Genomic DNA, 55775 nt, shown 5'->3' on the forward strand with positions numbered 1-55775 from the left:
CCGCGGCCGGAGATCGAGAACACGTCTTCCACCGGCATCAGGAACGGGCGGTCAATCACGCGCACCGGCTCCGGAATGTAGCTGTCCAGCGCGTCAACCAGCTTGATGATCGCCGGCACGCCGATGTCGCTCTGGTCGCCTTCCAGCGCCAGCTTGGCCGAACCCTGGATGATCGGGGTGTCGTCGCCCGGGAAGTCGTACTTGCTCAGCAGCTCGCGCACTTCCATCTCGACCAGCTCGAGCAGCTCAGCGTCGTCCACCATGTCGGCCTTGTTCAGGAACACGACGATGTACGGCACGCCCACCTGACGCGACAGCAGGATGTGCTCACGCGTCTGCGGCATCGGGCCGTCCGCGGCCGAGCACACCAGGATCGCGCCGTCCATCTGCGCCGCACCGGTGATCATGTTCTTCACATAGTCAGCATGGCCGGGGCAGTCGACGTGCGCGTAGTGGCGCTTGGGCGACTCGTATTCCACGTGGGCGGTCGAGATCGTGATGCCACGCGCCTTCTCTTCCGGCGCGGCGTCGATCGCCTCGTATGCCTTGAACTCGCCACCAAAGCGTTCCGCACCGACCTTGGTCAGCGCTGCCGTCAGCGTCGTCTTGCCGTGATCCACGTGACCAATCGTGCCGACGTTGACGTGCGGCTTGGTGCGTTCGAATTTACCCTTTGCCATGCGCGCTAAACCCCGATGGAGTCAATGATTTGAAGGAAACGCCCTTGCGGGGCGGTAACCGTAACGGTCGTAAAAGATGGTGCTCATAACAGGAATCGAACCTGTGACCTCTTCCTTACCAAGGAAGTGCTCTACCGACTGAGCTACATGAGCACTGAACACATTGCGAGAGCCAATGGAGCGGAAGGCGGGAATCGAACCCGCGTAATCAGTTTGGAAAACTGATGTTCTACCATTGAACTACTCCCGCCCTGCGCGGAACCCGTCTGGTGGAGGGAGGTGGATTCGAACCACCGAAGGCGTAAGCCAGCAGATTTACAGTCTGCCCCCGTTGGCCGCTTGGGTATCCCTCCAACAAAGAACGCGTATTGTGTGGATCGGGCGCTGAGCTGTCAACACCTAATGGCGTCAAATCAGCACGCCAAGGCGTTTTTTTTGAAAAAAGTTTCTGCGGGGGATCAGTCCAGTTGCGCGCCGCGCAGGTCCACCAATTTTGCCATGCCCTTGGACAGTTCCAGTAATTTTTCTGCCTCCGCCTGCAACCGGCGCTCATTGTCATCGCGCGGCTCCCAGCGCGGCACCGGCGTCGGCTTGCCATCCGGGCTGTCCAGCGCCACAAAGACCATCACGCAACTGGTGGCCAGCCGCTGCTCGCCCTTGCGCAGATCGCGTGCCAGTACGTCCACGGCGAGATGCATGCTCGAGGTACCGGTGTGGATCAGGTGCGCCCGCACGCTGACCAGATCGCTGATCAGGATCGGCGCGACAAACTGGATACCGCTGACTGATGCCGTGACGCAATACGCCCCGCTCCAGCCTACGGCGCAGGCATAGCCGGCCTGGTCGATCCACTTCATCACCATGCCTCCATGCACCTTGCCGCCGAAATTGACGTCGGTGGGTTGTGCAAGAAAACGGAAAGTGACTTCGCTTTGCTGGCCTGGCATGCGGACTCCAATGAAGAGGCGGATGAATTGACCGCGCATTATGCGCGTATGCAGTGATCTGTCGCCCCCCCGAACCCGACGATCAGCGCAGATCCAGCCGCATGGGCATTGTGACGAGCCCCTCGGCGGTCTTACTCATCGGCCCGTTCAGCACAAAACCCAGGCGCAGATAAACCGGCACGGCTACCAGGGACGAATTCAGCGTGAAGCGACGGGTGCCGGCACGACGCACGGCATCGCGCACGACGCGTTGCCACAGCCGTCCTGCAATGCCGCGACCTTGATGGCGCGTGCTCACGAAGAATTGAAACAGATGGCTGTCATCGCGCATCGCCGCCACGCCCACCAATCGATCGCCGATCAGCGCGAGATGAAAACGCCGGCCCTCCGCAATCATTGTCCGGATCGCCTTCGCGCTCATGCTCGCCAGTATCTTCACGGCCGCAGCTGCCGGCTGCCCGGGCAAGATCCAGCGGCGCGTCACGCGTCGCGCGAGTTCGCCAACGGCGCGCGCATCTTCAAGTCGAGCAAGGCGGTAATGGACGTCGGCAGGCATAAATTCATTTCAGCAGCCGCATGACGGCGTGGCAAGCCGGCGCAAAAAAAAAGCCCCGGCAAGGGCCAGGGCATTCGATCGGTTCGCTTAGGTTGGGGTGCAAACCCCAACATTCCCCAGCAATGCGTTGGGATTCGCCAATGCTCATCCCAACCTACAGCGTTGCTCTCGTCCCCATCACTACAGGGAAATCTCGAGCAGGCTCAGACGTTGAAACGGAAGTGCAGGATATCGGCTTCCCTGACCAGGTAGTCCTTGCCCTCGAGCCGCAACCGACCGGCTTCCTTCGCGCCAGCTTCGCCCTTGTACTTGATGAAATCGTCGAACGCGACGGTCTCGGCGCGAATGAAGCCCCGCTCGAAGTCGGTGTGGATCACCCCGGCAGCCTGCGGCGCGGTAGAGCCAGCCTTCAGCTGCCACGCACGCACTTCCTTTTCGCCGGCAGTGAAGTAAGTCTGCAGGCCGAGCAGCTTGTAGCCGGCGCGAATCACCCGATTCAAGCCCGGCTCGTCCAGACCCATATCCTTCAGGAACTCATCGCGGTCGGCATCTTCAAGCTGTGCCATTTCCTCTTCGATGGACGCACACACCGGCACGACTTCGGCGCCTTCGGTGGCGGCGCGGGCGCGCACGGCATCCTGCAGCGGGTTGTTCTCGAAACCGTCGTCGGCCACGTTGGCGATGTACATCAGAGGCTTCAGCGTGAGCAGGAACATGTCACGCACCAGCGCCTTTTCCTCGGCATCCAGCCCGATCGATCGAGCGGAACGACCCTCGTTCAATGCGGTGGCCAGCTTTTGCAGCACTGGCTTCTTCGCCAGCGCCTCCTTGTCATTAGCCTTGGCCGCACGCTCGGCCTTGTTCAGCGCCTTTTCCACCGACTCCAGGTCGGCCAGCGCCAACTCGGTGTCGATGGTTTCGATGTCGGAGATCGGGTCGACCTTGCCGGCGACGTGGATCACGTCACCCTCGAAGCAGCGCACCACGTGGGCGATCGCATCGACTTCGCGGATGTGCGCGAGGAACTTGTTGCCCAGGCCCTCGCCCTTCGATGCGCCAGCCACCAGGCCGGCAATATCGACGAACTCCATCGTGGTCGGAATCACCCGCTGCGGCTTGACGATTTCGGCGAGCTGGGCCAGACGCGTATCGGGCACCGGCACGATGCCGACGTTCGGCTCGATCGTGCAAAACGGAAAGTTGGCCGCGGCGATACCCGCCTTGGTCAGCGCGTTGAACAGAGTGGACTTGCCGACGTTAGGCAGGCCGACGATGCCGCATTTGATGCCCATGACTTGGAATCCGGGTGTTGAATATCGTGAATGGAGAATGTCGAAAAAAAATGGGAGGCACTGGAGCGGGCTTCAACTATTCCCGGCGATGCCTGGCGTGTGCAGCTGGTGCATGGCCTTTTCGAACTGGCCATCCACCGCCAGCGGCAGCACGTTCAGCGCGCGGGCGATGCCATCGAGGATCGCGTCCTGATCCTGCGCGGAAGGCCGGCCCAACACCCAAGGCGTGACCTGATCACGATGGCCAGGATGGCCAATGCCTACGCGCAGACGATGAAACTTGCCGTGATCCAGATGCGCCATGATGTCGCGCAAGCCGTTCTGGCCGCCGTGGCCGCCATCGAACTTCATGCGTACGGTGCCGGCGGGCAGATCCAGATCATCGTGCGCGATCAGGCACTGCTCTGGCTCGATCTTGTAGTAGCGCAGCGCCGAAACCACGGCGATGCCACTTTTATTCATGAAGGTGGCCGGCTTGAGCAACCACACCTGCTCACTGCCGATCCGCACCCTGCAGGTTTCGCCGTGCAGCTTGCCGTCGAAACCAAAGCGTTCACCTTGCCCGCTGGCAAGGGCGTCCACAAACCAGAACCCGGCGTTGTGCCGGGTTCGGAGGTATTCGGTACCGGGATTGCCCAGCCCGACAATGAGTCGCAAACCAGCCATGCGCTCGAGCAGCAGTAACGCCCCGCGTCCCGATGGAACGCGGGGCGTCGCAGCTTACTTCTTGTCGTCTTTCTTGGCTGGCGCGGCAGCAGCGGCCGGAGCGGCAGCAGCTGCTGCATCGCCTTCGGCCGGAGCGGCGTCGACTTCTTCCTGCACGGTATTGGCCGTGACCACGGCGGTATCGTGGCTCTCGCCCAGATGCAGCGCCACGATCTCGACGTTTGCCGGCAGCTTCAGCTCGGACAGATGAACGATGTCGCCGGGGTTCAGCTCGCCCAGATCCAGTTCAATGAACTCGGGCAGATGCTTCGGCAGGCAGGAGATTTCCACTTCGGTCAGGTTGTGCGAGATCACCACGCCGGAGGTCTTGCCGGCCGGCGACTTTTCCTGATTCAGGAAGTGCAGCGGAACGCTGACGCGGATCGCCTCATTCTCGTTCACGCGCAGGAAATCCATGTGCATCATCAACTGCTTGTACGGATGCTTCTGCCAGTCGCGCACCAGCACCTTCTGCACGTTGCCGTCGACGTTCAGGTCGAGCACCGAGGAGAAGAACCACTCGTGCTTGGCGGCGAGCAGGATGGTGTTGTGCTCGATCTGGATGCTCTGCGGAACCTGGCCGGCGCCGCCGTATACAACGGCCGGCACGAAGCTCGCATGACGCAGGCGGCGGCTCGCACCTTTCCCCTCGTCCTTGCGGCTCTGTGCCTTGATTTCATGAGTCTTGGTCATTTCAGTATTGCCTTAGGTTGTGTTGTGCCGTCTCACGACGGCTTGCATGGTTCCCCCGCGACCAGAGGAACCGGTTTTTAGAGACGAGGGACGAGTAGCGAGGGCGCAACAACCGACTACTCCAGATGGCGCCCTCGCTACTCGTCTCTCGTCCCTTAAAGAATCAATCCACGTACAACGAACTCACCGACTCGCCAAAGGCGATACGGCGAATCGTTTCTGCCAGCAGCTCGGCGACCGAGAGCTGGCGGATCTTCGCGCAGGCCTGTACTTGCGGGCTCAGCGGCAAGGTGTTGGTGACTACCAGCTGGTCAAGCTGGGAGCCTTCGATATTGCTGACCGCCGCGCCCGAAAGCACCGGATGCACGCAGTAGGCGACGACTTTGCGGGCGCCGCGCTCCTTCAGTGCCGCCGCTGCCGCGCACAACGTGCCGGCGGTGTCGACGATGTCGTCGACCAGCACGCACGATTTGCCGTTCACGTCGCCGATGATGTTCATCACCGTGGCCACATTCGCTTTCGGCCGGCGCTTGTCGATGATCGCCAGATCCGCGTCGTCCAGTCGCTTGGCCAGCGCGCGAGCGCGCACCACACCACCGACGTCCGGACTGACCACGATCAGGTCGTCCATGCTGTGATTGCGCCAGATATCGGCCAGCAGCACCGGTGAGGCGTACACGTTGTCGACCGGAATATCGAAGAAGCCCTGGATCTGGTCGGCGTGCAAGTCCACCGTCAGCACCCGGTCGACACCCGCGGCGCCAATCATCCGGGCAGCCAGCTTGGCGGTGATCGGCACCCGCGCCGAACGCGGACGACGATCCTGTCGGGCATAGCCAAAATACGGAATAACGGCGGTGACGCTGGCCGCCGAGGCCCGCTTCAGTGCATCGGTCAATGCCAGCAACTCGAACAGGTTGACTGCGCTCGGTGCACCGGTCGGCTGCAACACGAACACTTCCTGTCGGCGGACATTTTCCTCGATCTCGATCTGTACTTCGCCGTCGCTGAACGTACCGACCTGCGCCTTGCCCAGCGGCACACCCAGGCGATGGGCGACATCCTCGGACAGCGTGCGGTGCGCGTTACCGGTAAACAGCATCATCGGGGTGGACGTGTCCACAGTATTCACCTCGGAACCGATAGCCATCTTGGACCATCATGAATGGCTGGGGCGGCAGGATTCGAACCTGCGTATGCGGGAATCAAAATCCCGTGCCTTAACCAGCTTGGCGACGCCCCAGTAGTATTTTTATGCGCTAGTGCTTTTGAACGTACTCGCCGACCGTCGCCATGCTGCCAGCGACGGCCTGTTGTCTGTGTCGCTCAGACCACGCCGCGATGGCGCGCCAGAGCATGTTGCAAGGGTGAAACATCAACACCCGCAGCCACCTGTGCCGTGAATGCCGTTGGACACTGTCCGGCAATCAGCATTGCCCGATCGAATGACCTTGCTTCCAGAAACACGCAGCCACCGCTGCCGGAAAGCCGTGCCTGACCGAAGCTGCCTAGCCAGTCCAGCGCAGCGGCCACCCGCGGGTGTCGCGCGCGCACCACCGGCGCAAAGGCATTTTCCGTCGTTTCGCCAGAAGCAAAGGATGAAATTGTCGCCCGCGGTGCATTTCGTGTCAATTCAGGCGCTTGAAAAAGCTCGGCCGTCGGCACCGAATCGTGCGGATCGAGCACCACATAATGGCGCGACGGCAGGTCCAGCGGGGTGAGTTGCTCACCGACACCCTCGGCCCAGGCCGAGCGGCCTCGCACGAACACCGGCACGTCGGCGCCGAGCTGGCGACCCAGTTCGGCCAGCGCATTGTCGTCCAGATCCAGCTTCCACAGCAGATTCAGCGCCACCAGCACGGTTGCCGCATCGGAACTGCCGCCACCCAGGCCGCCGCCCATCGGGATGCGCTTTATCACGTCGATATCGACGCCGGCCGCCACCGCCGCATGGCGCTGCAGCAGCTGCGCCGCACGCACCACCAGGTCCGTATGGGCGGGCACGCCGGGCACGTCGCTCAGCCGCTGGATTTCGCCGTCATCGCGCAGCCGCAGCCGAATCTCGTCGCCCCAGTCGAGCAGTCGGAACACCGTCTGCAGCTCGTGGTAACCATCCTGACGACGATCGGTGATGCGCAAGAACAGATTCAACTTGGCCGGCGCCGGCCAGATCGTCCATTTGTCCCGAGCGGGAGCTGCCAGTGGTCGGCTCATGAATACCCGCAGGCGGTCGGGAAAGCCGTTTTCCTCGTCTCGCTGGCGGGCATAGGCGAATGCCGGGTCCTGCTTGTCGACCAACGCAAAGCCATGCTTGGCATAGAACGGCGCGTTCCAGCGCACGTCGGCCAGTGTGCCCAGATCGATCCGCCGAAAACCGGCGGCACGCGCCCACTCGCAGGCGTGCTCAAGCAGGTCAGCACCAATCCCGCGCTGCCCATACTCCGGCAGCACGTCGATTTCGGCCACAGCGATGGCGTCATCGCCGCCCTCAGTGTCCAGCCAGACAAAGCCGACCGGCACGCTTGCCTCGTTCAGCGCCACCCAGACCAGGCCGCGGCTGATGGCCTGCTGCAACAGTTCCGGCGGGATCGACATGGCGGCATAACTCGACCACGCCGCATGGCCGCGAAACAGCTGCACGGCCTTGCGCTCGATCGCGCACAACGTGGCGATCTGATCGGGGTGCGCGGGTTCGATGGAAAAAGGCATCGTGGTTGCCAAACTCGTCATGACGACCTTGCACCGTGTCCATGACCGGCGCCAACGGGCACCAAGCCTGAGTCTGACCGGGATTGCGCCGGCTTTACCAAAACGGGCCCTACTGAAGCGGAGTTCACTGCTGCGGCATTTTGGAACAGCGTCACTGAAAGCTCCACGAGTCTATCGACAGCCGCACCTTATACGGCGGATTCGCGGCGAACACCTTCTTCGGTAGCGGTGGCTGGCGCCCCTCGTCCCATTCGGGATAGTCGACTGTCCAGCCATCCTGCTGCAGCTGCGCCGGCAACCGATCCGTACCAAAACTGAGTTCGGCCGGGCCGCTGTCGGCACGCAGGCCCAGCACCCAGGCGCGGAGATCGCGCAGCGGCACATCCCAGCCCAGCGCCTTGTGCATCAGTGCCTCGGCATCCGGTCCCTGCAGCGAGCCGCCCTTCAATCCTTCGAGCACCGCACCATCCGGACCACCGCTGAGACGGAAATTCGCACCCGAGAGCGTCGGTCCGCGCATCACGAATACGTAGTGCTCGCCGTCCTGGGTCCAGCTGAAACTGCCCGTGCCGCTTTGCTTGCCGTCGGAGACACCCAGCCGCCCCTCCAGCACCCAGTGATCGGTGTGGGCCAGCGCCTGCTCACGCCCCTGTTGCGCATTCAGCAAACCAGTGTCGCCCTTCATGCGCACCGCGGGCACGCAGGCGGCCAGCAGCAGCGGCAGCGCAGCTGCGATAAGTCGGAAACTTCGCTTCATGGATGCAGGCGCCTCAGGGTGTCTTGCAGGCTGTTGCTGTGTGGGTCGATCTTGCGCACCTCTTCAAAGATCCGCTGCGCATCCTGGCGATGCCCCTGCTTCCACAGTACTTCGCCCAGATGCACGCCGACATCGGCATCCTTGTTCGCCAGCCACGCACCACGCAGGACTTCCGCGGCCTGGTCCAGGTGACCCAGGCGGTATTGCAGCCAACCCCAGGAATCGGCGATCGACGGATCATTGGGTTTGGCGGTACGGGCGACCTGTATCAGTCGCTCAGCCTCGGGCAGGTCACGGTTCGCATCGGCGAGGGTGAAACCGAGTGCATTGCTGGCGTCGACGTCACCCGGTTTGATTTTCAGCAGGCGTTGAAAATCCTGCACCGCCAGATCGACCTGACCCGCCTCGGCATAGGCCAGGCCACGGTCGTACAACAGCCCCGGATCGTCCGGCGCGACCAGCAAAGCGCGACCGAACGCCGCCTCCGCCTGCGGATACTGCTGTTCACGCAAGTACAGCTCGGCATCGACCTGATAGGCCTGGCGCAATTGCTCGGGCTGATCGAGATAATCCAGCTGCAGCTGCCCTAACAATTGATGCGCCTCGGTCCCCTTACCCTGCGCCTGCATGAGCACCGCGCTGCGCAGATCCGCGTCGAACGCGTGCGGATCGTCATCATCAACCTGCCCGTACCAACCCAGCGCTTCGGCGTCGAGATGCTGCATTTCGGCCAATTGTCCGAGTAGATAAGCACTGTGCTGACGCACGTCCGGTGGCGCCTGCTGCAGCTGCTGATAAAGCGCCGCCAAGGCCTTGGTGTCCTTGCTTTGAGCGGCCAGGGCCGCGCGCAATGCGTAGGTATCGGCATTCTGCGGACCATGCTCGAGCAGTCGGGATGCCGCCGCGTAGTCGCCGGACTGACTGAGCATGCCGGCGTAGGCCAGCCGCAGCTGGATGTTCTGTGGTGCCTTGGCGATCGCCTTCTGCAGCAGCGCACGGGCACCTTGCTGATCACCGTCCTTGGCCTTCATCTGCGCCAGCCAGGCGTACGTTTCGGCACTCCCGAAACGCTGCGCGGCCGCCTCGGCAAGCCCCATGGCGTAGGCATGCAGGCCGAATTTGTCGCCCATTTCGCTCATCGCCAGCCAGGCCTGCGCGTCCGCCGGCAATCGTTGCGGGGTGGCCAGCGATTCCAGCAGACGGGCTGCCTGTGCCTGGTCACGCGCGCCCAGCAAGACACGACCGAATTGCCTCCAGGCATCCTTGTCGCCGCTGCCGATCAACAGTTCCAGCTGGCGATGAGCCTCATCGGTGTCGCCACGGTCAAGCGCCAGTTCGGCCCGAGCCTCGGCCAAACCGGCGACCGAGGCACCGAGCGCCTGCCAACGGTCGATCGCGCGCTGCGCGGCGGCATCGTCATGTACGGCGATCGCCAGTTTGGCGGCGCGTTCGGCCACCCGCGGATCGTTGCTCAGCGCCATCGCACTGCTGTAATACGCCGCTGCCGACGGCAGATCGGTGCTGCCCAGCGCCATCTCGCCGGCCATCAACTGGGCCAACAGGTCATGTGCGGCATCCGGGGTCGCCACGGTCACCCGCGCCAGCGGTTGCGCGGAGGCCGACTTCTGGGCCGATCGGGCCGACATCTCGGCACATCCACACAAAACCAGCGCCAGTGCCGTTGCTGCCGTAAAATGCCGCAGTTGCTTGAACTTGGCCGCCCTGCTCCGCACACTACTCTCCATTCGCCTACCTATCATTCGCACGTTTCGGCCGTTTCTGACATCGCACGGCGTGCTCCGCCAAGCTTAGCCTACGCCGCCGACTACATCTCGCCGAGTTGCTTCTCAAACCATGCCGCTGATCGCCCTCGGACTCAACCACCTCACCGCGCCGGTCAGCCTGCGCGAACAGGTGGCGTTCGATCTGGACGCCGCAGGTGCAGCCCTGCTCGAGCTGACCCGCGAGCCCGGTGTGGAAGAGGCACTGATCCTGTCCACCTGCAACCGCACTGAACTGTACGTCGGCGTGACGCCCGGTGCCGAGAACATTCCGCAGGCGTGGTTGAGTCGTCATCATCATCTGACTCCCGGCAAGCTGGACGAGTTCCTGTATCGGCACGATGAACGCGATGCCGTGCGTCATATGTTCCGGGTTGCCACTGGGCTGGACTCGCTGGTGTTGGGCGAACCACAGATTCTCGGCCAGGTGAAGGACGCCTACCAACAGGCGCGCGACGCGCAGGTACTGCGCGCACCGCTGGATCGCCTACTGCAGCACACGTTTGCGGTTGCCAAGAGAGTCCGCACGGATACCCGCATCGGCGCGCACACGGTATCGGTCGCCTTTACCGCGGTGCGGCTGGCGGAGCAGGTGTTCACCGATCTCAAGCAGGCCTGCGTGCTGCTGATTGGCGCTGGCGATACCATCGAACTGGCTGCGCGGCATCTGTCCGACAAACAGGCGCGGCGGCTTATCGTCGCGAACCGCACGCTGGAAACCGCACAGGAACTCGCCGGTCGCTACGGCGGTTACGCGATTGCGTTGGCCGACCTGCCACAGCACCTGGCTGAGGTCGATATCGTGATCTCCTCCACCGCCGCACGGCAGCCGGTGCTGACCCGCGACATGGTCGAGAAGGCAATGGCGACGCGCCGACGCAAGCCGATGTTCATGGTCGACATCGCGGTACCGCGCGATATCGAAGCAAGCGTGGGCGAGCTGCCGGACGTTTACCTGTACGGCATCGATGACTTGCGCCAGGTGATCGATGACAACCGCCGCTCGCGCGAAGCCGCCGCGCGCGAAGCCGGGGCTATCATCGATCTGCAAGTCGATCGCTACATGGCTTGGCGCCGCGCACTCACCCTGAAGAATCCCGCGCTGGACATGCGCCAGCATGCGGAGGTCTACCGCGACGAAGTGCTGGACAAGGCCCGAGCCATGCTCGCCCGTGGCAAGCCGGCGGACGAAGCGCTCGCGTTTTTGGCCAACACACTGACCAACAAACTGCTGCACCATCCCAGCGCGCGCTTGCGCGAAGCCGCGCTGAGCGGCGACCTGGAGCTGCTGCACGCGGCAGGCAGGCTCTACGGGCTGGATGACGAGCAAGTCGTTCGAGACGAGTCGCGAGAAGGGGACAGATAGCGAAAGCGGCTGGCTGCCGCTGTTCGCATGCAATCTGTGGATTGCGATCTGTAACGGTAAGGGCCTCACTGCCCTGCCCCTCGTCCCTCGCCAATCGTCCCTATCCCATGACCCCATCGATACGTCGCAAGCTCGAAGCACTGGCCGAACGCCATGAAGAGATCGGCCTGCTGTTGAGCCAGCCCGAAGTGCTCACCGACAACGCGCGTTTTCGCGCACTCTCGCAGGAATACGCGCAGCTTGAGCCGGTCGCGAACTCCCTGCATGAGCACGATCACGCCGAGCGCGAACTGGTTCAGACGCGTGTCATGCTCGATGATCCCGAACTGCGCGAGATGGCCGCCGACGATGTGCGCCGACTGGAGCAGCGGCTGCTCGATCTGGACAGCGAACTGCAGCTCCTGTTGTTGCCGAAAGATCCGCGCGACGAAGCGAATCTCTACCTCGAAGTACGCGCCGGCACCGGTGGCGACGAGGCGGCGATTTTTGCCGGCGACCTGTTCCGCATGTATGTGCGCTATGCCGAAAGCAGGCGCTGGCACGTCGAAATTCTCAGCGAGCATGCCGGCGAACATGGCGGCTACAAGGAAGTGGTCGCCCGCGTCGAAGGCAACGGTGCGTATTCGCAGCTGAAGTTCGAATCCGGCACCCACCGCGTGCAGCGCGTGCCGGAAACCGAGTCGCAGGGGCGTATCCACACTTCAGCCGCGACTGTCGCAATCCTGCCCGAGCTCGACGAGATCGACGAGATCGAGATCAACCCGGCCGACCTGAAAACCGACACCTTCCGCGCGTCCGGTGCGGGCGGCCAGCACGTCAACAAGACCGACTCGGCCATCCGGATTACCCATCTGCCGACCGGCACCGTGGTGGAGTGTCAGGAAGAACGCAGCCAGCACAAGAATCGCGCCCGTGCGATGAGCCTGCTCAAGGCGCGCCTGCTCGATGCGGAACGCGGCAAGCAGAATGCCGCGCAAGCCGAAGCGCGACGCCTGCAGGTCGGCTCCGGCGACCGCAGCCAGCGTATCCGTACGTACAACTATCCGCAGGGTCGCATCACCGATCACCGCATCAACCTCACCCTGTATCGCCTGCCCGAAATCATGCAGGGCGATCTGCGCGAACTGGTCGACACACTGACCCGCGAACACCAGGCCGACGAGCTGAAGTCGCTCGCGGACGTCTGAGTCACTGCTTTGCACCTCCCCCTGCTTGCAGGGGGAGGCTGGGAGGGGGTGCTTTTGATTCTCGGGCGAAGAGCGACCCCACCCCAACCCTCCCCTGCAAGCAGGGGAGGGAGCCGGTCCTTCGGGCTCATGGAAAACTTGTGATTTCGCGCCGCTCGAGCTTGGCGGTTTGATCTGCGTGGGTTAGCTTGACGCCGATGAACACCACCACCCACTCCGATCCCGAAGCAGCCATCGGCCGGCTCGTCCCGCTGCTTCAACAAGGTGACTTCACTGCAGCGGAAGCGTTCGCGGCGCAGGCGCGAAAAGAGTTCCCGTTCGAGGGCGAACTGGCCCGCCTGCATGGTGTCGCATTGTTGCAATTGCAGCGGCGGCCCGAAGCGCAGATCGCGCTTGAGCGGGCGGCCGAACTGGCGCCCGCCAGCGTAGAGGTGCAATGCAATCTGGCCAGCCTGGCCATGCAGAACAAAAATCCCGACGCAGCCATCGAACGCTTGCGCGCAACCTTGCGCCGCGCGCCTGGCCACCCTGCCGTGCTGCAAGGGCTCGGCAACGCATTGATGGCTGCTGCCCGCTATTCGCAAGCGCGGGAATCTTTTGCGATGGCCACCCATGGCGCGCCGCAAAATCCGGGATTGCGGCTGAATCTGGCCGCGGCCGAACTGCAGCTTGGCCATGCAGAACAGGCGGAAATCTATGCGCGCGAGGTGCTGCAGATGGCGCCATCGTTCGATGCCGCGCATGCCTTGCTAGGTCACATCCTGCGCGCGCAAGGGCGCGCGCAGGATGCCGCCGACGCCTACCAACGCGCCGAACGACTTGCGCCCGCGAATCCGCAGCATCCCTTCCATATGGGCCTGATGCTGGACGAAGGCGGTCGGCTTGACGCCGCCGTGCATGCCTACGCGCGCGCGCTGCAGCCCGGCAGCAGTTATGGCGCGGCGCTGAGCCAGCTGGTGTTCGCCAAGCGTCGGCTGTACGACTGGCAGGGACTGGATGAACTGAGCAAGCAACTGCATCAGGCGGTTGCCGATAGCCGCGAGGGCGTTACGCCATTCGCGTTTCTAGCCGAGACAGCGAGTGCCGCCGAACAGCGCCGATGCGCGACGACGTTCGCCCGTGGCATCGAACAAAGTACGGCGCCACAGCGACAGCAGCTCGGCCTGAGCCCTGCCATCGCCAGGCCCGATGCGCCGATCCGTGTCGGCTTCGCCGCTGATGGTTTTGGCGAACATGCCACTGGGCTGTTGGTGGTTGCCATGTTTGAAGCACTGGCCACGCACGCCGAGCTGGAAATTCACCTGTTCGCGACGGCGCCAAGCGATCATGGGCCGATCCGTCAACGGCTGGAAACGGCTGCACAAATGCACGACGTGGCCAAGCTTACGCATCCTCAAACGGCATACGAGATTCGTGCCGCCGGGATCGAAGTGCTGTTCGACCTCACCGGATATTGCGGCAAAGGCAGTGCCGAGCTTTTCGCCCTGCGTGCGGCGCCAGTGCAGGTCAACTGGCTGGCGTATCCGGGCACTTCCGGCGCTCCCTGGATGGATTACGTGCTGGCAGACGCTGTAGTGGTGCCAGCGTCGCAGCGCACCGACTACAGCGAACAGGTGTTGCGTCTGCCACGCTGCTTCCAGCCCAACGACACGACGCGAGTACTTGCCGCGCCGCCCTCGCGAGCAGAATGCGGGCTGCCCATGGACGGTACCGTCTTCGCCTGCTTCAACAACGCCTACAAGATCAATCCCGCAGGATTCGCGCGCTTCATGCGGATCCTGCAACAGGTGCCCGATAGCGTGCTGTGGCTGCTGTCCGGACCTGCCGGCGCGGACGATCGCCTGCGCGCGCAAGCTGCCGTGCAGGGCGTTTCAGCGGAGCGACTCGTGTTCATGCCGCGCCTGCCGCACGCCGACTATCTGGCGCGTTTTGCGCATGTCGACCTGTTCCTGGACACCCTGCCCTACAATGCACACACCACCGCATCCGACGCGCTCTGGGCCGGCTGCCCGCTACTCACCTGCATCGGCGACACGTTTGCGGGCCGCGTCGCTGCCAGCCTGCTCCATCACGCAGGTTTGACTGAACTCATCACCGATACTGAAGAAGCTTTCGTCGCGATGGCTTGCAAGCTTGGCAATGACCGCGCGATGCTCGCCACTCTGCGCGAACATCTCCTGCAGCAACGTGAGCAAAGTCCTTTGTTCGACATGCGCGGTTTTGCCGCCGACTTCAGTCGCGCCGTACAAGCGATCGGCGCACGTCATCGCGCGGGTCAACCACCGATCGATCTGGACTGCTGAGAGCCAGTTCTTAACTAGGGAGCCATCATGAGCAAGCGGGAAAAACGCGCGCTGGAAGAACTGCAACTGGATCTGGTGCGGCTGCAGTACTGGCTGAAAGATAGTGGCAAGCGACTGCTGGTGATCTTCGAAGGACGCGATGCCGCCGGCAAAGGGGGCACCATCAAGCACATCACCGAAGTGCTGGATACCCGCAGCTACCGCATCGTCGCACTCGGCAAACCGAATGAGGTCGAAACCAAACAGTGGTATTTCCAGCGCTACGTACCGCATCTGCCAGCGGCCGGCGAGTTCGTGCTGTTCGATCGCAGCTGGTACAACCGCGCCGTGGTGGAGCCCGCCATGGGCTTCTGTACCGACGCCGAATACATGGCCTTTCTGGATGCGGTCCCCGCGTTCGAGAAGCTGCTTACCGATGACGGCATCATCGTGATCAAGTACTGGTTGGCCGTGGATCAGGCCGAGCAGGAGGAGCGCTTCGACCAGCGTGCCGAGAACCCGCTCAAGCGCTGGAAACTGTCGCCGGTAGACCTGGCCGTACGACAGAAATACGTTGAGATCGGCAGGCTGCGCGACACCATGATCAAGCGTACGCACAGCAAGAAGGCGCCATGGTTCGTGGTCGATTTCAACGACCAGAAGCGTGGCCGGATCAACCTGATACGACATCTGCTGCAGCAACTTCCGCTGAAGGACGAACCGATCGCCAAGGTGAAGCTGCCCAAGCTCAAGGGCCCACCAAAACTGGAACACGTCACCGACAAGGCATTGTGGGTGCCCGACACACTTTGACGATCAGACGGTGTGAAACCCGTGCAAGTCCTGGTCGGGCCCACCCTCATCAGGCAAGTCCTCGCGACTGACGCTTTCCACCTGCGCCGCCGGCGGCCCCCGGCGCAGCCAGCGCTCCAATCCATCCAGCGCATCCGCGGATCCAGTCGCCAGCACTTCAACGCAACCGTCCGGCTGGTTCTTCGCATAACCGCTAACGCCCAGCGCCAACGCCTGGGCGCGGGCACTGCCGCGATAGAACACACCTTGCACCCGGCCACTGACGATGAACCTGGCCGTCGGCATTACTGGCCTCCAATCACCGCGCTCAGCAAGGCGGGAGTAACCGGGCCGATAAAGCGCTTGGCCACCTTGCCGGTCGGATCGATCACCCAGGTCGTGGGCAAACCGCGTGGCTCGTCAAAGTCCTTGGCCGGCTTGTCCAGCGTGACCTGGGCGATGGGATACGACACCGGATGCTTGGCGACGAACGCCTTGATGTCGGCCGGGTCGCTGTCGTCATACGCCAGCCCGATCGCCGTGACATTCTTGTGCGTGCTGACGAAGTTCGAGATGTCCGGCATCTCCTTGATGCACGGCACGCACCAGGTCGCCCAATAGTTCACGATCACCCATTTGCCGCGCTGCGCGGACAGATCGTATGGCTTGCCATCGAGTGTGGTGACCTGCAGCGTCGGCTGGGTGGGCATGGCGGCGTGGGTCGGCAACGCGAGAGCCAACGCCAAGGCCAGCACGGCGGATTTGAACACATTGAAGCGCGGCAGGATGGAATACAACGGGGTCATGCAGGGGTTTCCTTGCTATCGGACGCGGCGTCAGCGTCCCGGGGGATAAATCTGGTCGAGCCGGACGCCCAGCTTCGTCTCCAGTGATGTGGCCAGTGAGTTCAGCAGCCCCAGTAACGTGGGCGACAATTCAACACCCAACGCCGCGGCTTCCTCCGCTGGCTCCAGCGGTAAACGATAGCGGGTATGGCCGTAAATCTGTAGCAGATCGGTGCTGGCCGGATCGCGTGTGAGCAGCCAGCCATCCGAAGCATCGCGCTTGATCAGTTCGGCATGCTCGAGCTCACCGAGGTACTCACTGATCGACGTGCCATGCAGGTACGGCTCGCTCGACTGCAAATCGGTCTGTTTCACACTGCGCCCCGCACGCTGGGCCTCGACGAAGTGCCGAAGTACCAGCAGCAAGCCGAGGAATTCAGCACCCTCCGGCAAGCCCTTTTTCGGTACCTGATATTCGAACGAAGGGATCGAGGCGGTGATCGAAGCGCCAAAGATCACGATGACCCACGACAGGTAGATCCACAGCAGGAAAATCGGAATCGCTGCCAGCGCACCGTAGATCTGCTGGTAAGTGTGCGCGCTATGCACGAATAGCCTGAAACCCCAGCGAACGATCTCGAACAGCACGGCACCGAGCAGCGCGCCAATCGTGGCATCGCGACGCGACACATGCTGGTTGGGCACCAGCGTGTACAACAGCCACAGCGTGACGAAGGTCACCACGAACGGCAGAACGCGCAGCAGGCGGCCGCTCAGCCCGAGCTGTCCCGCCGTATCCTGCAATAGTGGAAGTGCGGTGATGTAGGAAGTCAGAGCAACGCCGCCCACGACCAGGATCGGCCCCAGAGTCAGCGCAATCAGATACAGCGACAGGCGCGAAACCCAGTCGCGCGACTTGCTCACGCGCCAGATGCGATTCAACTGATCTTCGATGCTGACCATCATCGATATAGCGCTGAACAGCATGACCAGCAGGCTGATCCAGGTCAGCTTGCTGGCATTGCTGGCGAATTCGTGCAGCGCCTGTTGCACGCGCTCGCCTGCCGCCGGCACGAAATGGTGAAACACGTAGTGGGCCAGCGTTTCCCGTGCGGTTTCAAATAACGGAAGCACCGGGAACACTGAAATCGCCGCCAGCACCGCCACCATCAGTGGTACCAGCGACACCAGCGTGATGTAGGACAGGGCACCAGCGGTCTCGAAACAATTGTCATCGAGAAAACGCTGCCAGAGGAAGCGGCTGAAGCTCGATGTGCGGTCGCGGTCGTAACGCAAAGCCATGGACATCCCTTCGTGAATTGCCACCCCGCGATCGGCGTGACGGCAACATCGGCGGTATCGCTCGTTACACTAGCGTACCGCCACTGAATGTTTTCAACGCATGAACGAGATTCTCGTCCTCTATTACAGCCGCGGCGGGCATACCGCCCAACTGGCACGACTGATTGCCCGCGGCATCGAGGAAGTGCCCGGCATGCGCGCTCGCCTGCGTCAGGTGCCTCCAGTGGCGCCAGTGACCGAAACCGCCCAGCCGCCGGAACCTGAAGACGGCGCGCCGTATGTGCAGAAGCAGGATCTGCTCGAGTGCGTAGGACTGGCCATGGGCAGCCCTACGCGCTTCGGCAACATGGCCGCACCGCTGAAGTATTTCCTGGACTGCACCGGCGCCGAATGGGCCAGCGGCACACTCGTCGGCAAACCGGCGGCACTCTTTACGTCCACCAGCACCATGCATGGCGGCCAGGAATCCACCCTGCTGTCGATGGCACTGCCACTGCTGCATCACGGCATGCTGCTGCTCGGCGTGCCATATACCGAGCCGGCGCTGACCACCACGCAAAGCGGCGGCACACCCTACGGTGCCAGCCATGTTTCCGGCGCCAAGGGTGAAAATTCGATCAGCGAACACGAACGCGAACTGGCCCGCGCACTGGGCCGCCGACTTGCCGAAACAGCACGCAAACTGGCGACAGCCGGATGAGTGCAAGCATTCCGTTGCCGAAAGAACAGCGGCTGGGACTGCTCGCCTGGGCCGCCCTGGTCGCGCTGCAGTTGATCTGGCATGCGTGGCTGTTCCCACCACAGCACACGCCGACGTGGCTGGTGCTGGCGATCAGCGTGATACCCCTGCTGCTGCCCCTGCTGACGATCCGCGATGCGCGCCGCGCGCTGCTGTGGGTCGGCATCCTCAGCCTGTTTTATTTCTGCCACGGCATTGCCGAAGGTTGGAGCTCGTCCAGCGAACGCTGGCTGGCCCTGGTCGAAATCATCCTCACCCTGCTACTGATCGGTACGCTGGGCGCCGGAGTCAAACGCAAACAACGCAGCTAGCGGCGCCTGACGGATCAGTTCTGCGCGAGCTCAACCAAACACCACCATGCTCTGTCGGCTCAGCGCCACCGGCTCGCCATGCGGCCCCCACAGCATCACGCTCTGCTGGGTGTAACCGTCGCGGGCGGCGATGAGTTCGGCGTCGACGCGCCAGTCATCCATGCCCAGATCGTCGTAACGGTGGCGCAACAGTTCGATCATCCAGGTGAGCGAGCTACCAGGGGTCGGCGTGGCGAACATCGACAGCGCAATCGGAGGGATGAAATCGGCGAACGCGAGCACGTGAGTTTCGTCTGGCTGGCCTTCATCGCGCAATGAAAGTCGCAGCACGGCCTCACGTTGATGGCCACCGCTGAACGGCAGGTCCCCGCGTAGCCAGCTGGCACGGAAGTGCTGGGTGAAGGCAGGCATCCGGCCTTCGACATAGCGCAGTTCACGCGGTGTCGGACTCGCCACCGGCGGTTGTTGAGGCTGGAAGTTCAGCACCGATGGCCGCGCGCTTCCGAACACGGCGACCAACCGGCACAGTGTCTGCTCGCCGTCGTACAGGCTGGCCTCGACCTGGGTGGCGCTGCGACCTTCGCGCAGGCGTTGCGCGCGAATGCTCACCGTACCAGCGGGCACCGGCGCCACGAACGTCGTCTGCAGGCTGCGCAGCGGCATGTCCGCATGCACCAGTTCGCGCATCGCGCGCAAGGCCAGTGCCGCCTGCAGGCCACCGAACGCGCTACGCCCCTGCAGCCAGTCTTCGCTGACCGTGGCCTGCCAGCCGTCACCATCGCGTATCACTGTCTGCATGGCTTCTGAAAATCGCATGTTGCCCGACCTGCACTGATGAAATGACTTTCGATGATGCCAGTACTGCGCCGGCTATGCGCATGTCTATACTCAACATCTGGAATCTGGACGGAGCGCGCCATGGCCTTCCTGCAGGACCCGCCACAACTGCCGCACCCGTATCGCGGGCCATATCGCAGCGACCTTGCGCTGTCTGCCCTGCTTGACCGCGCCTTGCCGGCCGAGCGCCGTGCCGCGCTAAACGTAGATCTCGAGGCACTCGGCAACTACTCGCAATTGGCATGGCAGCGCGCCACGCATACCAGCCGCCGCAAACCAGTACTTACGCAATGGGATGCCTGGGGCCGCCGGGTGGATCGCATCGAACTCACCACGGCCTGGCTGGAAGGCCCGCAACTCACCACGCGCCACGCCGTACTCGCTGCCGGGCACGAAGCGAACGCCAATGCACGACTGGAGCAATTTGCCCGCGTCTACCTGTATCACCTTGCCAGTGAGTTCTACACCTGCCCGCTGGCAATGACCGACGGCGCCGCCACGGCGCTGAAAGCTTGCGGCAACCAGAAGCTGATCGAACGCGCACTGCCGCATTTCCTGAGTCGCGATGCCGCCACCTTCTGGCTCAGCGGCCAGTGGATGACCGAAAATACGGGCGGCTCCGACGTCGGCCTCACCGAAACCATCGCGCGGCAGGACGCGGATGGCCAGTGGCGATTGCATGGCCGCAAATGGTTCAGCTCGGCGGTGGTCGGCGAAGCGGCCCTGGCCTTGGCGAGACCCGAGGGTGCCGGCACAGGCACGGCTGCACTGGCGTTGTTCTACGTCGAGACGATGGACGGTGAGCGACGCAAACCCGAACTCGTCATCGACCGCCTGAAAGACAAGCTCGGCACGCATGAACTACCCACCGCTGAAATCCATCTCGACGGCCTACTCGCCTGGCCCCTCGGCGAACTCGCACACGGCGTGCGCCAAGTCGCGCCGATGCTCAACGTCACCCGCACCTGGAATGCGATCTGTGCGGTAGCCAGCATGGCGCGCGCCATCAGCCTGGCACGAGATTACGCCACGCGACGACAAGCGTTTGGCCGTCCATTGATCGAACAGCCGCTGCATGCGCAGACGCTGGCCGACATGCAGGCGGAGTTCGAAGGCGCTTTCGCGCTTGCCTTTGAAGTCGCGCACCTGCTTGGCCGAGTCGAGCACGACGCTGCCGCGCCGCACGAAGTTGCGCTGTTGCGCCTGCTCACGCCGCTGGCCAAGTTGTGGACCGGCAAGCTGGCGGTAAAGCTGTGCTCGGAGGCGCTGGAGTGTTTTGGCGGCGCCGGCTACATCGAGGACACCGGACTGCCACAACTGTTGCGCGACGCGCAGGTGTATGCGATCTGGGAGGGCACCACGAATGTACTGTCGCTGGACAGCCTGCGGGCACTCGCCGGTGACACGTTCGCGGCACTGCGCACAGCCGTCGATGACTGGTCGGCCGACGCCACCGATACCGTCGTGGTGGGCTCGATTCAGGCAGCACTCGATGCGGCATCAGCTTACCTCGACGGTCATGCTGCAAGCCGCGAATCGCTGGAAGCGGGCGCACGTGGCCTTGCATTCACACTGGCCCGCTGCGCGAGTGCGGCGCTGCTGGCACGGCAGGCAAGTTGGTCAAGCCATCACGGCGATCCGTACGCGGCGGCCGTGCTGCGCCGCTTCGTTGGCCACGGCCTCAATCGACTGGTGGCACCGGACGCCAACAACACCGCCCTGTTGCTAGGTTAGGAACGGCCCTTGTGGGAGCGACTTCAGTCGCGATGCTCTGGTTTGGCTTTGCTGTCTGGCTTGCTTCAGAGCTTCAGGGGTTAAGAGCAAAGCCAGAGCATCGCGACTGAAGTCGCTCCCACAAGAGCAAATAAGGACGCTGGGCTCCTGGCTTCGCAGGGGTGACGAGAAATGGGCATTCCTGCGAGCACCCGCTCTGCCCTCTGCCCAAGGGAGAGGGCAGAGCGGGGCGACAGAGCCCACTCCCATCGACCCCGCACGGGCTAAAATGTCCCGTCCCCTCATTTGGCTCACCAGCATGCAGCATCTGACCATCGTCACCACCGGCGGCACCATCGACAAGATCTACTTCGACGACAAGTCGGACTACAAGATCGGTGCGCCGCAGATCGGCGAAATCCTCGGCCAGCTCGGCGTGGCGTTCCAGTTCGACGTGATTCCGATCCTGCGCAAGGACAGTCTGCACATGGGCGCCGAAGACCGCGCGCTGGTGCGCTCGACAATCGAGGCGCAGCCGCACCGCCACGTGCTGGTTACCCACGGCACCGACACCATGGTCGAAACGGCACGCGAGCTGGCGCACATCCAGGGCAAGGTGATCGTGCTGACCGGTTCGCTGAACCCGGCGCGTTTTCAGGGCTCGGACGCGGTGTTCAATATCGGCTGCGCGGTGGCTGCCGTGCAGACGCTACCGGATGGGGTCTACATCACCATGAATGGCCGTGTGTGGGATCCGGCCAAGGTGCGCAAGAATCGTGATGCGAATCGGTTCGAGGAAGCGGCTGGTTGAGAGCGGCCGCATTGGTTGGTGCGCGCCCCGCATTTCGCGCACAGGGTGCGCTCCTACACAACGGCGTCCAGCCTAGAGCATGCCTGTTTCGAGTTTCGCCGCGTCGGACATCATCGAATGGCTCCACGGCGGATCGAACACCAGGTCCACATCGGCTTCGCTGACCGTGGGGATCATCTCCAGCTTGGTGCGCGCGTCATCCACCAGGATGTCGCCCATGCCGCAACCGGGCGCGGTCAGTGTGAGCTTCACGTACACCTTGCGTTCGCCCGATTCGGTCTGCTCCAGGCTCAGGTCGTAGACCAGTCCCAAGTCGACCACGTTCACCGGGATCTCCGGATCGAACACCGTGCGCAGCTGATCCCACGCCAACCTTTCCACGTCTTCGTTGGTGGCATCGGCGGGCACCTCGATCGCCGGCGGAGGCTCCTTGCCAAGGGCGTCGGCATCCTTGCCCGCAATGCGGAACAGATTGCCTTCCACATACACGGTGAAACTGCCGCCCAACGCCTGCGTGATATAGCCGATCTGGCCCGCTGGCAGGCCCACCACGTCGCCTTGCGGCACCAGGACGGCGCTGCAATCGCGCAACAGGGTGAAAGGTTCGCTGCTTAGACTGAAACCGCTCATACCACTCGCCAGTGAAGATCCACAGGTACGACAAAGCGTCGAACCCAGCTGCCTATTATGCCGCCCGCTGCCCGGGCCTGCTTGTCCGAGATCGGGTCGGGATCATGGAACTCAAGGGAATCTGCCGCCCCGAGTCCTGCGTGGCACCCGCTTATCGTCACGCTATGATGGTCGCTTTGCCGTCGGATAAATGCATGCAATCGCCTGTTTTGCCCCGTAGGTGCGCATGAGCGCCCGCAACCTTTTCGCGAATGCGTTCGCCATGTTCAGTGCCTGCATGCTGGGATTGGCTGCGGGGGCGATATGGATGGTCGCAACGCTCTACCTGCGCCAACCGCTGCCATGGCTGGCGCTACCGATCGGGGCGCTGCTGGCGTGGGCAATACGCCTTGGGGTGCGCCCACCAGGGCCCGGCGCCGCGCTACTGGCAGCGCTGGCAACTGCATTGGCGGCCATCTATGTGAGCGTGCTGATCGCGGCAGCAAATATCGCCGGTGACCTGGGTATGGGCCTGATTGATGCTCTGCGTACGTCCGGAGCCGGCATGCTGTGGCAATTGGCGCACCTGGCGCTGACACTCGTGGATGTCGGTTGGTTTATCACCGGCGCTGTGCTGGCCGCCGTGCTCGCATTGCGTCCACTGCGTCGCCGGGCACCCCCGCAGTAGGACAGCCCCCCGGGCATCGCCCGGAGGGTTCAGGGGAGACTGAGCCACTCGGCAGCGACGCGTGCAACCTCGGCAGCACTCAAAGTATTGGTGCCGACGGCGGTGTGGGTCTGTCCGCAAGGACCATATTTCACTGCGCAGGTCACCGAGAACAGGCCGAGCGTGGGTGTACCGGCGGCCACGGCCAGATGCATCACGCCGCAATCCGCGCTGATGAACGCGTCCATGTTCGCAATCACCGAGGCGAGACGGCGCAGGTCGCGGGTGTAGTAAGAGGGGAAATTTCCGCCAAGCTGGGTCTGGCCATGTTCCGCCACCAGGTCGACGATCCGCACATCTGGCCGCAGGGTTTGAAGTGCGATGACAAATTCCACCCACCAGGCCGCGCTGTAACGTTTGGCGCCAGTCGCATTGGCAAAGATGCCGACCACGGGTTGCGTCCTGGACCGCTGCACTGACTCACCGAGAACGGCGGCAAGCGCCTTCCCCGCCTGCTGCTGCTCCTGCTCGGACAGCCGTATGTTGGGCGAGGGGTAGGCTCGATCGATCTTGCCGGCGTACGCCATGCGCAACAGAAAAACGCCCCGGTGCCCGAAGTATTCCGGCCACGGCAAATGATTCCACGCCGATTCGCCACTTCTCAACCCATCAGGAAGTCCCAGCTTGTAGCGGGCCTTCACCATCGCCAGCAACAGCCGTCCCGATTGCGAACCGTCACAGGCATCGATGGCCAGATCGTAGGAGTTGCGCCGCAGCTGTCGCAGCAAACCGACCGTGAAAAACAGATGCCGTGCAATTTTTTGCGGCAGGCTGAAGATCTGACGAATCTGGAAGCGATTCGTGAACACGTTCTGGGCCGCATTGCCGCCGGTGACAAGGTCGATTTCAGCGCCTGGATAAAGAGCTTCCACTTCGGCCAGCAACGGACTGATCAGGATGGCATTGCCCAACCGGTGATTGGGTCGACATATGAGTACGCGATGGATGCCGCGTGTCGGCAGCTGACCAGGTTCGCAAAGCCCACGCTTCACCGTACCGAATAGACGGCCAAAACAACTCGCGATGAAGCGGCGCCGAAAGTCGTCCCAGGGTCGGGGTGCTAGCGGAGGCGGCGCATCGCTGAACGCGATCGCGGCAGCGCGATGGATCGAAGTGTCGCCACTGTCATGAGATTGCATGGCGCAAGGTAGTCAGCGCCGCTTAGTTCACCCTTATGGAAGTTCTACGTAGAGGCCTTGATGAGCCGAGCGCTGGTGTCAAACCCTACGCGCTCGCACCCTCAAGCATCCAGCGTCTTCAGTTCATTCACCAGTTCAGCGGCGGCGGCCTGACCATCGCCGTAAAGCATGCGTGCGTTGTCCGCATAGAACAGCGCATTCTCGATGCCGGCAAAACCGGTGCCCTTGCCGCGCTTCACCACGATCACGTGTTTCGCATTGCCGACGTCCAGAATCGGCATCCCGTAAATCGGCGAAGCCGGATCAGTCTTGGCCAACGGGTTGACCACGTCGTTGGCGCCAATCACCATTGCCACGTCGGTGACCGGAAACTCCGGGTTGATCTCGTCCATGTCGGCAATCAGATCGTACGGCACGCCTGCTTCAGCCAGCAGCACGTTCATGTGACCCGGCATGCGGCCGGCCACCGGGTGAATCGCAAACTTCACTTTCACGCCGCGCTTGATCAGCAGCTGCGCAAATTCCCACACCTTGTGCTGCGCCTGCGCCACCGCCATGCCGTAGCCAGGCACGATCACCACGCGTTCGGCATACGCCATCATCACTGCTGCGTCGGCGGCGTCGATGGGCTTTTGCGCCCCATCGATCGCCTGCGCCTCACCGCCGGCTGCGCCGAAGCTGCCGAACAGCACGTTGCCGATCGACCGGTTCATCGCCTTGGCCATCAGCTGGGTCAGCAAGGTGCCCGCCGCGCCGACCACGGTACCGGCAATGATCATCGCCTCGTTGCCCAGTACGAAGCCCTCGAACGCGACCGCCAGCCCGGTGAATGCGTTGTACAGCGAGATCACCACCGGCATGTCGGCGCCGCCGATTGGCAGCGTCATCATCAGGCCGAACAGCAACGCCAGCGCAAAGAAAACGGCGATCAACGGCAGGCTGGCGTGACCGCTGGCCAACATGATGCCGACCACGACAGCCGCGGCCAGCAACAGCAGGTTGACTGCACGCTGAGCCGGAAATACGAAGCGCTTGTCCAGCCAGCCCTGCAACTTGGAGAACGCAATCAGCGAACCGGAGAAACTCACCGCACCGATCAGCGCGCCCAGCACGCCCAGCGAGAGTTCGATCGGGCTCAGTGGCACCACGACCGGGATCGGCTGCAATGCGTTCACCGCCCAGCTCTCCGGCCGCAATGGCGAGGTATCCGGAATGCCTGCGGGATGCAGGAGCAGCATATTGCGCACATAGCCGATCAGCTCGACCGCACCGATTGCCGCCGCCGCACCGCCGCCCATACCGTTGTACAGCGCCACCATCTGCGGCATCGCAGTCATCGCCACGCGCCGGCCGGTCCACCACGCTGCGCCGACACCCATCAGCACCGCCGCGACAATCAGGCCGAGGTTATGCATATCCGGCAGGAAGAACGTGGCCAGTACGGCCACCAACATGCCGAAGCCCGCCCATACGATGCCGCCACGTGCGGTACGTGGCGAACTCATCCGTTTCAGACCCAGGATGAACAGCAGCGCGGCGAGGAAATAACAGCCCTTGATCAGTATCGGCAACCAGACCATCACTTGCTCTCCTTGCCGGCGGCGGGCTTGCTGGACTTGAACATCTCCAGCATCCGCTCGGTGACCACGTACCCGCCGGCGGCGTTGCCGGCGCCCAGCAGCACCCCGATAAAGCCGATGGTCATCTCGAACGGCGTCTGCGCCTGCCCTAGCGCGATCATCGCGCCAACCAGCACAATACCGTGGACGAAGTTGGAGCCGGACATCAACGGCGTGTGCAGGATGACCGGCACCCGCGCAATGATTTCATAGCCGGTAAATGCGGCCAGCATGAAGATATACAGCGCCAGGAACCCGTCGATCATGACCTCACCCCGCCAAGACATCGTTGTCAGTGCATCATACGGGTGCCAGTCAACCCGCGCGAGCCTGCCGCGTTGAATACGGGAGTCGAACCGATGGAGCCCGAGGATGCATCAACCGACGATGCGGCCATGAGCAGCGTAGCCGGCATGCTCGACGCGGAATTGTTGATCGAGAGTGCAGCCGAAGTGCCTGCCACACTGGATGCGTTCCTGGCGCAGGTGGAGCGGCGGGCGTTCCGCATGGCCGAGCTGCAGTTGCGCCATCGGGAGGACGCCATGGATGCCGTGCAGGACGCCATGCTGCGGCTGGTCAAGCACTACCGCGACAAACCCGCCGTGGAATGGCCACCGCTGTTCTGGGGCATCCTGCGCCGCCGTGTTGTCGACCTGCAGCGCCGGCGCAAGGTGCGCTCGATCGTGGTTGGCTGGCTTGGCGGTGGCCGTGACAGCGACGGCGACGAGCTGCCCACGTGGGAGCCCGCCGATCGCAGCCCTGGTCCGCTCGATCGCCTGCAGGACCGGCAGTCGTATGCGGATATGGCAGCAGCGGTAAGGCAATTGCCGCAACGCCAGCGCGAAGCTTTCATGCTGCGCATGCTGGAGGGGCTGGACGTGGCGGAAACCGCCGATGCGATGGGCTGCTCCAAAGGCAGCGTAAAAACCCATCTGTCGCGCGCCATGCATCATTTGCGCGACCAACTGGAGGACTGGCGATGAACTCGCTCGACAAACATCTCGAACAGCGCGCTCGCGAGCTCTATCATGAGGCAAGTCAGCGTATCGACCCGGTCACCGCCGGCCGGCTGCGTGCCGCGCGCAGGCATGCGCTGGCAGCGGCGCAGGCGCCAAAACATCATGCCACCCGCTGGTTGATTCCAACCGGCGCGTTTGCGGCGATCGCGCTGGCCACCTTGATGGTGTGGCAGCCCGTGCCGCACGACACGGTAACCTCGTCGAAGCAGGTCGTCGGCATGCCCGGTTCGAGCGTCGACATGGATACCGAACTGCCGCCAGACGCCGACAAGACCGACCCGAACCTCTACCAGAACCTCGATTTCTACGGCTGGCTGGCCGCCAACGGCAGTCCGCATGATCAGCCGGCGAAGCACTGAACCATGACCCGATCCCGTTCGTTGAGTCTGCCCTTGCTGTTCGCTGCGCTATTCGGTGGTGCGCTCGCTGCGCCGCTGCATGCGCAGGCTGGGCCGCCGCCGTCCGGGAATGACATGGTGGCGCACCCGTGGAGCAGCCTCGATCCGGCGCAACGCGACGTGTTGGCGCCCTTGCAGGATAAATGGGACACCCTGCCACCGCGTCGACAGGCGATCATGCTGAAACGCGCCGAAGTCTGGACCACCCAGTCACCGGCAAAGCGCGAAGAAATCCGCGAGCGCATCGCCCGCTGGCAGCAGATGACGCCGGAACAACGCCGGGTGGCACGCGACAACCAGAGCAAGTTCCGCCAGCTGCCGCCAGCTCAGCGCGAAGAGCTGCACGCCGCGTTTGAACGCTTTCAGCAGCTGCCCCCGCAACAGCGCGAGCAGCTGATCCGCCAATGGCAGGCACTGCCTCCAAATCAACGTATGCAGTGGCTGAAACATTCCGGCGCCGACGTCCCACCTCCGCCGCACAACCATCGATAACCGACCCCGCAGTGCGCGGGTGCTACTCGTTACATGGGTTGGTGGTGAGCGTAGGGAAGCCCAACGTCTCGGCGGGCTGCTTGAGGTGTTTGTTGGGCATCGCTGCGCTCACCCCAACCTGCTCGCGAACGCTCTTGTGGGAGCGACTTCAGTCGCGATAGCTCTAAAAGCATCGCGACTGAAGTCGCTCCCACAGGTTACTTTCTACTTGGGGCTTTTCGCGCACAGGGTGCGCTCCTACACGCGTGCTTCGCCGGCGTGGCTCAGGCAGCTTTTGGCGACCAGTTCGTCGGCGAAGTCCGGCTGCAACGCACCGTCACGGATCAGCAGCTCGCAGAAGTTGTAGACATTGCGGGCGTACATCTCCGACGCATGCAACGGCGCACCGGCAGCCAGGTTCAGCGGGCCGAGAATCGTCACGCCAGTATGCTCGACCCGCTCGCCCGGCCGGGTCAGTTCGCAGTTGCCGCCGCTCTCGGCAGCCAAGTCCACGATCAAGGCGCTCGGCTTCATGCCTTCGACCATCGCTGCGGTGAGGATCTTCGGTGCCGGCCGGCCAGGTACCGCCGCCGTGGTCACAATCACATCGATCGATTTCAGATGCTCGGCCAGCGCCTGCTGCTGTGCGGCGCGCTCTTCGGCGGAAAGTTCACGTGCGTAACCGCCGGTGCCCGCTGCGCTGACGCCCAATTCGAGAAACTTCGCGCCCAGCGATTCCACCTGTTCGCGGGTTTCCGGACGCACGTCATACCCTTCAATCTGCGCCCCCAGCCGACGCGCAGTGGCGATCGCCTGCAGGCCAGCCACGCCTGCGCCGATCACCAGCACTTTGGACGGCCGGATGGTGCCGGCCGCGGTGGTCAGCATCGGAAAGAATTTCGGCGCCGCCTCGGCGGCTATCAGCATGGCGCGGTAGCCGGCAACTGCCGCCTGCGAACTCAGTACGTCCATCGCCTGGGCGCGCGTTGTACGCGGCAGCAGTTCCAGCGAGAACGCGGTCAATTTACGCGCGGTGATTGCCGCGATGCGCTCGGCTGCGCCATACGGACGCAACTGGCCCACCACCACGCTGCCCTCGCGCAGCCCGGCAAAAACGGTGTCGTCAGGCGGCAATACGCAAGCGAGCAGGTCGGCCTGCGCCAGCACGCCAGCCGCATCGGCAAACTCGACTTCGGCATAGGCACTGTCCGGGAAGCCAGCGCTGCGGCCCGCATCATGCTCAAGCAACACGCGCAGACCCTTGCCGCGAAACTTCTTGGCCATTTCCGGCGTGATGGCCACGCGGCGCTCCCCGGCAGCGGTTTCACGCAAAGCGGCTACGGTGATCGGCATGGTGCAATACCCCTCGTTGGTTTGAACATCTTAGCGGGACTTGAGGCCGAGAGGTTTTGATCCGGCCAGGATGAGAAGAGTAAGCTGGCTAGCCGGCAGATGCGGCTCGCGCTGCACGGGGTCATCACTCGGCAGCGTCTCCACAAGGAAATCCGGATGTCTTTATCCCCCAACGCTTTCCATGACTTGCTGACCCTGGCACGTAGCGCACGCCAGCAAGCCTATGCACCGTATTCGCGCTTTCTTGTGGGTGCGGCGCTGCTGACCCGCGATGGCCGCCAGTTCAGCGGCTGCAATGTGGAAAACGCGTCTTACGGCCTATGCAACTGCGCCGAGCGCACGGCGCTGTTCAGTGCGGTGGCCGCCGGTTGCCAACCCGGCGATTTCGCGGCGCTGGCGGTGATCGGCGATACCCCCGACCCGATCAGCCCCTGCGGCGCCTGCCGCCAGGTGATGTCGGAACTGTGCGATGACGCGATGCCCGTGCTGCTGAGCAATCTGCACGGCGATCTGCAGGAAACCACCGTCGAGGCCTTGCTGCCGGGCTCGTTCAAATTGCCGCTGCCGGTGGCGTAATGGTTCGCGCGCTGGCGGAGCGCCAGTTAGCATGGGCATCCCTGCACCGCTGAGTTCGCCCATGCCCGCCGCCCTCTCCCTGCTTCAGCAACGCCATTCCGCCCCTTCGCGTCAGCTCGGCGAACCGGCACCGGATGAAGCCACGCTGCGGGCACTGCTCGAAGCGGCGATCCGCGTGCCCGACCACGGCAAGCTGGTGCCATTCCGGTTGATCCGTCTGCACGGCGACGCGAAGCTGCGCTTTGGCGAACAGTTGAGTGCTATCGCCATCCGCAACAATCCTGAATTGTCTGAAGCCAAGTACGAGAAGGAGCGCTTGCGCTACACCTTTGCTCCGCTGGTCATCGTTGTGATCGCCAGCCTGCAGGCTGACAGCAAGATTCCCGAAATCGAGCAGAAACTCTGTGCCGGCAACGTGGCCTACAACCTTTTGCTGGGTGCCTACGCGCTGGGGTTTGGCGCGCAATGGCTGACCGGCTGGGCCGCCTACAATCGTGAGGTGGCCTCCATCCTCAAGCTGACCGAGAACGAACATGTGATCGGCTTCGTCCACATGGGCACGCCGCAAATCGAAGTGCCCGATCGCGACCGTCCGGCCCTGGCCGACGTGTTCAGCACATGGACGTCGTGAACGCACCGTCCAGCGGGCCCGCAAACCTGCCGCCGGCCGTCCATCTCGTCGATGGCAGCCTGTATGTGTTTCGCGCCTGGCATTCGATGCCGAACGAGTTTTTCGATGCCGAGGGTCATCCGGTCAACGCCGTGCATGGCTACACCCGTTTTCTGTGCGAGCTGCTGGAACGCGCACAGCCCGAGCACATCGCAGTCGCATTCGATGCCTCGCTGACCAGCTCGTTCCGCAACGCGATCTATCCGTCTTACAAGGCCAATCGCGAGTTGCCGCCACCGGACCTGGAGCGACAGTTCGTGCAATGTCGCGCGATCACCGAGGCGCTTGGCATCCAGGTGATGATCGACCACAGCTTCGAAGCCGATGACTTGATCGGAAGTACGGTGTGGAACCTGCGCGCACTAGGCTGGCGCAGCGTGATCGTCTCCGCCGACAAGGATTTCGGCCAGCTGCTCGGCGAACACGACGAACAATGGGACTACGCCCGCAGCACGCGCTGGGGGCCAGCCGGCGTCCACGAAAAGCTGGGCGTACACCCGCACCAGGTTGCGGACTACCTCGCGCTATGCGGCGATGCGGTCGACAACATTCCTGGCGTACCCGGTGTCGGCGCAAAAACCGCCGCCGCACTGCTCACCCATTTCGGCAGCCTGGACACCCTGCTCGACCGCATCGACGAAGTCGCCTTTCTTCGCCTGCGCGGTGCCGCCACCTGTGCCGCGAAACTACGCGAACACGCCGAACAGGCACGGCTGTATCGCCGGCTTACCCGCATCGCACTGGATGCGCCCGGAGCCATCAGCGTCGAGTCACTGCTGCGCCGGCCCAGCGAACCCGGCTCGCTCGACAGCCTGTGCGAACAATTGGGGTTTGGCGCATTCACCCGCAGCCGGCTGCGTGCGTTGCTGCGCTGAGAACATGTCCACGCCGGTTGTGAGGACCGGCCGCGCAGGTCAACATGTGCGCTGCACCCTGATCCGTGGCCACTCATGAACGACCATACAAACCGCATTCCCGCCGATGCCAGCGCACCCGTGGAAACCCTGTATGAAGGCCGTTGGCTGAGCCTGCGCAAACGCGGCCGCTGGGAGTATGCCGAGCGCAACAACCCCGGCGGCGCGGTGATCATCCTGGCGGTAACCCCCGATGACACGGTGCTGTTTGTCGAACAGTACCGCGTGTCGATCCTGCAGAACACTATCGAGATGCCGGCCGGGCTGGTCGGCGACATGGCCGACCAAGTCGACGAAAGCGCCTTGCTTGCCGCGCAGCGTGAACTGGAAGAGGAAACCGGCTACCGCTGCCAGCGGGTGGAATTTGTCCACCGCGGCCCCTCTTCATCCGGCATGAGCACCGAGATGATCACGTTTGTGCGTGCCTGGGATCTGGAAAAGGTTGGTCCGGGCGGCGGCGATGAATCAGAGAACATTGTGGTGCACGAGGTGCCGCGCCGCGAGGCAGGCGCCTGGCTATTCGCGCGCGCCGCCGAAGGCTATTCGATCGATCCGAAACTGTTCGCCGGACTCTGGTTTATCGAACACGCCAATTTGCGACAGCCCACACCGATAGACGTCTAGACGGCTGTTCTTTGCTTAGATCCGCTCGCGAGATTTTGTGGGAGCGACTTCAGTCGCTCCCACAAGAGCATCGCGCACAGCGTGCGCTCCTACAAGAACAGCAAGCAACAGCTCGCGCTATCCGCCAGCGACAGGCATCGCCTGCCGGTTGCATTCATACGCAAGTCAATCGTTGTCCGTCTGCCGTCGCTGAAGTTGCTTCCAGCGCCAAGCCGCCACCGCCGCGCCAAGCAACGTGACCAGCAGCCAGTAACCCATAGCCTGACTGTCGTTACCAAGCCACAACACGCTGGCCACCAGGCCTACCGCCAATGCGCCCACCGCGAGCGCCAGCAGCGGATCGCGTCGGACGCCGTAAGCATGAAGCAGCAGAAGCGCGCCAATTGCGGCCAGCAACACGGCCAATACCTGCTTGATCAGCACGAATCCTGGTGGCACGGGGAGATCGGGAAAGATGTCGAGTAACGGCGCATCGCCGACCTCCACATCCAGGCCTTTGCCATCTGCCGTATCGGCGGCCGCTACCAGCCGACCGCCATCGATGCGCGCCACAATCGTCACCTGCTGCTGCGGCACTTCATTCCAGCTCACCCGCACATCGCCCACTCGCGGATCGCCTGGAGTCGCGCTGGTCACCAGGTAATTCTGATATTGGCTGAAGCTGGCGGCGAGATTTGCCGGCAGCGCTTTCAGGTCGGGTGTCGCCTGCTGCGAACTGGGCAATGCGTGCAGCACCTCTGGCGACAGTGCGAAGCCGCCGACCTGTACCAAGCCGGCATCGAACTGTTTGCTGCTGAGCGGAAAGCTGCTGGGATTGGCATGCCCGGCCGGCCTCTCGAAGTGACTGGCATCGAGCAATCGACCCACCCAGTCCTGCTCGTAATGCACTTCATTGCCAATGCGCACTTCGCGCCACTGGAACATTTCCACGTTGCGCACCAGCACCGGGGTACTCACGCGCAGATTGAATTCGGGGTCCGTCGGAGCCTCCACCACGACGGGCGTTCCGACAACTCTCGCCATGAAGCCGTGCTGGCCGACTTGCGGACCGACATCGGCATCGAGGTCGATCACCTCACCGCCATGCCGCTCCGCGGCCGCTCGATAGTTGAGCAGGCCGCGTGCCGTCATCGCCATCAGCCCGACGCCAGCCAGCATCAGCAATGCACCGATGCAACTGCGCGCCAGGGCGCGCGCGGGCGTCCATCGTCCAAGATCCATCAAGCCGCTCCAGCCAGAGGTTGCAGCAGCGCACCGCTCAGTACGCGTTGTTCGTTGGTGGTACCGAAGCGACCGCGCTCGTCACGGGTCAGCTGTGCCACCGCGCAATCATGGTCATGCGTGAAGAACAGCCGCACATCGCGCGCCAGCTTGTCTTCGAGAAAAACGCGCTTCTCGTCGATCAGTTTCTCCGGCCAGCGGTCATAACCCATGGTGATCGGCAGATGCACCCAGAAACGGCCCGGGATCAGGTCGGCGCAGAACACCACGCCACCTACTTCGGCCAGCATCAGGCCCGGCGTATGGCCGTCCGAAAAGCTGAAATGCACCGCTTGCCCGAGTGTCTGCGAATACTCGCCATCGACCAGTTCCAGTCGACCGCTGGCTTCGAGCAGCAACTGCAATTCGGGGATAAACGAAGCGCGGTCACGCGGATGCGGTTCGAGTGCGCGGCGCCAATGTTCGGCGCCCACCACGAAGCGCGCATTCGGAAACAACAGTCGCAGTGGTTGATCTGCTTCCCATGCCGCCAGCAAGCCACCGGCATGATCGAAGTGCAGGTGCGACAGCACCACCACGTCGATCTCTTCATGCGTCAGACCGACAGCTGCCAGCGAATCGAGCAGCACATGCTGCGACTCGACCACACCATAACGCTCGCGCAACGCGGGCTCGAAAAACGCGCCAATGCCGGTCTCGAACAACACATTACGGCCGTCCAAACCTTTCGCCAGCAGGCAACGGCAGGCCAGCGGTATACGGTTCTGCTCATCCGGCGCAATCCAGCGCGACCACAGTGCCCTGGGAGCGTTGCCAAACATGGCGCCGCCATCCAGCTGCTGTGAGTTGCCGATCAGCGAGAACAGTTCCATGGCGCTGCTACTGCACCTTGCCGAGGCCCGAGGGATGACGCGGATCGCTGGCCGCATCGAGCTGGTTGGTCTTGCGATCCCAGGTGACCACGTTCATGAAGCCCCAGGACTCGCGCTGCTTCATGGTGTAGCCCATCTTTGTCAGTTGCTCGGTGGTCGCCGCATCGAACGTACCGTTCTCCACGCTGACATCGTCAGGCATGTACTGATGATGGAAGCGCTTGTGCGCGACGATCTGCTGCGCGCTTTCGCCGTCGATGAAATGCAGGATGCCTTCCAGCACCTGGGTGATGATGGTCGAGCCGCCGGGCGAGCCGATCACGGCGGTGCGATCGGCGCCGATCACGATGCTCGGCGACATCGACGACAGCATGCGTTTGCCGGGCGCCGGCGCATTCGCCACGTTGCCGAGCAGGCCGTAGACATTGGGCTGGTTCGGCACGAGCGCAAAATCATCCATCTCGTCGTTCAACAACACGCCGGTGCCGCTCGCGACGAAGGTGGACCCCATCGTGTAGTTCACCGTGGCGGTGACGGCAGCCATGTTGCCGTCGGCATCGATGATCGAGAAATGCGTGGTGTGCATGCCCGGTTCGCTGGCCGCGGCCGGTGGCAGCATCGACGACGGTGTGGCCCGATCCGGCAGGATGCTCTGGCGCAGACCATCGGCGTAGTACGGCGACAGCAGCATGTCCAGCGGCATCTTCACGAAATCCGGGTCGCCCAGATAGTCGTTGTGATCGCGGAACGCACGACGCATGGCCTCGACGACCAGATGCACACGATGTCCCTGGTCGAGCTTGCCCAAGTCGAAACCGGACAGGATGTTGAGGATCTCGACGATCGCCACGCCGCCGGACGACGGCGGTGGCGCGGTGACGATGCGGTAACCGCGATAGTTCACGGTCAGTGGCGTGCGCTCTTTCGCCTGATAGCTGGCGAGATCAGCCAGCGTCCAGTTACCGCCGGCAGCATGTACCGCGGCGATCAGCTTGTCCGCCGTGGCGCCACGATAAAATCCATCGCTGCCCTGTTCGGCAAGCAGCTCCAGCGTGTGTGCCTGATCCGGATCGTGCCAGAGCGCACCGTCGGTCGGCGGCGTGCCATTCGGCAGATACTTCGCTGCCGAGGCCGGCCAACGTTGCAGGTCTTTCTGTTCTGCGGCAATCGCCCCGCGCATGCGTGGATCCGGCTGGAATCCCTCGCTCGCGATACGAATCGCCGGCGCCAGCGACTGCTTCAAGGACAGCTTGCCGTAACGCTTGGCAATCAGGGCCAGTCCAGCCGGTTCGCCGGGGATGCCAGCAGAAAGCGGCCCCTTCAACGCGGCATCGCGATTCGGGGTGCCATCCGGGTTGAGATATTCCTTGGGATTGACCGAAGCGGCCGCTGCTTCGCGGGCATCGATGAATACGTCGTGGTCATCCTTCGCCCGATGCAGCACCGCCATGAAGCCGCCGCCGATTCCGGAACTCTCCGGCTCGACCACCGACAGCGTGGACGCCACCGCAATCGCCGCATCAAACGCATTACCGCCCTTGGCCAGCACTTCGAGACCGGCATTGGTAGCTAGGAAATTCGCGCTGGCGATGCCCGCGTGGCCGGGGCGTTGTTGTGCTTGTGGACTTGGAGCAGTGGCCGCCGCAGCGGTTTTCCGGGATCCGTCTTGCTGGAGTCCATCGGCAGCAAATGCGGCGCCGCCAACCAGCAACAGGCTCAACGAAAGCGCGCCCAATGACGGCCGACTCAACGACGGCAGCCGCCAACGCAGGGGGAAACTCATGCCGCTGACTCCTTGGCCATCAGGTATTGGTATTTGAGGGTGAGCTGTTCCGACGACTCGACGTGTGCGGGGTCGGTGATGATGCACTCGACCGGACACACCACCACGCACTGCGGCTCGTCATGGTGACCGACGCACTCGGTGCATAGCGCCGGGTCGATCACGTAATACTCCTCGCCCAACGAGATTGCCTTGTTCGGGCAAACCGGTTCGCAGACGTCGCAATTGACGCAGGTGTCGAGGATTTTCAGGGACATGGCAGTCGATACTACATGCTGGGGTTTGACGCTCGGGGATAGCGCACGGGCCGCCAACGGCGACCACCCCGCGACCACGCCCCATCCATGCGGGAAACGGTGGCCGGTATCATCCGCGCCGGCATGACCGGCGGGGACGAGGGTCATCACATGGCGACGAAGCGAACAGTCGCACCAGTCGCCTTCAAGGTGTCGGTGACGCGCTGCTCGTCGGCCTTGTCGCCAATGAACAGGACGATTACGCCCTTGAACGAGCCGGCCTTGGCATCCTTGAATGCCGCCGTGACCAGGTCAGCGGTCTTGCTGGAATCCTGACCGGCGAAGGCCAGCAGATTGCCCGGCAGCACGCCGCGGGCGACGGTGTCCTGCACGCTCTGCAGCTGACGGTCGTTCTGGGCCTTGTCGTCATCGCTGACACCCGGGGTCACCATGTAGGCATACGGCTGGCTGGCGGTCATGCCCTGCATGTTGTTCTGTACGAGCTGGCCGAGGTAGGCATTCCAGGCCTTGGTGTCAGTGGGACTGGTCGGCTTGACCGCCTGCTGTACCTGCGGGGCGGCCTGCTGATCGTCCTCCTGCTTGCCACAGGCACTGAGGGTCAACGCAGCGGCCAGTGCGACGGCAGCAATGAGAGCGAACTTACGCATAGTGATCACCTTCTATTTCGGATTGCTTGTTGGAGCCAGACCGGCTCTTCTGCCAGCGCTGCCGCATGGCCTGTTGTACCGCCGGATGCACGAAACCGGAGATATCGCCGCCGAGACGGCCGATCTCGCGCACCAGCGACGAGGAAATGAAACTGTATTGCTCCGCCGGCGTCAGAAACAGTGTTTCCGCCTGCGGAATCAGATGGCGATTCATGCTGGCCAGCTGGAATTCGTATTCGAAATCGGACACCGCACGCAGTCCCCGGATAATCACCCCTGCACCGATTTCCTCAACGAAGGTGGCCAGCAGGCAATCGAAGCCGCGCACCTCCACGTTCGGCAAGTCGGCCAGCGCCAGTCGCGCCAGGGTAATCCGCTCGTTGATGCTGAAGCCCGGCCCCTTGCTGGAGCTGTCGGCCACGGCCACCACCACCCGGTCGAACAACGGCGCAGCGCGTGCCACCAGATCTGCATGACCGTTAGTGATCGGATCGAAGGTGCCTGGATAGACAGCCAGACGCGGATTGGCCAAAGGTTTGTTCACGAGACGAAACGGCAGCGAAAAGTAGCCCTAGCTTAACGGAAGCTCAGGCGTGGCGCCTCCTCCCCGGGCTCATGTACAGCACGAATGGCCCTGCATCCCTAGCGCTGATAAAGCGCAAAATGCACCTCGCCGGCGTGGCCTTCGCGGTGCAATCGCCAGTTCAACGGCAACGCCGGCGCGCTGGCGCGCGACGATTCCACATAAATCCACGCCTGCGCGGACAGCCAGCCGCCCTGTTCCAGCTGCTGCGCCAGCGTCGTCCACAGACCCAGGGTAAACGGCGGATCGAGAAACACCAGATCCTGCGGCTGCGGCACCCCTTGCAGAAACAATCCCGCTTCAGCCGCCGCAACCTGGCCACCGGTCGTCTTGAGCCGCTCGAGATTGGCGCGCAACGCCTGCACCGCGTGCGCATCGCGTTCGACGAATTGCACGCTGGCGGCACCGCGTGACAGTGCCTCGATGCCAAGCGCACCGGTACCCGCGCACAAATCAAGGCAGCGCGCACCGGCGATAACCGGTGCCAGCCAGTTGAACAGCGTTTCGCGCACCCGTTCGGCGGTGGGCCGCAGGCCCGGCAGATCAGGAACGTTGAGACGCGAATTGCGCAAAGTGCCGCCGATGATGCGGATGCGCCCGGGTGCCGCGGCGTGTCGATCGCTCATGCGCGCCACCGTGGCGCCGGGCTCTCACGGGGCGGTACAGGTTGGAGTGTTAGCATGCCGCCCATTGTCTTTGAATCACAGCCGCAATGCTCAAGTTCTGGAAGAAGAAACCCGCCGAAACGAGTTCGGAGCAACCCGCCACCGTCACGGCGCCACTCGACGCTGCAGCGACGGATAGCGCCGACCCGGTGTTGAACGAGGCGCTGGTGCAAGTCCCCTCGCCTGCCCACACGCACACCGACAGCAAGCCCCTGGCCGGCCCACTCGGTAGCAATGCGGCAACCACCGAAGTTACGGCAGCAGCGGAGGCCCCCGTAGCGCCGAAGCGAAGCTGGCGCGACCGGCTGTCCGGCAACGCGTTCGCGCGCGGCCTGGCCACGCTGTTCGTGCGTCACCCCAAGCTCGACGACGATCTGCTCGACGAGCTGGAAACCACCCTGATCACCGCTGACGTCGGCATCGAGGCCAGTACCGAACTGGTCGAAGACCTGCGCAAACGCATGCACAAGCGCGAGTTTGCCGATGCGCCGGCGCTGCTCGCCGCCCTGCGCAAATCGCTGGTTGCCCTGCTCAAGCCGGTCGAGAAGCCGCTGGATATCCGCGGTCACCACCCGTTCGTGGTGCTCACCGTCGGCATCAACGGCGCTGGCAAGACCACCACCATTGGTAAATTGGCCCGCCGCTGGCGCGACGAGCATCACGCGGTGATGCTTGCCGCCGGCGACACCTTCCGCGCCGCCGCAGTAGAGCAGCTGAAAACCTGGGGCGAGCGCAACCAGGTCCCGGTGATTTCGCAAGGCCAGGACGCCGATTCGGCCAGCGTGATCTTCGATGCGCTGCAAGCCGCACGCTCGCGCAACATCGACGTGCTGATCGCCGACACCGCGGGCCGACTGCACACGCAGGGCGGTCTGATGGATGAGCTGGGCAAGATTGCCCGCGTCCTGAAGAAGCTGGACGTCAACGCGCCGCACGAAGTGCTGATGGTGATCGACGGCACCACCGGCCAGAACGCCGTGAGCCAAGTACGCCAGTTCCGCCAGATCGTCGGCGTCACCGGCCTGGTCGTGACCAAGCTGGACGGCACCGCCAAGGGTGGCGTGGTGTTTGCGCTGGCGCGCGAATTCGGCTTGCCGATCCGCTATGTCGGTCTGGGCGAAACCGCCACCGACCTGCGCGTGTTCGAGGCCGAAGCATTTGTCGACGGCCTGCTGCCTGCGAACCTCGGCCGCAATGAACCCAGCCATGATTGAACCCCGGCCGGCGCGAGGCTGAACGATGGCGCGTCGGTTGCGACTGATCCTGCTCGTGCTTGGCGGCCTCGTGATGGCGGCTGTGCTGGTCGCCGTTGTCGCGGCCGATCTTCTCCTGCAGCCCGATCGCTTCACCGCCATGCTGCAAACGCAGGCGCGCGCCGCCGGGCTTGAACTGCACCTGGCCAACCCGGCCACGCCGACCTTGTTTCCGCGCCCGGCGCTGGATCTGTACGGCATCACCATCAGCGCACAGGATGCCAACGCGCCGATCCTGCTCGCTGCACGCGGCCGTCTGGCGTTGCCATGGCGCACGCTGTTCGGTGGCCCGACCGTCATCACGCAACTGCAGATCGATGCGCCCAGGGTGGATCTGGACGCGCTGCAGGCATGGCTTGCCGGGTTGCCCGCGCGGCCGGAAGGCAGCGCGCCCAACATCCCGCGCATCGACACCGGCGTCAGCATCGAGCGTGGCAGCGTGGTGCGTGGCAATAAAGTGCTGCTCGACAATGTCGCCCTCGAAGCCGGCAGCCTTATCTCGGGTCAGACGTTTCTGCTGCACATGTCGGCTACCAGCGCCGCCGGTACGCCGCTTCAATTGCAGCTGTCCGCCATTCCGCGCATCCAGGGCAATACCTTGCAACTGGACAACATCGCGCTGCAGCTGTCACAGGGCACGACGCTGACACTTCAACTGACCGGCAACGCGCACTGGCACGCCGAAGCTGACGTGTCGGCAAACCTCGCCGGCAGGCTCGAACAGGCCAAGGCCGGCCAATACGGCATCTCGCTGGTTTTGACGCCGGCCGATGAAAACAATCCTCTATTGCTCGCGCTGAAGCTGGACGGCCCGGACAATCACGCCGATATGCGCCTGCCACCGCTGGCATTGGCGCATTGGTGGAGCCAGCTCGGCGACAAGCAGGGATCACCGCTTACGCTGCCGCCGGCCAGCGGCCATCTTGAAGCCGCAAAAATCGAGACCGACGACATCAGCATCGAAGGATTCACTCTGCAGGCCGGCGATGATGTGCCCGCCGCCAGCAGCACCGCCGCGCCAGCCAAACCCGCCGCCAGCAAGAACCCATGACGGTAGCCACACGCCTGCTGCGCTGGTTCGACCAGCACGGTCGCAAAGATCTGCCATGGCAGCGCAGCACGGAGCCAGGCCGGCGCGATGCGTACCGCGTTTGGCTATCCGAAGTGATGCTGCAGCAGACCCAGGTTGCCACCGTCGTCGGCTATTTCGAGCGCTTCGTCAACGCGCTGCCGACTTTGCGTGATCTCGCCGCCGCCGACGAAGACACCGTGCTCGCGCTGTGGTCTGGCCTCGGCTACTACCGCCGCGCGCGCTTCCTGCACCGTGCCGCACAGCTCTGCGTCGCCCAGCATGGCGGCGAACTGCCGCGCGACTATGACGCGCTCAGCGCGTTACCGGGCATCGGCCGCTCCACCGCCGGCGCGATCCTGGCGCAGGCACACGGCCTGCGCTTCGCGATCCTCGACGGCAACGTCAAGCGCGTACTCACCCGCTACCACGGCATCCATGGCCACCCCGGCCAGAGCGCAGTAGAGAAGCAGCTATGGCAGTACGCCGAAGCACACACGCCTAAGACACGAGTCGCCGACTACACCCAGGCCATCATGGATCTGGGCGCCACCGTCTGCGTGCGCTCGCGTCCGCGCTGCGAGAGCTGTCCGCTGGCCAGCGACTGCATCGCCCATCGCGACGACCTCACCGCGCAGCTACCCAGCCGCAAACCAGCCAAGCGCATCCCCACCCGCGCCACCGTCATGCTGGTGCTGCGTGATGCACGCGGCCGCGTGCTGCTCGAGCGACGTGGCCCGCAAGGCGTGTGGTCGGGCCTGTGGAGTCTGCCCGAAGCAGCCGATCCCGACGCGGCGTGGCGCATCGCGCAGCAACATGCACGGATCGACGACGCGCAAACCCTCACGCCGTTCACCCACGTGTTCAGCCACTATCGACTGCAGATCGAGCCACTGCTGTTCGACCGCGCGACAGCACAGCACGGCATCGCCGATAATCCGCACCTGCGCTGGTGCAGCGCCGACGAACTGACCGCACTCGGCCTGCCCGCACCCGTGCGCAGTCTGTTGCTCCAGGTCAGCGACATCGACTGACCCGAACACCGCAACCAGCCTCTTCACCCTGGCCGCTCCCCAAAGGCAGCGCCGACAAGGAACGAAACCATGAGTCGCACCATCCATTGCAGCAAACTTGGCACCGACGCCGAAGGCCTGGATTTCGCCCCCTGGCCCGGCCCACTCGGCCAGCGCATCTACGCCGAAATTTCCAAGCCCGCATGGCAGCAATGGCTGGCCCACCAGACCATGCTGATCAACGAAAATCGCCTCAACCCGCTAGACCCGAAAGCCCGCCAGTTCCTCAGCGCCGAGATGGAGAAATTCCTGTTCGGCGGCGACGCGGAAAAGCCCGCCGGCTACGTCGCACCCGACACCGAGTCTTGACGAAAACCCGCGTATTAGGTTTAATGCGCGGCTCCACGTGACACCAGCAACCCTCGCGGTTGCCCAATTCTGGCCGGGTAGCTCAGTTGGTAGAGCAGGGGATTGAAAATCCCCGTGTCGGCGGTTCGATTCCGTCCCCGGCCACCATGTAAAGCAACGACTTAGGCCATCCTCACCGGATGGCCTTTTTCGTTGTGTAAGTCCTATGTAAGGCTGGCGCGCGCTTGCCGGCGAAGGAAGAAATGGGACGTTCGCCGCCAGACGTTGGCTGACCGCTTCGCATCCGCGAGGCTCGCAGGCAGTCCGCCATTGACTTCGGGTAGAAACCGGTCCAGCGTTCCGGTCAAGTGAGCAAGCCATCAGGTAAGATGGCAAACGGCCACAGCAGCACGGCATCACGGCTAACGCAGCAAACGGCACCGCTGGACCACCACCAGCATAGCCAAACGCTCTAGACAGCCACACGCCCCAAGCGCCACGGCCCCACGCCCCACAGTCCGGAGCCGCTCACACTCGTGGCAAGGTATGGCGAGGCATGGGCCGCAAAAACGGCAGGAAAAGGCAACCTTCTGGGTTGCCTTTTTTTTGCCCGGTTCGCCTCCCGCCTTCTGACAAATGGGTCTCATGCGTCACACCGTCACACGCCCGGCTTCGCACGCTCGTCGACCGCAGGCACAATGGGTGAAATAAGTCAGGGGCAAGCTATGCGGCGAATAAGTGGATGGCTCAGAAAGGCGCGCCCGTGGCTTCCCTACGCTGTTGCCGTGATTGTGCCCGTCGGTGTCGCTGTTCTGACCTGGATTTTGATCAAGCCCGTCGAAGGGAAGGATGTAGCCGGGTGGCTGTTCCCAATACTGAGCACATTCGTAGGCGCGTTCTTGGTTTTCCGCCTGCAAGAGGGAAAGGACCGGAAAAAAGAACGCGATCAACAGATCAACGAAGTGAATAGGGCGCTTCTGACATTAGCCACGCAGTACAACCACCTTAGCAACTACGAGCGCAACTTACTCTCGCTTTATACCAGTCGGGTTGCGCGCTTGATCGGCCTTTCCGCCATCGGGCTAGGAACTCGGTTCGACGCAAGAATCGAAACCGAGAAACTGATGTTTCTCACGTACAGCGGTCAGGCCAAACTCCTGGGTGAACTGTCGGTGGAACAGGAGAGGTTTGATTCGTGCAGGGAAGTCGTAGCCGCTCGGTGTCAACTATTGCTCGGCGAAGTGCATCACCTGATCGAGAAGGCCGGTATTAATGGACAGCCCCGGTCGGAAGAGATCTTACGTAAAGCTCTCGGGGAACGTGTTTTTGGTTCGCTCGACTCGGCCTCGGAACAGGTCTATTACCACGTCCCAGCTACCGTCAAGAGCCTTCTTGAAGCTTCAAAAAGGCTGCATGCGCTTGCCGAAATTATGTTTCCAGAGGCTACGTTCATCGCTGTAATTCCGCCCAAAGCTCAGGCTTAGAGTGCGGGCTTGGTAAGCGTTTGCAAAACAGGGGAAATATATGGTTACCGATTCGACCGCGAAGGCCCGCAACTGGTGGAAATTCGCTTTCTTTGTTGCGCTCGTTGCATTCGAAGTGGCGCGAGAAGAGGTCATCGTTCAGGCCCACGAGCCGTCTACTGGGAACCTGTTCGACATGCAATCCAATGGGAACATGGTAAGCGCCGAGGGCCAGTGGTTTCGTAGCGACTCGGGGTCGCCTTTGGTTTCCAATGCCACCGCGATTCAGTGCGAAAAGGACACCAAGACCTGTATTGAAGCCCAGACCACGCTGTTGAACTACGATGTTCGAACTGCCTACGCGTCGATCAGCGTGTATGACATCACCGAGTTCACGGATACTTCCGTGACGTATGAGAATGATTCCGCAATCTGCGCTACTTATCGCGTGCACATCGACTTGGCGCAGAAGCGCGTGACGGCGTCCACGGACCTAAAACAAACCTCTGAAAAAGTATGCGCGAAGATTGAAGCTCACATCCCAATGGAATTGAGCGACTCCATTCGGCGGCAGCAAAGCAATGGCCCGTGGATGGAAGGTCACTTCCTTCCCCTGTTGCGTTTGATAAGACATCAGTAAACAAAACGGCCGACGCGCTCGCAAAAAAGACCGGGCACCCGCGCCGCTGCCCGGTCAAAGCCTCGGGCGATCACATATCATCGAAAATGTTTTGCGCGGCTGGTGGACTCGCGCAGATGCGGGCGCCGTCGCTCGGCGTCAGTCCCAGCAAGGTCAGGCAGCGCTCAAAGCGGCGCAGCACCGGAAGCAATAGCTCGTTCGGGTTGTTGCGGAGGGTTTGCAACAAGACGGCAAGAAAGAGCCCGGGGTCAGGTTCATTTTCCGCCAGGCTCAAGTCTACGGTTGCACGATTTTCTTTGGCCTCCCACGCTCCTGGATGGCGGCAACACGGTCGAGCTCCGCTTCGATCGCCTCCTGGAAACGCGTCGTTCCCAGCGCGCGTTGCTTTTGCACGTAAGAGCGAATCTCGTCTAAGCGGTCATCGCTGATGGCATCCAGGAACAGTTCGCGATAAGCCTTACACCTTTCTTCAGCGTTTGAGCCCAGCGACAGATATTCGGCGTGCGGCTCCACCAATCGATCATCCACTCCGCAGGCGTTGGCGTGGTAGCTGCTCCACGCATATCGCTCCGGGGTATCGACCATCGCCGCACGTACCGGATTCAATTCGATGTAGCGATAGCAAGTGAGCAGGTAACGCTCGCTATCGATCAGGCACGCTTTGAACCGTCCTTCCCACAGCGTACCTGTGCGATGGTAAGCCTGATTGAAGTAGGCCACGTAGCGCCGTCCCAGCCGCTGCATGACGTGCGAGATGGCACCGGCACCCTCCGGCGTCACCAGAAGATGTACGTGGTTGGTCATCAACACATAGGCGTGTACACGGCAACTTGTCTGCTTTGATGCCTCACGCAACGACTCAAGATAGAAACGGTAGTCCTGCTCTTGCAAGAAGCACGGCTGCCGATTGTTGCCTCGCTGGATCACGTGTTGTGGCACGCCAGGCAGATCGAGACGGGGTTGACGTGCCATGGCGCCATCCTGGGCCGGAATGATGCGCCATCGTCGCAATCCTTACCGAGCTTTGCTGCCCTCCAACGCCCTCCCGGAGCGTCAGAAAATGAACCTGACCCCGACCCCGCTATTTGCGCGAGAGTGAATTGACGATCGCCTGAATCCGGCCACGCACCCGAGAAGGCGTGCGACTTACTCTATATACCGATGCATCCCTACTGAGCGCGTGAAAGCGCCAACGCATAAGACGAGCTGAGCTATATTGCGGTCAGCGTGACTGGGGCACGCGTTAGCGAGAAAGCCAAAAGGAGAGGCACCATGGCACTTATCAAATGCAAGGATTGCAACGCGGACGTGAGCGACGCGGCGCTGGCCTGCCCCACGTGTGGTCGACCCATGGCATTCCAGGCGAGCGCTACAGAGCGGGCGTCACCGCCGCCTGAGACGCGAATGCCCAAACCCAGGAATCCAACGCGTGGCATCGCCCTGCTGATACTCGCTTGTGTCGCTGGCCTCATTTTCTGGATGTATCTATCACCTATCAGTCACTCGACTGTAGACATTCAACTACCGTCTGCTGCCAGGGCAAAGCCCGCAACGGCGCCCGCAGCCACATCGACGGCCAACCAGGCACCGGCCACGGATGACGAACATTAGCCGACTGGAAAGTTCGGCCGGCCCAGTCGTTGGCGATACGTCGGGAATTTGAACAGTTTATTTGGTCTATGTATAAGATGGCGAGACCGCACTGATCGGAACATCGTTCCAAGTGTCGGTCTACGGGGGAGTGTGATGTTCAAGATGGAATGCCGTCTCGGCTACCTCATTTTTTGTTGCCTGCTCGGTGTGGTTTTAACCACAAATACGCTAGCCCAAAGCGTGCGCGCAGGGGAGTCTCTGCCCGCGCCGGCGAGTTCGTCGTCCGCACCCTATTCACCCACCGTGTCATTCGGGTATTTGCCCGCGTTGCAGGTTGCCACGCCAAAGCCCAACAGTCCCTATGTAGCGAACGATTTCAATGGCGACGGTACGTCTGATCTGCTTTGGTTCAATCCCTCGCTTAGCAAAGTGGGTTATTGGACGATGACGGCCACCACGGCTGGCGTGATCTTTTCGGGAGGCGGAGTCACGCGAACCGGTAGCCGTACATTCAACGTCACACCCGGATATTTCGTCGGCGCTTCGGGAGACTTCAACAATGATGGCTATGCCGACCTGATCTTCACGAGTGCCAACCGTGACCTCTGGCTTTGGACCAACAACCACCAGGGCGGCTTCACTTCGACGGAAATCGGCACTTACCCCAGCCAATGGCAATTGGTGGGTGCGGGCGACATCGATGGCGACGGTTATGACGATCTGCTTTGGGTAGATCCATCGGATTGCGAGTTCGCCTACTGGACCATGCGTGGTGGCGCCCGTACGGGTTACAAGATCATCCCCATTGCGTGTGGCTACTACCCAATGGGTATTGGCTACTACTCGACCAGCAACCGTCTGAGCATCCTGTGGACCAGCGCCGCACATGACCTCTACGTCTGGGACAGCACTGCCAACGGCTTTGTTTCAACCAACCTCAGCATTGACCTGACCTACGTATGGGCTTTCGGTGGCGGCTTTATGGGAAACAGCATGGGTCTGGAGTTCTGTCAGCCGTATGACGGTTCCGATGGCCCCCTAGGTTACGGCTCAGATTACGGCGCTCTGTATTCCCGCACATTTGATGCGAGGGGCAATCAGACTGGCTTTGCAGGCGAAGAAAACTGGGGCGGTGGTGGATTAAGCGTTCTGGGCTCGGGGGGATATATCATCCAGGCCGACGGCGTAAACGCCACTGGCCTGTATACGATAAATCAAACGTCCTCAACGATCAGTACTGGCGGATTGCAGGGCTCGGACCGCAATTTCTCGGGCAATGCGCCCGACTATCCGGGCGACGACGACCAGTGGACCTATCCCGTAGGATGGTACGTCGTTGGCGCTCCGGTAAACGGCACGGCACCTTTACCCTGGCACTGAGTGCAAAATCCGACCAGCCTTGATAAAAAAGGACCGCTCTCAAGCGGTCCTTTTTTTTGCTGTTTGCGACAGGTTCTTGGCAATCGCGAAGAAGCGCGATACCGGTGGGTGACCCCGCACTACCCTTGACGTGACACCAGCACATACCCTTTTCCGTGCACGGCATTCAGGGGTAGTGGAACACCAAGTACCTGCAACACTTTTTTTCGCAAGCGGTGGATCAACACATCAAGCCGCTGCGAATCAAAATCGATACCTTCCGCCGCGAATTTCTCGATCAGCGCATCGCGAGACATGACCTCATTGGCGCTTTCCATCAAGGGAGCCAGCAATCGACTTTCGGATTGGGTCAGGGCGACCACGCCTCCCACCGGCGACAACAGGCACCAACCGTTGGCGTCGAGATGCCAATGACCGGCAACCGGGTGTGGCGTTGTTCGCAACCGCCTCGCAAGGCTGTACAGCGTGGCCGCCAACAGATCGATATCGATCGGTTTGGACAGATAGGCATCGGCACCTTCACTCAGGCCCCGTATGCGGTCAGTCGTTTCCGCTCGCGCTGTGAGCATGATGATGCCGATACTGGCAATCCTCGCGCGTAGCTGACGTGCCACCTGGAAACCGTCGGACTCGGGCAGCCCCACGTCCAGCACCACGATGTCTGGGGGACGTTGCTGGATTTGCTGATTCAAGTCAGCGGGGTGCCCGATGGCCGCCACGTCGAAGCCAAATTGCAGCAGGTTGGGTACAAGCACGTGGTCCCGCAGCAGCTCATCGTCTTCCAGCAGGAGGACGCGTAACGACGGCTGGGAACTCAAAGGCTTTTCGGAATCAGGGCGTGAACGCATAGTCGAAGCATATTGCATGTGCAGTCGAGATCGTTTCGACACTCATCATACCTGCCCTGCCTTGCGAGGGCCGATCCATGTATTTGCGCATGTGCTGAAACGTCACCAAAAAAAAGAGGCCGGTAAGGAAACCCGGCCTCGATAACTTACATCCTTTTTGTCTTAGTAGGGCGAGGAGCCCAGACCCGGGGTGAGAACGTTGTTGACAGAACCCGCGCTACCCGCCACCACCCCACCCTGCAGGCGGTTTGGCTGGATCTTGGCACCGGCAGGAATAACCAGCGGATTGCCATTTCGATCGGCTACGCGGAACGAACCAAAACCGCCATTGCCATTGCCCTGCCACTCGTAGACATCTCCAGCAGTACCCACCCACAGGAGATCGGCCACGCCGTCACCGTCGAAGTCCGCGATGCTTGCCAGGGTGTAACCCGGTGTCACATTGAACGTGTGCTGGGAAGCAACGGTGTAGCCATCCACCGTCCAGATGGCTATCTGATTGCTTGCGGCGTTGGTCCAGACCAGGTCCGTGGTGCCATTGCCAGTGAAGTCGCCGGCACCGAACAGGGTGAAGCCAGCCGGACGATCCGAAGTGCTGTGCGCAACGTAGCCGCCTTGTTGGTCGTTGATCCACACATAGACACTGTTGTTGTTCGGGCTGGTCCACACGATGTCGGCATAGCCATCGCCATTGACATCGGCCAGCGTCGGCACGTAGCCCGGTGCTACCTTGGTGAGCGCCGAGACGTTGACCTGGAGTTCACCACCATTGACGAACTGCCACCAGCCGAACTGTGCTGTGCTGGCGTTGAACCAGAACAACTGTGACTGTCCGCTGCTGTCGGTAACAGCCTGGCCGGCCAGCTCCCATCCAGCGGGGAACGGAGACCCGACTGCCTGTTTGGCATAGCCGCCCGATGCGTCACTTTCCCATATGTAGAGTTGGTTATCCGGGCCGGTCCATGCCAGCAACGGGATGTAGTAGCCACCCAAGTTGCCCTCCGCGCCAATGCTATAGCCCGGGCTGATGGCTTGGCTGACACTCTGCAGCACGGTACTGCCCTTCATGCCCAGCGACATCAACGTGCCCTTGACCGGGTCCACTACAGCGATATCGCTATAGCCATCCGTCAGCACACTGTCGTTCGACATGAAATCGTAGGGCGGGTAGTAGCCATGCTGGAACGGCTTATAGAATTTCGTGATCGCATTGACCAGGTTAGTCGCGTTGATGCTGCCAAGTCCGGTCGCCAGGCTATAGCCGGAGTTGGCGAGCCATGCCGGCCCAAGTTGAAGAGTGCTGCCGCCATTGCCCACGGCAATACCAAGCTGTTGGGTGGTCGCACCGGAATAGCAGTTGTTCGTGCCGGCAAAGCAAGGCTCATCGATATCGCCAACGGTAATATCGTTGAATATGCAGTTGCTACTGATGTTCAAGCCGTTGGAAGCATTGCACGCCTGCAGCATCGCTGTATTGGGCGAGCCATTGGCGCCGTATTCCTTCGATGCAAGCGCATAGAACGCGGGGAGTACGTTACCAACCGGTTGACCGACACTCTGGTTGATCAGTGCCTGCACGCCCGCCATCGCTGGAGCTGCGAACGATGTGCCGCCGGCACTGTTGAGAACGACATCATCTGGATTGCTGTAGTCGCAAGGCGAGCCCTGCACGACCGGTGGTTCGTCCGGATCGCCGCTACTGTTCTGAATGACGTCGGACATGCAGTAAACCAGTGCATGGCCAAAGAAGCCGTTGGCGGCAAACAGCGACACATCCGGCAAGGTGCGCGCATTTTCATTGCTCTGCCCATAGATACCGATCTGCCACACGGGCTGGGCGTTCATGATGCTCGAGCCACCGCTGCCGCCGGCGGTTGAAATCAGTCCTTCCTGGCCTACGGTTGGGTCGTTACACGCAGTGATGCCGTCCGGGAATTGAAGCAACGTATAGATCACGCTGCTGGCACACGAATCGTTCCAGGTCATTTCCGGGACATAGCCCACAGCCGACTGATAGTGCGCCAGATTAGCCGAGGTCCAATACGGGCCGTAGTTGGTGAAGTCGTTGAAGTCGGTGCCGCCGACTGCCACGTCGAAGGGTGACGAGGCCAAGCCGTTGACCGATAAGCCGTGTGTAGCCGCTGGCTGGTTGTCGTCGCATCCCACCGAACCGGAATCTCCGCTGGATACAAACACGGTGATGCCTTCGGACGCGGCGAGCTCCCACATCCCGTTGGCCAGGCCAAGGGTGCTCGCATCCGTCATGTCGTCTTGCTCGCACTCACCGTAACTGAGGCTGAGAATCGACGGTTCGGGGTTACCGATCAGCCTGCCGATGATGATGTTTTCTGCGGCCTGAAGCGGCCCGAAAGTGGCACTGTTGGTGTCATCGCAAGTAGCGAATTCGATATTCGCATCAGGAGCGGCAGCTCCAGCCCATTCGGTATCCAACGCGGCCTCCGGCTCGTCGCCATTGCGGGCCGGATCCGTACAGCTGGTATCACCGGGAAAGATCCCGGGATTCACAAAGCTCACCGTGCCGGCGGTGTTGGCCGGCAGGAAAGCACTTCGGAAAGCCTGGATATCCCCAGGCAGCACCTCGGTGCGCTCCAGCACCGCAACGGTTTGGCCAGCACCGCGAACAGGCGTGCCTTCATTCCACAAGGGATTGACGTTGTAGATCGTGTTGAAGTCCGCCGGGACCACGTCGTACGTAGTCTCCGGAATGATGTCGCCCCCGGGCACGGTAAACTGAGGCGCACCGCCAGCCTTGGCAATGGACTTCCACTTGCCGGTTTTCTTGTCGCGGGTCACGGTACCGACGTTGTGATACTGCGGCTTGGGGAAGAAGTTATTCAGTGACGCAACACCAGCGACAACCGGTGCCAGCGCGGCTGGAATCTGCTGTCTGTCAGTATTGGCGAAATGTTTTTGGCCATTGACCGAATAGCTGTGCAGTGACGTATGGAAAGCGTGTCCCAGTGCATTCGCCGTACCCGAGAAGCGAATCATGGTACCCGTCGGCAATACTTCAACCGAGGTCATGCCCTGGGCCTTCAGCCAGTCGGTGACCTTGCTGATGTCGGCCTGTGCCGGCCCAAACAATGTGCCGGCCTGCGTTGCCGAAAGCCAGTGGTGAAAGTAGCTCGACCCTGGCGTGCTCAGCTGATGAACGTAGGCATCGAACTGCTTTTGCTTGGCATCGCTGCGCTTGAGCAGCAGGACGACATTGCGGATCGTCTGCGTTGATGGCAATGCCCCGGCATCGTTGGCCGATACTGCCAGCGCGGGAACAGTACCCGCGGGGACAAAAGTCGAATTGTCGACGGCCTTCGTAATTCGTGCCGTGTCCGGCGAATAGTTCGGATAGTAGTTGGCTGCCTGCGCGGGCATCGCGTGCGCCCCCGCCGAGAAGGCGCCGGTGAGCAGCAGACCTGCCCCCGCCAGCCATGAAGTGGATCTTGTAGACATGCTACCCCCAGAGGTTGAGTAAAAAGCCACAAGCACAGACCACCGGTGGCGCTGCAAGGCGTCACCGTCTATGTATTTCCCATGGCGTCGCGGAGCTGTACCCCTCGATACAGCTTGCTCTACACCACCCTAGCTCACGCACCAGGTTTTTGCACATACAAAACCTTGACTAAACTTTCAAAAACTTTCCATAGTGGGGAGGGGACCTGAAATCCGCTGCCCACTCCCTCCGGCGTGATCGGTGGCTGGAAATCCGGGCCCGCGGAACTCCACACACCGTAGCCGTTCGGCGAGGACGTCATGTCCCGCCGTCGACCACGGCTGACATTCATGACTAGCCGCTGTGGGAAGAAGAAAAACCATGTTCGAGAACTTGCAAGGCTGGCTGCGCCGAATTCCGATCGACGATCCTGTGGATCGGAGCAACGCGTTTTTCATGCAGTTCTATTTCGCGTTCATGGGCTGCTCGATTCCCCTGAACAAGATATACGTGCTGATGAGCGTAAACCCGCGCACGCTCTATCAAGTGCTTGGCGACGTGCTCCCATGGCCGAAGGTAGCCCTTGGTATCGACCTTGGTACGGATTTGGCGATCACCATCGCGGCATGGCTCGGCGTGTACCTCACTCGCAACGGACATTTCCGGCAGGCGGTGGCCTGGTTTCTCGTTGTAGTACTTGGCTCGGCGGTGCTTGCATACGGAACGCTGGGTTATTCGGAAGGAAGCAACGATCAGATCCTCGTTACGACCTTGGTTATCTCCGGCCTGATGCTTGGTCGTCGGGCTCTCTGGAATGTTTACGGCGCGATCATCCTTTCATTCGTCGTCGGGATGACCGGCGAAATGTTGGCGCACCGGCATGTAGTGCATGTCATGAAAGGCGCCTACACCGCGCTTCCCCAGGCAGCATTCAGTTACCTGATGGTGGCGATCATTCTGGACCGCAGCATTCAGGCGTTGCGCACCAGTCTGGCTCAATCCAATGCCCATCGGGAGCAGCTGCAGCAGGAGATTGCCGAGCGCGAACGCACGCAGGAGCAGCTGCTGCACGCGCAGAAAATGGATGCCGTGGGCAAGCTCGCCAGCGGCGTGGCTCATGACTTCAACAATGTTTTGGGAATTATCCTCGGGCTAACGTTGGCCCGTCGTCGGCTCGATGAGCCCGGCGTCAAATCTGTCGACGATGCCCATGCACTCGCGCGGGTCCTTGAACATATCGAACTGGCTGCGCGTCGGGGTGCAGCGGTCTGCCGCAAGCTACTCAACTTCAGTCGTCGCGATATCACTCATGCGGAAACCTTCGACTCTGTCGAGGCCCTCAGCGAGTTGGAGCCATTGCTCCGCCAGTTGCTCCCGCCAAACGTGCAGTTGTCGATCGACTCGGCAGTCAATCCACTGCCCATCCACTTTGATCGCAGCGAGTTCGAACTGGCTTTGCTCAATCTCGCATCCAACGCCCGTGATGCCATGCCGGACGGTGGCACATGCACGATTTCGCTGGCTCAAGAAGAAGCCGCCACGGTGGCGCTGTGCATTCAAGACACCGGCGTGGGAATGTCTGAAGCAGTGAGATCACGGATCTTCGAGCCGTTCTTCACCACCAAGGCGGTTGGATCCGGCACCGGGCTTGGCCTCAGTGTCGTATACGGGCTGGTCCGCCGCGCGGGTGGGGAAATCAGCGTGGGGAGTGTGCCAGGCCAAGGCACCCGGTTCCGCATCTCCCTACCCATTGCCATGGCGCCCGTCACGAATGTCCCGCTGCCATTGCTGGAAACACGCCCTCGCGTGCTGCTGATCGATGATGATGACGACTTGCGTGCGCTGCTCGTCTCTACCTTGCGTAGCGGTGGCTGTGAGGTTAGCGAGGCAGCCAACGGGGCTGAGGCAGAGCGATTGGCTGAAGCCATGCAACGGCCGCCCCATGTCCTGGTCTGCGACCACACCATGCCCGATACAGATGGTGCAACGTTGTTGCGCAAGTTGCGCGAGAAATTGCCACACGTTCCGGCCATCCTTATTTCGGCATATCTGGATACTGACGGCTCATCGGCTCATCCCGCGGACCCCTTCAACGAACGTCTTCCGAAACCCTTTTCACCGGATACGTTGCTCGCACGCGTCCGTGCAATCGCCAGCCTCCATCGATCAATCGCCGAGCCTGATATATCCGCTGTTTGAAGCAAGTTTCGCACTTTGGACTTCCGCCGGCGCTGTCGCCTCAATGCATGCTCCCAAGATCAGCAAAGCGACGCTCGGCGGATTCGATGGGGTGAGCGAGTAGCAGATAACATCGCGGCGCTTTGGCCAGAGCGCCGGAGTGGACAAAACAGCGGTCAGGTTCTGAGGTATCCCGACGTTTTCATGCAGGAACGCCAAGCTGATCGAGCAAACCTAGCGTGGGCTGGCTTATCTGTTCGATGAGTCGACTGAGCTGGATCTGTAGCCATCGTCGCACCAAGGCTTCGCGGCCCAGACGCATAACTGAGTAAAGTCGCCGTTTCGATCGAAACGGTGCCAGCCATTGGTCGATGCCGCTCGCTTCGCATGCCATGCCGACCAGCCATGTGGCGAACGCGGCCAGCGCGCTGAGCAAGAGCAGCACCTCGATGCGAGGACCTTTGCGCGTGAGGCTGTCTTCGAACGCTTGCCCGTAACGATGCGATTTGAGGTCGCGAAACGACAGCTCAATTTGCATGCGTCGCGCGTACAGCGCGATCAACTGACGCGCAGCGAGCTTGAGACTTGGCGAGGCCATCAACAGCCATGGTTCGCGCTCCCGTTGCGCATGCTTGCGGCTATTTGAATTACGTGCCGGCACACCTTTCCGATTGCGCTGCTTGCGGCCTCGTGGCGGCTTGGCATGCAGCACTACGTGCGCGGTCAGTGGATTGCTGCGCACGATCTCCATCTGCCCAAGTTCGCGTGAACTTCGCTTCGCCAGTTCATACATGGCCTTGCACGATACCCACTGCGACGGTTCGTTCGGCACCTCGACGGGTTTGAGATACGTGGTGTTGCGCAAGCGCCCCAGCCACTGCCAACCCATCGCTTCGACCGCCCGGAACCATGGCGCCCGGAAGCCGGCATCCGTCACCAGGATCGGGCATGCGCCATCGGGCAGCACGTGTGCCAGACGTTGCAGAAACTGCTTCTCGGCCCTCGGCGAACCTTGCTGCTTGCCGGGAAACACCATGTCCAGGATTGGCAAGGAACGACCACCGACCGGTATCGCCGCGCGCAGCAGATGCCAGCTTCGATCCTGCTTCAGATCCGACCAATCGATCACGATGACGGGCTGCTTATTGCGCACCAACCACTGTGTCATCGCTCGATAAATGTGCTCGCGCTCGGCGTGCAGATGATGATTGCCCAACAACCGATCCAGCGCCTTCAGCGGCGCGCGAATGCGCTCCGCTCCAGGCCACGCGCGCGCCAGATCCATCAGCGTCAGGCGTCTGCCGTCAATCATCGCCTCCACAGCGCGCAGCAACACGCGGCTGCGCAACGCATGCATCGAACCCAGTGCATCGCCCAGGCACTTTTGCAATACTTCGGTGGCGCGCATGGTGTGGTCTCCTCTGGCTTCGTAACCCATGAGGAATGACCGCATCATGCGTGCACTGTTCCTTCAATCAGCATGCAAGGTGTGTTGGTTGATCGAGAAGATTCGCGGGGATACCTCAGACTCTGACCCCAGTTTCGATTCCCGGAGGCGCCCTTCCGTGCCGCGTAACGCCAGCACGTATTAAGTACATAATTGTGGCGAAGCCCATGGGAGACCACTGATGTACAGTAAATTCCTTGCAGCCGGCGCCACGCTGGCAGTGCTCTCGTTCACCGGATCAAGTCTGGCGCAGACTCCGTCAACAGAAAGCCCATCGAGATCATTTAGTTTTCTTGGTTTCCCGACGAAGATTCTGGTCTCCGGGGCTGATACTGGAGGCGCATCCGCCTTATTGGACATCATGATTCCGAGCAACTCTGGTCCGCCTGCCCACATTCATTCTCGGGAAGATGAGGTCTATCTTATCAAGAGCGGCACGTTCCGATTTCTGATGGACGGGGTGTGCTTGCAGGCGGGGCCTGGCGCTACCGTATTTATGCCCAAAGGGCACTTTCACACCTTCAAAAACATATCGAAGCAGGCTGGCGAACAACTCATGTTTGTCTATCCCGCAGGTATCGAGCAATTCTTTTGGGAGGTGCACGAGCTTGGCTTGAAAATGCCCCAAGATTTTCAGAAGCTAAATGAGTTAGCCAACAGCAAGTACGGCATCAATCATGTGCCCGATCATGATTTTCAT

The 55775-nt window shown here is 62.1% G+C and carries 56 protein-coding genes and 5 tRNA genes (1 of these 61 running past the window's edge); 26 read left to right on the top strand and 35 right to left on the bottom strand.

All coding sequences use genetic code 11. The features are described 5' to 3' along the window. From HDE77_RS17640 to HDE77_RS17705, 14 genes are all read right to left on the bottom strand, one after another. Positions 1 to 680 (bottom strand): GTP-binding protein (locus HDE77_RS17640; protein ID WP_184419230.1); only part of this gene is annotated, 680 nt, incomplete at its 3' end. A 77-nt stretch (positions 681 to 757) separates the two neighbouring features. Beyond that, positions 758 to 833: transfer RNA gene (locus tag HDE77_RS17645), tRNA-Thr, on the bottom strand. Between the two features lie 23 nt (positions 834 to 856). Next, positions 857 to 930: transfer RNA gene (locus tag HDE77_RS17650), tRNA-Gly, on the bottom strand. 17 nt (positions 931 to 947) lie between these two features. Next, a tRNA-Tyr gene (locus HDE77_RS17655) sits at positions 948 to 1033 on the bottom strand. A 105-nt stretch (positions 1034 to 1138) separates the two neighbouring features. Continuing rightward, the gene (locus HDE77_RS17660; RefSeq protein ID WP_184419231.1) at positions 1139 to 1627 is read right to left on the bottom strand and encodes an acyl-CoA thioesterase; all 489 of its coding nucleotides are present in this window, start codon (positions 1625 to 1627) and stop codon (positions 1139 to 1141) included. An 82-nt stretch (positions 1628 to 1709) separates the two neighbouring features. After that, positions 1710 to 2183 (bottom strand): GNAT family N-acetyltransferase, encoded by a 474-nt coding sequence (locus HDE77_RS17665; protein ID WP_184419232.1) that lies wholly within the window; start codon positions 2181 to 2183, stop codon positions 1710 to 1712. A gap of 203 nt (positions 2184 to 2386) precedes the next feature. Further along, complete coding sequence (ychF, locus tag HDE77_RS17670; RefSeq protein WP_184419233.1) at positions 2387 to 3475, bottom strand: redox-regulated ATPase YchF; 1089 nt, start codon at positions 3473 to 3475, stop codon at positions 2387 to 2389. 72 nt (positions 3476 to 3547) lie between these two features. Further along, positions 3548 to 4141 (bottom strand): aminoacyl-tRNA hydrolase, encoded by a 594-nt coding sequence (gene pth, locus HDE77_RS17675; RefSeq protein ID WP_184419234.1) that lies wholly within the window; start codon positions 4139 to 4141, stop codon positions 3548 to 3550. 54 nt (positions 4142 to 4195) lie between these two features. Further along, complete coding sequence (locus HDE77_RS17680) at positions 4196 to 4873, bottom strand: 50S ribosomal protein L25/general stress protein Ctc (protein ID WP_184419235.1); 678 nt, start codon at positions 4871 to 4873, stop codon at positions 4196 to 4198. A 163-nt stretch (positions 4874 to 5036) separates the two neighbouring features. Next, positions 5037 to 5978, bottom strand: a complete 942-nt coding sequence (locus tag HDE77_RS17685) for a ribose-phosphate diphosphokinase (protein ID WP_184419308.1) — start codon at positions 5976 to 5978, stop codon at positions 5037 to 5039. Between the two features lie 61 nt (positions 5979 to 6039). Then, positions 6040 to 6116, bottom strand: a tRNA-Gln gene (locus tag HDE77_RS17690). Positions 6117 to 6199: 83 nt separating this feature from the next. Continuing rightward, positions 6200 to 7582 carry a 4-(cytidine 5'-diphospho)-2-C-methyl-D-erythritol kinase gene (ispE, locus tag HDE77_RS17695; RefSeq protein WP_184419309.1) on the bottom strand — a complete coding sequence of 461 codons (1383 nt, stop codon included), beginning with the start codon at positions 7580 to 7582 and terminating at the stop codon, positions 6200 to 6202. Positions 7583 to 7733: 151 nt separating this feature from the next. Continuing rightward, complete coding sequence (gene lolB, locus HDE77_RS17700) at positions 7734 to 8339, bottom strand: lipoprotein insertase outer membrane protein LolB (protein WP_184419236.1); 606 nt, start codon at positions 8337 to 8339, stop codon at positions 7734 to 7736. Further along, positions 8336 to 9985 (bottom strand): tetratricopeptide repeat protein, encoded by a 1650-nt coding sequence (locus tag HDE77_RS17705; RefSeq protein WP_255482793.1) that lies wholly within the window; start codon positions 9983 to 9985, stop codon positions 8336 to 8338. The genes lolB and HDE77_RS17705 overlap by 4 nt, the downstream gene beginning before the upstream one ends. Before the next feature lie 208 nt (positions 9986 to 10193). Between HDE77_RS17705 and hemA the strand changes: the two genes are divergently transcribed. From hemA to ppk2, 4 genes are all read left to right on the top strand, one after another. After that, positions 10194 to 11486: a glutamyl-tRNA reductase gene (hemA, locus tag HDE77_RS17710; protein WP_184419238.1), complete on the top strand. Its 1293-nt coding sequence runs from the start codon at positions 10194 to 10196 to the stop codon at positions 11484 to 11486. A 107-nt stretch (positions 11487 to 11593) separates the two neighbouring features. Next, positions 11594 to 12673 (top strand): peptide chain release factor 1, encoded by a 1080-nt coding sequence (gene prfA, locus HDE77_RS17715; protein WP_184419239.1) that lies wholly within the window; start codon positions 11594 to 11596, stop codon positions 12671 to 12673. 197 nt (positions 12674 to 12870) lie between these two features. After that, positions 12871 to 14976: a tetratricopeptide repeat protein gene (locus HDE77_RS17720; RefSeq protein WP_184419240.1), complete on the top strand. Its 2106-nt coding sequence runs from the start codon at positions 12871 to 12873 to the stop codon at positions 14974 to 14976. 27 nt (positions 14977 to 15003) lie between these two features. Continuing rightward, entirely contained in the window at positions 15004 to 15768 is a 765-nt protein-coding gene (gene ppk2 / locus HDE77_RS17725) for a polyphosphate kinase 2 (protein ID WP_184419241.1), read from the top strand. A 3-nt stretch (positions 15769 to 15771) separates the two neighbouring features. Here ppk2 and HDE77_RS17730 read toward each other — a convergent pair whose 3' ends face one another. Genes HDE77_RS17730 through HDE77_RS17740 form a run of 3 tightly spaced genes read right to left on the bottom strand, consistent with a single transcriptional unit; the run spans position 15772 to position 17834 of the window. Continuing rightward, positions 15772 to 16053 carry an acylphosphatase gene (locus tag HDE77_RS17730; RefSeq protein ID WP_184419242.1) on the bottom strand — a complete coding sequence of 94 codons (282 nt, stop codon included), beginning with the start codon at positions 16051 to 16053 and terminating at the stop codon, positions 15772 to 15774. Beyond that, the gene (locus tag HDE77_RS17735) at positions 16053 to 16553 is read right to left on the bottom strand and encodes a TlpA disulfide reductase family protein (protein WP_184419243.1); all 501 of its coding nucleotides are present in this window, start codon (positions 16551 to 16553) and stop codon (positions 16053 to 16055) included. Before HDE77_RS17735 ends, HDE77_RS17730 begins: the two co-directional genes overlap by 1 nt. A gap of 30 nt (positions 16554 to 16583) precedes the next feature. Next, positions 16584 to 17834 carry a YihY family inner membrane protein gene (locus HDE77_RS17740; protein ID WP_184419244.1) on the bottom strand — a complete coding sequence of 417 codons (1251 nt, stop codon included), beginning with the start codon at positions 17832 to 17834 and terminating at the stop codon, positions 16584 to 16586. Positions 17835 to 17934: 100 nt separating this feature from the next. On the opposite strand from HDE77_RS17740, the gene wrbA reads away from it, so the two are divergent. Next, positions 17935 to 18534, top strand: coding sequence for an NAD(P)H:quinone oxidoreductase (gene wrbA, locus HDE77_RS17745; protein WP_184419245.1), 600 nt, complete (start codon positions 17935 to 17937; stop codon positions 18532 to 18534). Continuing rightward, entirely contained in the window at positions 18531 to 18884 is a 354-nt protein-coding gene (locus HDE77_RS17750; protein WP_184419246.1) for a DUF2069 domain-containing protein, read from the top strand. Before wrbA ends, HDE77_RS17750 begins: the two co-directional genes overlap by 4 nt. Before the next feature lie 30 nt (positions 18885 to 18914). Here HDE77_RS17750 and HDE77_RS17755 read toward each other — a convergent pair whose 3' ends face one another. Further along, on the bottom strand, positions 18915 to 19700 hold the full coding sequence (locus tag HDE77_RS17755) for a thioesterase family protein (RefSeq protein ID WP_184419247.1): 786 nt from the start codon (positions 19698 to 19700) through the stop codon (positions 18915 to 18917). A 102-nt stretch (positions 19701 to 19802) separates the two neighbouring features. On the opposite strand from HDE77_RS17755, the gene HDE77_RS17760 reads away from it, so the two are divergent. Both HDE77_RS17760 and HDE77_RS17765 read left to right on the top strand, forming a co-directional pair. Continuing rightward, complete coding sequence (locus HDE77_RS17760; RefSeq protein ID WP_184419248.1) at positions 19803 to 21455, top strand: acyl-CoA dehydrogenase family protein; 1653 nt, start codon at positions 19803 to 19805, stop codon at positions 21453 to 21455. A gap of 298 nt (positions 21456 to 21753) precedes the next feature. Continuing rightward, positions 21754 to 22245, top strand: coding sequence for an asparaginase domain-containing protein (locus HDE77_RS17765; protein ID WP_184419310.1), 492 nt, complete (start codon positions 21754 to 21756; stop codon positions 22243 to 22245). 72 nt (positions 22246 to 22317) lie between these two features. Here HDE77_RS17765 and sufT read toward each other — a convergent pair whose 3' ends face one another. Beyond that, on the bottom strand, positions 22318 to 22875 hold the full coding sequence (gene sufT, locus HDE77_RS17770) for a putative Fe-S cluster assembly protein SufT (RefSeq protein WP_184419249.1): 558 nt from the start codon (positions 22873 to 22875) through the stop codon (positions 22318 to 22320). A gap of 226 nt (positions 22876 to 23101) precedes the next feature. On the opposite strand from sufT, the gene HDE77_RS17775 reads away from it, so the two are divergent. Beyond that, entirely contained in the window at positions 23102 to 23542 is a 441-nt protein-coding gene (locus HDE77_RS17775; protein WP_184419250.1) for a hypothetical protein, read from the top strand. Positions 23543 to 23571: 29 nt separating this feature from the next. On the opposite strand, the gene HDE77_RS17780 is transcribed toward HDE77_RS17775, so the two are convergent. The 3 genes from HDE77_RS17780 to HDE77_RS17790 form a co-directional block, all read right to left on the bottom strand. Beyond that, entirely contained in the window at positions 23572 to 24720 is a 1149-nt protein-coding gene (locus tag HDE77_RS17780) for a glycosyltransferase family 9 protein (RefSeq protein ID WP_184419251.1), read from the bottom strand. Positions 24721 to 24821: 101 nt separating this feature from the next. Further along, the gene (locus HDE77_RS17785) at positions 24822 to 26300 is read right to left on the bottom strand and encodes an NAD(P)(+) transhydrogenase (Re/Si-specific) subunit beta (RefSeq protein WP_184419252.1); all 1479 of its coding nucleotides are present in this window, start codon (positions 26298 to 26300) and stop codon (positions 24822 to 24824) included. Further along, positions 26300 to 26605: an NAD(P) transhydrogenase subunit alpha gene (locus HDE77_RS17790; protein ID WP_184419253.1), complete on the bottom strand. Its 306-nt coding sequence runs from the start codon at positions 26603 to 26605 to the stop codon at positions 26300 to 26302. The genes HDE77_RS17785 and HDE77_RS17790 overlap by 1 nt, the downstream gene beginning before the upstream one ends. Before the next feature lie 129 nt (positions 26606 to 26734). Between HDE77_RS17790 and HDE77_RS17795 the strand changes: the two genes are divergently transcribed. The 3 genes from HDE77_RS17795 to HDE77_RS17805 are packed head-to-tail and all read left to right on the top strand — an operon-like array spanning position 26735 to position 28248. Continuing rightward, complete coding sequence (locus tag HDE77_RS17795; protein WP_184419254.1) at positions 26735 to 27322, top strand: RNA polymerase sigma factor; 588 nt, start codon at positions 26735 to 26737, stop codon at positions 27320 to 27322. Then, positions 27319 to 27717, top strand: a complete 399-nt coding sequence (locus tag HDE77_RS17800) for a hypothetical protein (protein WP_184419255.1) — start codon at positions 27319 to 27321, stop codon at positions 27715 to 27717. Before HDE77_RS17795 ends, HDE77_RS17800 begins: the two co-directional genes overlap by 4 nt. A gap of 3 nt (positions 27718 to 27720) precedes the next feature. Beyond that, positions 27721 to 28248: a DUF3106 domain-containing protein gene (locus HDE77_RS17805; protein ID WP_184419256.1), complete on the top strand. Its 528-nt coding sequence runs from the start codon at positions 27721 to 27723 to the stop codon at positions 28246 to 28248. Between the two features lie 237 nt (positions 28249 to 28485). Here HDE77_RS17805 and HDE77_RS17810 read toward each other — a convergent pair whose 3' ends face one another. Next, positions 28486 to 29580, bottom strand: a complete 1095-nt coding sequence (locus HDE77_RS17810; RefSeq protein WP_184419257.1) for an NAD(P) transhydrogenase subunit alpha — start codon at positions 29578 to 29580, stop codon at positions 28486 to 28488. A gap of 156 nt (positions 29581 to 29736) precedes the next feature. Between HDE77_RS17810 and cdd the strand changes: the two genes are divergently transcribed. From cdd to HDE77_RS17830, 4 genes are all read left to right on the top strand, one after another. Further along, positions 29737 to 30156 carry a cytidine deaminase gene (gene cdd / locus HDE77_RS17815; protein WP_184419258.1) on the top strand — a complete coding sequence of 140 codons (420 nt, stop codon included), beginning with the start codon at positions 29737 to 29739 and terminating at the stop codon, positions 30154 to 30156. Positions 30157 to 30217: 61 nt separating this feature from the next. Next, the gene (locus HDE77_RS17820) at positions 30218 to 30787 is read left to right on the top strand and encodes a nitroreductase (protein ID WP_184419259.1); all 570 of its coding nucleotides are present in this window, start codon (positions 30218 to 30220) and stop codon (positions 30785 to 30787) included. After that, a complete protein-coding gene (locus HDE77_RS17825) occupies positions 30775 to 31701 on the top strand; it encodes a 5'-3' exonuclease H3TH domain-containing protein (protein ID WP_184419260.1) in 927 nt (308 codons plus the stop codon). The genes HDE77_RS17820 and HDE77_RS17825 overlap by 13 nt, the downstream gene beginning before the upstream one ends. A gap of 75 nt (positions 31702 to 31776) precedes the next feature. Next, positions 31777 to 32364 (top strand): NUDIX hydrolase, encoded by a 588-nt coding sequence (locus HDE77_RS17830; protein ID WP_184419261.1) that lies wholly within the window; start codon positions 31777 to 31779, stop codon positions 32362 to 32364. A gap of 165 nt (positions 32365 to 32529) precedes the next feature. On the opposite strand, the gene HDE77_RS17835 is transcribed toward HDE77_RS17830, so the two are convergent. The 7 genes from HDE77_RS17835 to rsmD form a co-directional block, all read right to left on the bottom strand. Continuing rightward, positions 32530 to 33585 (bottom strand): TMEM43 family protein, encoded by a 1056-nt coding sequence (locus HDE77_RS17835; protein ID WP_184419262.1) that lies wholly within the window; start codon positions 33583 to 33585, stop codon positions 32530 to 32532. Continuing rightward, a complete protein-coding gene (locus HDE77_RS17840; protein ID WP_184419263.1) occupies positions 33585 to 34457 on the bottom strand; it encodes an MBL fold metallo-hydrolase in 873 nt (290 codons plus the stop codon). Before HDE77_RS17840 ends, HDE77_RS17835 begins: the two co-directional genes overlap by 1 nt. Positions 34458 to 34464: 7 nt before the next feature. After that, on the bottom strand, positions 34465 to 36240 hold the full coding sequence (ggt, locus tag HDE77_RS17845; RefSeq protein WP_184419264.1) for a gamma-glutamyltransferase: 1776 nt from the start codon (positions 36238 to 36240) through the stop codon (positions 34465 to 34467). Further along, a complete protein-coding gene (locus HDE77_RS17850) occupies positions 36237 to 36497 on the bottom strand; it encodes a YfhL family 4Fe-4S dicluster ferredoxin (RefSeq protein WP_184419265.1) in 261 nt (86 codons plus the stop codon). Before HDE77_RS17850 ends, ggt begins: the two co-directional genes overlap by 4 nt. A gap of 146 nt (positions 36498 to 36643) precedes the next feature. Then, the gene (locus tag HDE77_RS17855) at positions 36644 to 37144 is read right to left on the bottom strand and encodes a hypothetical protein (RefSeq protein WP_184419266.1); all 501 of its coding nucleotides are present in this window, start codon (positions 37142 to 37144) and stop codon (positions 36644 to 36646) included. Next, positions 37137 to 37676, bottom strand: coding sequence for a pantetheine-phosphate adenylyltransferase (coaD, locus tag HDE77_RS17860; RefSeq protein WP_184419311.1), 540 nt, complete (start codon positions 37674 to 37676; stop codon positions 37137 to 37139). The genes HDE77_RS17855 and coaD overlap by 8 nt, the downstream gene beginning before the upstream one ends. Positions 37677 to 37786: 110 nt before the next feature. Beyond that, positions 37787 to 38353, bottom strand: coding sequence for a 16S rRNA (guanine(966)-N(2))-methyltransferase RsmD (gene rsmD, locus HDE77_RS17865; protein ID WP_184419267.1), 567 nt, complete (start codon positions 38351 to 38353; stop codon positions 37787 to 37789). An 86-nt stretch (positions 38354 to 38439) separates the two neighbouring features. Here rsmD and ftsY point away from each other — a divergent pair, with 86 nt between their 5' ends. From ftsY to HDE77_RS17900, 7 genes are all read left to right on the top strand, one after another. Beyond that, the gene (ftsY, locus tag HDE77_RS17870) at positions 38440 to 39606 is read left to right on the top strand and encodes a signal recognition particle-docking protein FtsY (protein ID WP_184419268.1); all 1167 of its coding nucleotides are present in this window, start codon (positions 38440 to 38442) and stop codon (positions 39604 to 39606) included. 25 nt (positions 39607 to 39631) lie between these two features. Next, positions 39632 to 40696: a membrane assembly protein AsmA gene (locus HDE77_RS17875; RefSeq protein WP_184419269.1), complete on the top strand. Its 1065-nt coding sequence runs from the start codon at positions 39632 to 39634 to the stop codon at positions 40694 to 40696. Continuing rightward, positions 40693 to 41748, top strand: a complete 1056-nt coding sequence (gene mutY / locus HDE77_RS17880; protein ID WP_184419270.1) for an A/G-specific adenine glycosylase — start codon at positions 40693 to 40695, stop codon at positions 41746 to 41748. The genes HDE77_RS17875 and mutY overlap by 4 nt, the downstream gene beginning before the upstream one ends. Positions 41749 to 41817: 69 nt before the next feature. Then, entirely contained in the window at positions 41818 to 42096 is a 279-nt protein-coding gene (locus tag HDE77_RS17885) for an oxidative damage protection protein (protein ID WP_184419271.1), read from the top strand. Between the two features lie 71 nt (positions 42097 to 42167). Beyond that, positions 42168 to 42243: transfer RNA gene (locus tag HDE77_RS17890), tRNA-Phe, on the top strand. Positions 42244 to 42860: 617 nt separating this feature from the next. Then, a complete protein-coding gene (locus tag HDE77_RS17895) occupies positions 42861 to 43559 on the top strand; it encodes a hypothetical protein (protein ID WP_184419272.1) in 699 nt (232 codons plus the stop codon). Positions 43560 to 43599: 40 nt separating this feature from the next. Further along, a complete protein-coding gene (locus HDE77_RS17900) occupies positions 43600 to 44178 on the top strand; it encodes a hypothetical protein (RefSeq protein WP_184419273.1) in 579 nt (192 codons plus the stop codon). Between the two features lie 70 nt (positions 44179 to 44248). Here HDE77_RS17900 and HDE77_RS17905 read toward each other — a convergent pair whose 3' ends face one another. Together HDE77_RS17905 and HDE77_RS17910 are read right to left on the bottom strand one after the other, a co-directional pair. Next, complete coding sequence (locus HDE77_RS17905) at positions 44249 to 44452, bottom strand: hypothetical protein (protein ID WP_184419274.1); 204 nt, start codon at positions 44450 to 44452, stop codon at positions 44249 to 44251. Between the two features lie 2 nt (positions 44453 to 44454). Continuing rightward, positions 44455 to 45150, bottom strand: coding sequence for a transposase (locus HDE77_RS17910; RefSeq protein ID WP_184419275.1), 696 nt, complete (start codon positions 45148 to 45150; stop codon positions 44455 to 44457). A gap of 774 nt (positions 45151 to 45924) precedes the next feature. Between HDE77_RS17910 and HDE77_RS17915 the strand changes: the two genes are divergently transcribed. Further along, positions 45925 to 47151, top strand: a complete 1227-nt coding sequence (locus HDE77_RS17915; protein WP_184419276.1) for a VCBS repeat-containing protein — start codon at positions 45925 to 45927, stop codon at positions 47149 to 47151. Positions 47152 to 47270: 119 nt separating this feature from the next. Here HDE77_RS17915 and HDE77_RS17920 read toward each other — a convergent pair whose 3' ends face one another. Continuing rightward, the gene (locus tag HDE77_RS17920; RefSeq protein ID WP_184419277.1) at positions 47271 to 47969 is read right to left on the bottom strand and encodes a response regulator transcription factor; all 699 of its coding nucleotides are present in this window, start codon (positions 47967 to 47969) and stop codon (positions 47271 to 47273) included. Between the two features lie 192 nt (positions 47970 to 48161). After that, positions 48162 to 51470, bottom strand: a complete 3309-nt coding sequence (locus HDE77_RS17925; RefSeq protein WP_184419278.1) for a protease pro-enzyme activation domain-containing protein — start codon at positions 51468 to 51470, stop codon at positions 48162 to 48164. A 361-nt stretch (positions 51471 to 51831) separates the two neighbouring features. Between HDE77_RS17925 and HDE77_RS17930 the strand changes: the two genes are divergently transcribed. Continuing rightward, positions 51832 to 53649, top strand: coding sequence for an ATP-binding protein (locus HDE77_RS17930; protein WP_184419279.1), 1818 nt, complete (start codon positions 51832 to 51834; stop codon positions 53647 to 53649). Positions 53650 to 53830: 181 nt separating this feature from the next. Here the strand turns inward: HDE77_RS17930 and HDE77_RS17935 are convergent, their stop codons facing one another. Continuing rightward, a complete protein-coding gene (locus HDE77_RS17935) occupies positions 53831 to 55036 on the bottom strand; it encodes an IS4 family transposase (protein ID WP_184419280.1) in 1206 nt (401 codons plus the stop codon). A gap of 220 nt (positions 55037 to 55256) precedes the next feature. Between HDE77_RS17935 and HDE77_RS17940 the strand changes: the two genes are divergently transcribed. Then, positions 55257 to 55775, top strand: partial view of a cupin domain-containing protein gene (locus tag HDE77_RS17940; protein ID WP_184419281.1) — the 5' portion only. 36 nt of this gene lie beyond the right edge of the window; only the first 519 of its 555 coding nucleotides appear in the window; its start codon is at positions 55257 to 55259; its stop codon lies off the right edge, out of view.

The organism is Rhodanobacter sp. MP7CTX1 (assembly GCF_014205795.1).
Classification (GTDB): Bacteria; Pseudomonadota; Gammaproteobacteria; order Xanthomonadales; family Rhodanobacteraceae; genus Rhodanobacter.

Excerpts from the sequence above, each read along its gene's own strand:
- ftsY (WP_184419268.1), top strand. The coding sequence starts at position 38,440 with ATGCTCAAGTTCTGGAAGAAGAAACCCGCCGAAACGAGTTCGGAGCAA.
- HDE77_RS17795 (WP_184419254.1), top strand. The coding sequence starts at position 26,735 with ATGAGCAGCGTAGCCGGCATGCTCGACGCGGAATTGTTGATCGAGAGT.
- HDE77_RS17820 (WP_184419259.1), top strand. The coding sequence starts at position 30,218 with ATGCCCGCCGCCCTCTCCCTGCTTCAGCAACGCCATTCCGCCCCTTCG.
- HDE77_RS17730 (WP_184419242.1), bottom strand. The coding sequence starts at position 16,053 with ATGCCGACGGCCAGGTTCATCGTCAGTGGCCGGGTGCAAGGTGTGTTC.
- HDE77_RS17875 (WP_184419269.1), top strand. The coding sequence starts at position 39,632 with ATGGCGCGTCGGTTGCGACTGATCCTGCTCGTGCTTGGCGGCCTCGTG.
- HDE77_RS17800 (WP_184419255.1), top strand. The coding sequence starts at position 27,319 with ATGAACTCGCTCGACAAACATCTCGAACAGCGCGCTCGCGAGCTCTAT.
- ppk2 (WP_184419241.1), top strand. The coding sequence starts at position 15,004 with ATGAGCAAGCGGGAAAAACGCGCGCTGGAAGAACTGCAACTGGATCTG.
- HDE77_RS17855 (WP_184419266.1), bottom strand. The coding sequence starts at position 37,144 with ATGCGTAAGTTCGCTCTCATTGCTGCCGTCGCACTGGCCGCTGCGTTG.
- HDE77_RS17925 (WP_184419278.1), bottom strand. The coding sequence starts at position 51,470 with ATGTCTACAAGATCCACTTCATGGCTGGCGGGGGCAGGTCTGCTGCTC.
- prfA (WP_184419239.1), top strand. The coding sequence starts at position 11,594 with ATGACCCCATCGATACGTCGCAAGCTCGAAGCACTGGCCGAACGCCAT.
- HDE77_RS17850 (WP_184419265.1), bottom strand. The coding sequence starts at position 36,497 with ATGTCCCTGAAAATCCTCGACACCTGCGTCAATTGCGACGTCTGCGAA.
- HDE77_RS17760 (WP_184419248.1), top strand. The coding sequence starts at position 19,803 with ATGGCCTTCCTGCAGGACCCGCCACAACTGCCGCACCCGTATCGCGGG.
- HDE77_RS17910 (WP_184419275.1), bottom strand. The coding sequence starts at position 45,150 with ATGGCACGTCAACCCCGTCTCGATCTGCCTGGCGTGCCACAACACGTG.
- HDE77_RS17840 (WP_184419263.1), bottom strand. The coding sequence starts at position 34,457 with ATGGAACTGTTCTCGCTGATCGGCAACTCACAGCAGCTGGATGGCGGC.
- HDE77_RS17750 (WP_184419246.1), top strand. The coding sequence starts at position 18,531 with ATGAGTGCAAGCATTCCGTTGCCGAAAGAACAGCGGCTGGGACTGCTC.
- HDE77_RS17785 (WP_184419252.1), bottom strand. The coding sequence starts at position 26,300 with ATGGTCTGGTTGCCGATACTGATCAAGGGCTGTTATTTCCTCGCCGCG.
- ispE (WP_184419309.1), bottom strand. The coding sequence starts at position 7,582 with ATGCCTTTTTCCATCGAACCCGCGCACCCCGATCAGATCGCCACGTTG.
- HDE77_RS17735 (WP_184419243.1), bottom strand. The coding sequence starts at position 16,553 with ATGACCCCGTTGTATTCCATCCTGCCGCGCTTCAATGTGTTCAAATCC.
- rsmD (WP_184419267.1), bottom strand. The coding sequence starts at position 38,353 with ATGAGCGATCGACACGCCGCGGCACCCGGGCGCATCCGCATCATCGGC.
- HDE77_RS17900 (WP_184419273.1), top strand. The coding sequence starts at position 43,600 with ATGGTTACCGATTCGACCGCGAAGGCCCGCAACTGGTGGAAATTCGCT.
- mutY (WP_184419270.1), top strand. The coding sequence starts at position 40,693 with ATGACGGTAGCCACACGCCTGCTGCGCTGGTTCGACCAGCACGGTCGC.
- HDE77_RS17805 (WP_184419256.1), top strand. The coding sequence starts at position 27,721 with ATGACCCGATCCCGTTCGTTGAGTCTGCCCTTGCTGTTCGCTGCGCTA.
- HDE77_RS17825 (WP_184419260.1), top strand. The coding sequence starts at position 30,775 with ATGGACGTCGTGAACGCACCGTCCAGCGGGCCCGCAAACCTGCCGCCG.
- HDE77_RS17740 (WP_184419244.1), bottom strand. The coding sequence starts at position 17,834 with ATGGCTTTGCGTTACGACCGCGACCGCACATCGAGCTTCAGCCGCTTC.
- HDE77_RS17790 (WP_184419253.1), bottom strand. The coding sequence starts at position 26,605 with ATGATCGACGGGTTCCTGGCGCTGTATATCTTCATGCTGGCCGCATTT.
- ggt (WP_184419264.1), bottom strand. The coding sequence starts at position 36,240 with ATGAGTTTCCCCCTGCGTTGGCGGCTGCCGTCGTTGAGTCGGCCGTCA.
- cdd (WP_184419258.1), top strand. The coding sequence starts at position 29,737 with ATGTCTTTATCCCCCAACGCTTTCCATGACTTGCTGACCCTGGCACGT.
- HDE77_RS17660 (WP_184419231.1), bottom strand. The coding sequence starts at position 1,627 with ATGCCAGGCCAGCAAAGCGAAGTCACTTTCCGTTTTCTTGCACAACCC.
- lolB (WP_184419236.1), bottom strand. The coding sequence starts at position 8,339 with ATGAAGCGAAGTTTCCGACTTATCGCAGCTGCGCTGCCGCTGCTGCTG.
- HDE77_RS17930 (WP_184419279.1), top strand. The coding sequence starts at position 51,832 with ATGTTCGAGAACTTGCAAGGCTGGCTGCGCCGAATTCCGATCGACGAT.
- HDE77_RS17835 (WP_184419262.1), bottom strand. The coding sequence starts at position 33,585 with ATGGATCTTGGACGATGGACGCCCGCGCGCGCCCTGGCGCGCAGTTGC.
- HDE77_RS17685 (WP_184419308.1), bottom strand. The coding sequence starts at position 5,978 with ATGATGCTGTTTACCGGTAACGCGCACCGCACGCTGTCCGAGGATGTC.
- wrbA (WP_184419245.1), top strand. The coding sequence starts at position 17,935 with ATGAACGAGATTCTCGTCCTCTATTACAGCCGCGGCGGGCATACCGCC.
- hemA (WP_184419238.1), top strand. The coding sequence starts at position 10,194 with ATGCCGCTGATCGCCCTCGGACTCAACCACCTCACCGCGCCGGTCAGC.
- HDE77_RS17720 (WP_184419240.1), top strand. The coding sequence starts at position 12,871 with ATGAACACCACCACCCACTCCGATCCCGAAGCAGCCATCGGCCGGCTC.
- HDE77_RS17780 (WP_184419251.1), bottom strand. The coding sequence starts at position 24,720 with ATGCAATCTCATGACAGTGGCGACACTTCGATCCATCGCGCTGCCGCG.
- pth (WP_184419234.1), bottom strand. The coding sequence starts at position 4,141 with ATGGCTGGTTTGCGACTCATTGTCGGGCTGGGCAATCCCGGTACCGAA.
- HDE77_RS17665 (WP_184419232.1), bottom strand. The coding sequence starts at position 2,183 with ATGCCTGCCGACGTCCATTACCGCCTTGCTCGACTTGAAGATGCGCGC.
- HDE77_RS17830 (WP_184419261.1), top strand. The coding sequence starts at position 31,777 with ATGAACGACCATACAAACCGCATTCCCGCCGATGCCAGCGCACCCGTG.
- sufT (WP_184419249.1), bottom strand. The coding sequence starts at position 22,875 with ATGAGCGGTTTCAGTCTAAGCAGCGAACCTTTCACCCTGTTGCGCGAT.
- HDE77_RS17755 (WP_184419247.1), bottom strand. The coding sequence starts at position 19,700 with ATGCGATTTTCAGAAGCCATGCAGACAGTGATACGCGATGGTGACGGC.
- HDE77_RS17765 (WP_184419310.1), top strand. The coding sequence starts at position 21,754 with ATGCAGCATCTGACCATCGTCACCACCGGCGGCACCATCGACAAGATC.
- HDE77_RS17935 (WP_184419280.1), bottom strand. The coding sequence starts at position 55,036 with ATGCGCGCCACCGAAGTATTGCAAAAGTGCCTGGGCGATGCACTGGGT.
- HDE77_RS17885 (WP_184419271.1), top strand. The coding sequence starts at position 41,818 with ATGAGTCGCACCATCCATTGCAGCAAACTTGGCACCGACGCCGAAGGC.
- HDE77_RS17705 (WP_255482793.1), bottom strand. The coding sequence starts at position 9,985 with ATGTCGGCCCGATCGGCCCAGAAGTCGGCCTCCGCGCAACCGCTGGCG.
- HDE77_RS17775 (WP_184419250.1), top strand. The coding sequence starts at position 23,102 with ATGAGCGCCCGCAACCTTTTCGCGAATGCGTTCGCCATGTTCAGTGCC.
- HDE77_RS17810 (WP_184419257.1), bottom strand. The coding sequence starts at position 29,580 with ATGCCGATCACCGTAGCCGCTTTGCGTGAAACCGCTGCCGGGGAGCGC.
- HDE77_RS17915 (WP_184419276.1), top strand. The coding sequence starts at position 45,925 with ATGTTCAAGATGGAATGCCGTCTCGGCTACCTCATTTTTTGTTGCCTG.
- HDE77_RS17680 (WP_184419235.1), bottom strand. The coding sequence starts at position 4,873 with ATGACCAAGACTCATGAAATCAAGGCACAGAGCCGCAAGGACGAGGGG.
- ychF (WP_184419233.1), bottom strand. The coding sequence starts at position 3,475 with ATGGGCATCAAATGCGGCATCGTCGGCCTGCCTAACGTCGGCAAGTCC.